We start from the raw sequence: 56,770 nt of genomic DNA, 5'->3' as shown, positions 1-56,770 counted from the left end.
GATCTCGCTGTTCTGCGTAGCGCTGGCGGGTTGTGGTCTGCTCACCACCGTCGGCGTCATCGTCGCGATGGACACCTTCGGGCCGGTCTCCGACAACGCCCAGGGCATCGCGGAGATGTCCGGCGACGTCAGCGAGGAGGGGGCGCAGATCCTCACCGAGCTCGACGCGGTCGGCAACACCACCAAGGCCATCACCAAGGGCATCGCGATCGCGACGGCCGTGCTCGCCGCGACCGCGCTGTTCGGCTCCTACGCCACGTCGGTGCTCGACGAGCTGGTCGCGTCGAAGGCGGTCGACTTCTCGCTGGCCGACTTCTTCGTCTTCAACCCGGCCGTCCTGGTCGGCGTCCTGCTCGGCTCCTCGGTGGTCTTCCTGTTCTCGGGCCTCGCGATCAACGCGGTGGCCCGGGCGGCCGGTGCGGTCGTCTACGAGGTGCGCCGCCAGTTCCGGGAGATCCCCGGGATCATGGAGGGCACCGGGCGGCCGGAGTACGGCAAGGTCGTCGACATCGTCACCCGCGACTCGCTGCGCGAGCTGGTCACGCCGGGCGTGCTCGCGGTGCTGGCCCCGATCGCGGTCGGCTTCGGCCTCGGGGTGACCTCGCTGGCCGGCTTCCTGGCCGGTGCGATCGGCACGGGCACGCTGATGGCCGTCTTCCTGGCCAACTCCGGTGGCGCCTGGGACAACGCGAAGAAGCTGGTCGAGGACGGCAACCACGGCGGCAAGGGCTCCGACGCCCACGCCGCGACCGTCATCGGCGACACCGTGGGCGACCCGTTCAAGGACACCGCCGGCCCGGCGATCAACCCGCTGATCAAGGTGATGAACCTGGTCTCGCTGCTGATCGCCAGCGCCATCGTGTCGATGAGCGAGGGCCAGGACCAGAACGACCCGCTGCGGATCATGATCGCGCTGGTCGCGGTCGCGATCATCGTGGTCGTGCTCTACGTGTCCAAGCAGCGCACGGTCGACCTGGGCGACGACGCGGCCGCGACGGCCGACGAGCAGGTCGTCGTCTGACGCCACGGCTGAGCTCCTGACCCACCGGGCACCGTGCGCAGGCACGGTGCCCGGTGGCGTTCCTGCCCGGGCGGTGCTGACCGGCCCTCTCCGCCACCGCCTAAGGTCGTGTCCGTGGACACGATGATCGGGCGGCTGCGCGACGCCCTGATGGCGGCCGACTACACGTTCGAGGGCGTATCGGACCTGCTCGGGCCGGCCGCGCACGCCGCGCTCGGCCGCAACGAGACCACGCCCGGCCGGCGGGCGACCACCGGCGGCAGCCCGCTGGAGACGCTGACCCGGCTCTGGCTGCTGCAGACCCCGGTGTCCCTCGAGGCGGCCGAGGCCGCGCTCCCGGACCTGGTGGACGCGCTCTGCGCCGAGGGGATCCTGGAGCGCTCGGTCGCCGAGGTCGCCGCCCGCGTCGACCTGCGCCCCTACGGCACCGACGACACCCCGGCCGGCGGCAACCTCTGGGTGCTCGGCGACCTGACGCCCGGGCTCGACGGCGGCCCCAACAAGGTCGGACCGGACCACGTGCTCGGGATCAGCCCGGCGGCCACCTCGCTCGCCGAGCTCACCGTCCGTACGCCGGTCGCCTCGGCCCTCGACCTCGGCACCGGTTGCGGCGTCCAGTCGCTGCACCTGGCGTCGCACGCGGCGACGGTGGTCGCCACCGACGTGAACAAGCGGGCGCTCTGGATGACGCGGCTCAACGCCGAGCTGAACCAGGTGACTCTCGACGTCCGCGAGGGCAGCTTCTTCGAGCCGGTCCGCGACGAGCGCTTCGACCTGATCGCCACGAACCCGCCGTTCGTGATCTCCCCGGCGACCGGCGAACGGCTGGTCTACCGGGACTCCGGCCTGCCCGGCGACCGGGTCGTCGAGCACATCGTCCGGACCGCGCCGGACCACCTCAACCCCGGCGGCACCGCGCAGATCCTGGCCAACTGGGCGATCGTGGACGGCCAGCCGTGGGACGACCGGCTGGCCGGCTGGCTGGCGCCGACCGCGGACCGGGCCGGCTGCGACGCCTGGGTGGTGCAGCGCGAGGTGCTGGACGTCGCCTCCTACGTGGAGCTGTGGCTCAAGGACGCCGGGGTGCACGGGGCGCCCGACTACCTCGCCCGCTACGACACCTGGCTCTCCTGGTTCGACGAGGTCGGCATCGAGGCGGTCGGGTTCGGCTGGATCAACCTGCGTGCGGCCGGGTCCGACCACCCCGACGTCCGGCTGGAGGAATGGCGCTGGGAGGTCGAGCAGCCGCTCGGCACGGAGGTCGCCACCCACTTCGACCGCGTCCGGACGTTGCGCGACCTCGACGACGACGCCCTGCTGGCCTGCCGGCCGCGGCTGGCCCGCGACGTGGTCCAGGAGACCTTCGGGCCGGCCGGCGCCGAGGACCCTAGCCAGATCGTGCTGCGCCGCCAGACCGGGATGCGCCGGGCCCGCCCGGTGGACACGGTGCTCGCCGGGTTCGCCGGGGCCAGCGACGGCGACCTCACCGTCGGGCAGCTCCTCGGGGCGCTCGCCGAGCTGCTGGGTGAGCAGGACACCCAGGCCCGGATCGCCCAGGTCCGCTCGCTGGTCGAGGAGGGCTTCCTGAGCCTCTCCTGACCCTGCGAAGGGCGAATACTGGACGTCCGCGCTACCTTGTTGGCGCGAACGCCCCGTTTGAACGAAGGAAAACCAAGCTCCGTGGCACACAAGCTCGTCATCGTCGAGTCACCGGCCAAGGCCCGCACCATCGAGGGCTACCTCGGCCGGGGCTACGTCGTGGAGTCCTCCATCGGACACATCCGCGACCTGCCGCAGACCGCCGCGGACATCCCCGCCAAGGTGAAGAGCGAGCCCTGGGCCCGCCTCGGCGTCAACGTGGACGACGGCTTCAAGCCGGTCTACGTCGTCTCACGGGACAAGAAGTCGCACATCTCCAAGCTCAAGGGCCTGCTCAAGGAAGCCGACGAGCTCTACCTCGCCACCGATGAGGACCGCGAGGGGGAGGCGATCGCCTGGCACCTGCTCGACGAGCTGAAGCCGCGCCCCGACCTTCCGGTCCACCGGATGGTCTTCCACGAGATCACCCCGCAGGCGATCCAGGCCGCGGTCGAGACGCCGCGCGAGATCGACATGGACCTCGTCGAGGCCCAGGAGGCCCGCCGGATCCTCGACCGCCTCTACGGCTACGAGGTCTCCCCGGTGCTGTGGAAGAAGGTCATGTCGGGCCTCTCCGCCGGCCGGGTCCAGTCGGTCGCGACCCGCCTGGTCGTCGACCGCGAGCGCGAGCGGATCGCGTTCCGGGTGGCGTCGTACTGGGACCTCGAGGGCACCTTCGACGCCGGCGCCGACCACGACCAGCGGATGTTCGGCGGCAAGCTGCACTCGATCGACGGCGTCCGCGTCGCCCGCGGCACCGACTTCGGTGACGACGGCGCGCTCAAGGCCGGCGCCAAGGTCGTCCACGTCGACCGGGCCCGCGCCGAGGCGCTGGTCGAGGCGCTGCACGACACCGACTTCAGCGTCCGCTCGGTCGAGTCCAAGCCGTACACCCGCAAGCCCTACGCGCCGTTCCGGACGACGACGCTGCAGCAGGAGGCGAGCCGCAAGCTCGGCTTCAGCGCCTCCAGCACGATGTCGGTGGCGCAGCGGCTGTACGAGAACGGCTACATCACCTACATGCGTACCGACTCCACCACGCTGTCGGACACCGCGCTCAACGCGGCCCGGACGCAGGCGCGCGAGCTGTACGGCGCCGAGTACGTTCCCGACGCCCCCCGGGTCTACGCCTCCAAGGTGAAGAACGCCCAGGAGGCGCACGAGGCGATCCGCCCGGCCGGGGACAACTTCCGCACCCCGGCGCAGACGGGCCTGACCGGTGACCAGTTCCGGCTCTACGAGCTGATCTGGATGCGCACCATCGCCTCGCAGATGAAGGACGCCGCCGGGAACTCGCTGAGCATCCGGCTCGGTGGACAGTCCGCGGGCGGCGAGGACGTGGTCTTCTCCGCGAGCGGACGGACGATCACCTTCCACGGCTTCCTCAAGGCCTACGTCGAGGGCAACGACGACGCCGAGGCGGCCCGCGACGACGCCGAGAGCAAGCTGCCGAACCTGGTCGAGGGCGACGCGGTCAGCGCCGCGGCGCTCAGCGCGAGCGGGCACGAGACCAAGCCGCCGGCGCGCTACACCGAGGCCTCGCTGATCAGCGAGCTGGAGAAGCGCGAGATCGGCCGCCCGTCGACGTACGCGGCGATCATCGGCACCATCCTGAACCGCGGCTACGTCTACAAGAAGGGCACCGCGCTGGTGCCGGCCTGGCTGGCGTTCTCGGTGATCCGGCTCCTGGAGCGGCACTTCGAGCGGCTGGTCTCCTACGAGTTCACCGCCGGGATGGAGGCCGTCCTCGACGACATCGCCGGCGGCCGGAAGAACCTGGAGACCGAGCTCGGCGAGTTCTACTTCGGCAGCGACCGGATCGAGGGCCTCAAGACCCTGGTCACCGAGCTCGGCGAGATCGACGCCAAGGAGCTGGCGACCTTCCCGGTGCTCACCCCGGCCGGCGAGCCCAGCGGCATCGACCTGCGCGTCGGCCGCTACGGCCCGTACGTCGAGGACACCAGCGCCGAGGTCGCCGAGGGTGAGAACCTGCCCCGCGCCAACGTGCCCGAGGACCTGCCGCCCGACGAGCTGACCGAGGAGAAGGCCCGCGAGCTGCTGGCCAACCCGGCCGGCGCCGAGCAGGAGCTCGGCATCGACCCCGACTCGGGCAACATGATCGTGGCGAAGAACGGCCGCTACGGGCCCTACGTCACCGAGGTGCTCGGCGAGGACGCGCCCAAGAAGGCGAAGCCCCGCACCGGGTCGCTCTTCGCGTCGATGACCCTGGACACCGTCACCCTGGAGCAGGCGCTCCGGCTGCTGTCGCTGCCGCGGGTGGTCGGCGCCGACGCCGAGGGCGTCGAGATCACCGCGCAGAACGGCCGCTACGGCCCGTACCTGAAGAAGGGCACCGACTCGCGCTCGCTCACCAGCGAGGAGCAGCTCTTCGACATCACCCTGGACGAGGCGCTCGCGATCTACGCCCAGCCGAAGCAGCGCGGCCGTGCCGCCGCGGCGCCGCCGCTCAAGGAGCTCGGCAACGACCCGGTCTCCGGGCAGCCGGTGGTCGTGAAAGCAGGCCGCTTCGGTGAGTACGTGACCGACGGCGAGTACAACGCCACCCTGCGCAAGGACGACTCGGTCGAGGAGATCACCCTCGAACGTGCCGCCGAGCTGCTCGCCGAGCGGCGCGCGAAGGGACCGGCGAAGAAGGCCGCCAAGAAGGGCGCGAAGAAGGCCACGGCCAAGAAGACGGCCAAGAAGACCGCGGCCAAGAAGACTCCTGCGAAGAAGGCTGCTGCGAAGAAGTCCTAGCGCGCGTCTAGGGTGTGCAACGTGTCCTTCCCTGGTGTGTACGCCGCCACCGGCCTGTTCGTCTGCTTCGAGGGCGGCGAGGGGGCCGGCAAGTCGACGCAGTCCCAGGCGCTGCGCGATCACCTCGTGGCCGCCGGCCGTGACGTCGTGCTGACCTTCGAGCCGGGCGACACCGAGGTCGGGCGCAAGATCCGGCAGATCGTGCTCAGCCCGGAGACCGGCGAGCTCGCCGACGAGACCGAGGCGCTGCTGTACGCCGCCGACAAGGCCGAGCACCTGCGCCGCGTCGTCCGCCCGGCTCTGGCCCGCGGGGCCGTCGTGATCACCGACCGGTACGTCGACTCGACGCTCGCCTACCAGGGGGCCGGCCGCTCGCTGGACGCCGGCGACCTCGAGCACGTCGCCCGCTGGGCCACCGGCGACCTGCGCCCGCACCTGACCGTCCTGCTCGACCTCGAGCCGGCGACCGGGCTGACCCGGTTCGCCGAGCGCGACCGGATCGAGGGGGAGCCGCTGGAGTTCCACCAGCGGGTCCGCGACGGGTTCCTGTCGCTCGCCGCCACCGACCCCGAGCACTACCTGGTCCTGGACGCCCGTGACGACGTCACCGAGATCGCGCGGGCCGTCCACGAGCGGGTGGACGCGCTGCTGTCGGGACCGCCGGCATGACCGCCCTTCGTGACGGGCGCGGAGCGGGAGCGCCCTCCTCAGGAACGGTCTGGGACGACCTGATCGGGCAGCAGGTCGTGGTCGAGCGTCTCCGCCGCGCCGTCGCCGGCGACATGACGCACGCCTGGCTCTTCACCGGACCGCCCGGATCCGGCCGCTCCAACGCCGCGATCGCGTTCGCGGCCGCCCTGCAGTGCGAGGAGGGCGGCTGCGGCCACTGCCACTCCTGCCACGGCGTGAAGGTCGGATCGCACCCGGACGTCCGGGTCACCCGCACCGAGAAGCTCTCGATCGGCGTCGACGAGGTGCGTGAGCTCGTCCGGATCTCCGCGCTCGCCCCGGCCGGCCGGCGGTTCCAGGTGATGATCGTCGAGGACGCCGACCGGCTCACCGACCAGGCCGCGAACGCGCTGCTCAAGGCGATCGAGGAGCCGACCGACCGGACCGTCTGGCTGCTCTGCGCGCCGACCGTCGAGGACGTGCTGCCGACGATCCGGTCCCGGACCCGGCTGGTCGTGCTGAGCACGCCGAGCAGCGACGAGGTGGCGTCGTACCTGGTCCGCAACGACGAGGTCGACGAGCAGACCGCGCTGCACGCGGCGCGGGCCAGCCAGGGGCACATCGGCCGGGCGCGCGCGCTCGCCCGCGACGAGGACACCCGCCGCCGTCGCCGCGAGATCGTCGGCTTCCCGGTCCGGCTGACCTCGCTCGGCGCCTGCATGAAGGCCGCGGCCACCGTCCACGACCTCGCCAAGGAGGAGGCGGACGCTCTCACCGGCGCCGCCGACGCCCGCGAGAAGGACGAGCTGGACCGGGCCTACGGGGTGGTCGAGCGCGGCCGCCGCCCGCGCGAGTACGCACCCGCGCTGCGGGACATGGAGAAGTCGCAGAAGACCCGGGCCAAGCGCCGCCACCTCGACGTGGTCGACCGCAGCCTGATGGACCTCGTCTCGGTCTACCGGGACGCCCTCACCCTCCAGCTCGGCACCCGTTCCGAGGTGGTGAACGAGGAGATCCGGCCGGCCGTCGAGCACCTCGCCGCGGTCACCAGCCCCGAGGACAACCTGCGCCGGATCGACGCCGTCTTCGCGGCCCGCGAGCAGATGCTGGAGTTCAACGTGCCGGCGATGCTGGCGCTGGAGTCGCTCATGGTCGGGCTCCGCATCGCCGGCGACTGAGGCTCGCATCGGCGAGATTTTTCGGACACGTCCTAGGCTCTGGGCATGTCGGAGAACTACCCGCCCCCTCCGGGGCCCCCTCCTGGTCCCCAGGACCCCACCCCCGGAGTGCCGTCGCTGCCGCACGCGACGCCGCCGCGACGCCGCAACCCGGTGGTCGCCGGCGTGATCGCCGGGATCGCCGTACTGGCCCTGGTCGCCGGCGGCATCGCGATCTGGCAGACCTCCGACGGCGACGACGCGGCGGCGACCTCCGACGACGTCCCGGCGACCAGCGGACCGGCCGAGCCGCAGCCGAGCACCGACCCCCGGCTGGCCCGGTTCTACCACCAGAAGCTGCGCTGGAAGGACTGCGGCGCCGACCAGTGCGCCCACCTGACCGTGCCGCTGGACTACGCCCGCCCGGCCGCGGAGACCGTCGAGCTCGCGGTGCTCCGGGTGCCGGCGCAGAACAAGGACAAGCGGATCGGCTCCCTCGTGGTGAACCCGGGCGGCCCGGGCGGTTCCGGGGTCAACTACGCCGCGGCCGGCTCTCTCCAGTTCGGGAACGCGCTCTCCGACGTCTACGACATCGTCGGGTTCGACCCGCGCGGCGTCGCGGCGAGCGACCCGCTGCACTGCCTCGGCACCGCCGGCCTCGACGAGCTCCTCGCCAGCGACCCGGACCCCGACGACCAGGCCGAGCGCGACCAGTACGACAAGCTGATCAGCGGCTTCGGCAACGGCTGCCTCGACGAGAGCGGTGACCTGACCCGCCGGATGTCCACCGAGGAGGTCGCCCAGGACATGGACATCCTGCGCGCCGCCCTCGGCGAGTCCAAGCTCGACTACCTGGGGGCGTCGTACGGGACCTTCATCGGCGCCACGTACGCCGACATGTTCCCCGGCCACGTCGGCCGGTTCGTCCTCGACGGCGCGATCGACCCGTCGCTGTCCAACGAGCAGCTCTCGCTGCAGCAGGCCGGCGGCTTCGAGACCGCGCTGCGCGCCTACGTCCAGGACTGCGTCGACCAGGGCGATTGCTTCCTCGGCGACACCGTCGACGCCGGGGTGAAGAAGATCGGCGCCTTCCTGCAGGGCCTCGACTCCAAGCCGCTGCCGACCTCCGACAGCGGCCGCCCGCTCACGGAGGGCCTCGGCATGCTCGGGGTCTGGATGCCCCTGTACGTCGAGCAGTACTGGCCGCAGCTGACCCGGGCGCTGCAGCAGGCGTTCGACGACGGCAGCGGCACCGCACTGCTCCAGCTCGCCGACACCTACGCCTCGCGCGGGCCCGACGGCTACGTCGACAACTCGATGGAGGCGCTGTACGCGGTCAACTGCCTCGACCACGACGACTACATCCAGACGAAGGACGTGCCCTCGCACTTCGCCCAGTTCGAGAAGGTCTCACCGACCTTCGGCCGGGCCTTCTCGTTCAGCCTGTCCACGTGCGCGAACTGGCCGGTGCAGAGCGGCAAGCACTCGGTCGCGCTGCACGCGAAGGGCGCCCCGCCGATCGTGGTCGTCGGCACCACCCGCGACCCGGCGACGCCGTACGCGTGGGCGCAGGCGCTGGCCGACCAGCTCGAGTCGGGACGCCTGATCACCCGCGACGGCGACGGCCACACCGGCTTCATGCGGGGCAACGAGTGCGTCGACGACGCGGTCGAGTCCTGGCTGATCCAGGGGAAGGCGCCGAAGGACGGCCTGATGTGCTGATCCGGTTTCGCCGGGCGCACCCCGCGCCCCTATACTCGTGCGGCGTGCCCGGCTGAACGGCCGGTCACGGCGCCGCCTTAGCTCAGTCGGTAGAGCGAGTCACTCGTAATGACTAGGTCGTCGGTTCGATTCCGACAGGCGGCTCGAGAAAGGCCCCTGACCTGCGGAGACGTAGGGCGGGGGCCTTCGTCGTTCGGCGAAACTCAACTCAACTCAACACTTACTCAACACTTTGCTTTCGGCCGCCGGTCGGGCCCGTCGGGCTCGGTGCTTGAGGCCCGGCCAGCGCCGGCCTCGCCGCGCGCGATTCGGAAGGCCCAGCCGGCGCGGTCCTACTTCGTGGCCGGCCACTCGGCCGCCACGTTCGATGCGGAATGAACGAATTTCCAAAAACTTGCCGCAAGATGGAAAAGAGCGGCAAACTTACGGGGTCACTTCCCCGACACTGAAGGTGAGGAGCACATGGGCGAGCCCCTGCTTTCCTCGGCACCCCAGACAACTCGACCTGTTCTGCCACCCCAAACGCGTTGGACCAACCGGGTCGCCCTCGGCGCTCGAATCCGCAACGCGCGCCTCAACGCCGGCCTGGGGCCAAGCGCCCTCGCAGACGGCCTCACCTCCATCGCCTATCTCTCGCGCATCGAGTCCAGCGAACGGCGACCCAGCCAGCAGCTCCTCAACGAGCTCGCGGTTCGACTCGACGTCGACGTGAACTCCCTCACCCGCGGCGAGTCGAACGCAGCCGACGGGCTCCAGTTCGAACTCGCTCACGCGGACCTCCTCCTTGCAACCGGCCAATACGAGGACGCCCTGCAGGTCAGCTCAGACCTAGCCGAGGTCGCAACATGCATCGGTGCGAACCGCGTCGCCAAGGCCGCACGCATCGTGGGCACGGCCGCCCTTTCGGCGACTGGAGAACACGGAGCGGCACTTCGGATGGTCAACCCGCTGGCCCAAGGACCGCTGGGGCTGCTTGCAATGGTGGTTCAGGCTCGCATTCACCTCGCTCAAATGAACCCTAAAGGCGCGATCGAAGTGGGCCGCCAGGTCGCGGTGCGCTTTTCGGTATCCCATAACCCCATCTCACTCCCGGAAGGCGCGGACCTCGCAGTCACGATGTGTAGCGCGCACCAACAGCGCGGCCAGGGCAGAGCAGCAGCACACGTCGCACGCAAGACCCTCGCCTACATGCCGGCAGCGGCCGACCCTCAAGATCCGTTCAAGCCGACCATCGGAGTTCCGCCTGTCGTCTTGTCATACCGAACCTTTGACCACGCGAGCCGGCATGCTGAGCAAACTGTTTCCAGGCTGCAGGCGGTCAAACTCCAAGCAGACCTCGACCTGCTCCGGACCCACGCCTCGCGACGCCCGGAAGTTGACGAAGCATCGAACGCCAATAACGACCATTGAGAAACGGGGTGCGCCCGATGCGCGAAAAGACAGGGCCTGACTCGGTCGATGAAACCCTCGCAGCAGCGAGTAGGACGATCGACCTCAACGTCCTCGGCGACCGAATCCGAAACCTGCGCATCGCCGCCGGAATGACCCAGGGCAAGCTCGCGGGATCTGACGCCTCGGTCGCCTACATCTCCCGGATCGAAGCCGGTAAGCGACGCCCAGATCTGGCGCTCCTCGCGACGCTCGCCTCACGTCTCGGCGCAACCGTCGAGGAACTCCTGGTCGGAATCAGCCGCGACCGTAAGGCGGAGCTTCGCCTCGAGCTCGACTACGCCGACCTGGCGCTCCGTTCGGGCAACGCCCCCGATGCCTTCCAGAAGGCATCCGATGTTCTCGACGCCGCGGCCGGCACATCGGACGACGGACTCGTCCGAGAAGCCGTGCTCATCAAGGCGCGAGCGCTTGAAGCCCTTGGCCACCTCGACGATGCCATCATCGCCCTCGAGCAACTGGTTGACTCCGACCCGATCGCATCACAGTGGGTGCAAGCCGCCATCGCCCTCACCCGATGCTATCGAGAGTCCGGCGACCTCAGCCGAGCTACGGAAGCCGGCGAGCGCTGCTTGGCACGTCTTCGAGACCTCGCGCTCGACGGAACCGATGAAGGCATTCAGCTCGCCGTCACCCTGGCGGGTGCCTACAACGAGCGGGGCGACAGGCGACACGCTATTCGGATCTGTCGGGTTGCCGCAGACAAGGCCGAACTTCTCGACTCACCAAAGGCGAAAGCCGCCGCCTACTGGAACGCCTCAATCTTCGAATCCGAGCAGGGGCGTACAGACGCAGCTATCCCGCTGGCCAAGCAAGCCCTTGCACTTCTCGAAAGCGATGGCGACAACCGTCACCTCGCACGCCTGCACTCACAGCTCGGAATGTTCCTCCTCGCGAGCGACACCCCCGACCCAGCAGAGGCCAAGCGAAGCCTCGAACGTGCAGCCGTCGAACTGGAGTGGAGCGCCGCCTCAGTCATCGAACGCGCTTACAACTCTGTAGCGCTGGCCAGATCCATGCTCCTGCTTGGCGACATTGCCGAAGCGGAGGCGATGCTCAACGGCATCGCCGAAAACGCAACGCGGGCTCCGCTGCTCGCAAGCGACTGCGCCCTCCTGCGAGGGCAGATCTCTGCCGTCCAAGGGAACACCGATGCCGCCCGCGCGTCCTATCTCGACTCTGTCCAGATCCTCGCGAGCGTCGGGGCCGACCGAGCCGCCGCACAAATGTGGGTCGACCTCGGAACCCTGCTCGACGAGCTCGGCGAGTCCGACGCTGCCAACTCTGCATTCCGGAGCGCAGTGGCAGCCACGGGACTGGCCATCTCAAGTCGGCCGGTGGGCTCGGTGAGAACCTAAACCGAAACGAGCCAGGACCGCTGCAGGATCAGCAGCAGAGCTGCTTCGTCGCCTGCGCTACATCGTGCGTTCCGTGACCGGTTGCACCAAGGCCCGCCGCGGCAGCCAGCATCCCCATGATGAAACCCACCCGTACCACGATCTTCTTCATCTTCTTCCCCTGCCTGTGCGGACATTCAGCCCAAAGTCGGTCGATTTGACACGTCGAAGTAAACTGAGACAACGACGATAGTCAAATACGAAAAGGCGACCGTCTCAAATCTGACGACGGTCCCGTTTCCCTGCCACCGAAGCGCTGGTGCGCGGCAGGGCGCGTCCAGACCGGACTAGACGGGTGGCGACCCAGAATTGGAGCCGCATGCCCTGCCGCCGCCCCCAGAATGCGGGCTCCAGCACCAAATCCCGGGCAGGCGGAAACTCCCGTCTCGAGCAGAACTGTCCGGAATGTGAAAAGGACCCAGATCGGTGCGCTCTGCGTCGGCACACTGGAGGAGTGCGCAAGCTTGGGGTGGCGCTAGCGCCGTCGTTCTCGGGGGAGCGGCGCGGCATCGTTTTGCATGGGTGGGCGGAGTTCCGTAGGGCTCCGCTGCGCCTCCGTGCCCACGTGCTCCTGATCACCGTTGCGGCGATCCTGTCGGCCACCGCACTAGATAGCGTCCCAGCAAATGTGCCGGCTCCGACGTTGATGATCGCGGTAACACTTGTCGCGACTGCCGCTCTCTATGTCGAATCGGCTCGCTGGCTCGCCACAACCTTCGGCTACTTGCTGCAGCCCCATCCATTTCTCGCGGCCTGGTCGTTCGCGGCTGCCATCCTGCTCCCAAGTTGGTGGCTGCTACTCATCGTTCCGGCCACGGTGCTCCACGTCACCTTGCGCGGACCGGCCGTCGCCCGCGGATTGCGCTGGCTTCCCGTCTGTAGCGAGCTCGTCCTTTGTGGTGCCATCGCAGCCCGATGTGGCTCGGCTCTCTGGGCGGTCGCGCCACCTTTAGCACTCCCGGACGACGCGGCACGTCTCCTGGGCGCGCTCGTAGTTTCAGGAACAGCCTTCCTTGCGGCCCAACCTGCCGTCTGGCTCTGGGCACGGGCCCTGCGGGTGCACGGCGTGCGCTGGTGGGTGCGCGACCGACACGCCGTCCCTGGAGGCGCGGGTCTGGCGGCCACTGTGCTCCTGAAAAGGCGCTCTGTTCGCCGCGGTCTGGTTCGCCGGACCCTGGTTCGCACTCTTCGCGATCGGGGCGAGTGTCACCACACAGCACGCGATGCTCCTGCTGCCTCTGCGCAGTCGACGTGCCGTAGAGGCCAGGCTCACGGCCGAGAATGAAGCGCTCACGAACCTCGTCGGAACGCTGTCGAAGAAGAACCTCGAACTAGACGAGCGTGTTCGCTTCAAGACCGACCTCATGAACATGCTTGGCCACGAAATCAGGAACCCACTCACTTCGGTCCTCGGCTTCAGTCAGATCGGCCTAGCTGCAGCTAGCGAACAAGACTCCGACGGCGCCCGGGCCGCGATGCTCTTCGTCGAACGCAACGCGCGAAAGGTTGCCGACGTTCTCACTGACGTGCGGCACCTCGTCGCAAGCGAGCGCGGCGTTCTAGTCGCTGCGCCCGAAGTCGTGGCTTTGGAGCCACGCCTCCGATCGGCGATCGAGGACCGCCCGCGGCAGGACCGGCCCAAACTCCATTGCCCGCCGGACCTCAACGTGCGCGTGCAGCCCGGGCATCTCGACCAGATCATCGCCAACCTGCTCGAGAACGCGGCCAAGTACGCCGGCGGTGCAAAAGCGATCACTGTCCACACGCGTCCGGACCGCTCCTCCGTCGGAGTCTCCGTGGTCGACTCCGGTCCGGGTGTCCCCGAGGGGAGCCAAGGGCGCCTGTTCGATCGGTACTGGCGGGACGCCGCGACGGCGCGCACCGTCCCTGGGACAGGGATAGGGCTCTTCATCAGCAGGGAGCTCGCGCGTGCCAACGGCGGAGATCTCGTCCACGAACACGCCGAACCTTCCGGCTCGCGCTTCACCCTGACCCTCGCCCGCGAACATGAGGGCGCGACGACGGATTGATCGTCCTGCGTGCGACAGCGCAGCGCGAACGATGCCGCGGAAACTGTGTCCCGGTCGCGGCGGTATGACGCGGGTGCCAGCGGTCGGCTAGGACTGTCTCGCATGAACACTTCCACGCCGAACGCCAAATAGATCGCGGCCACGGATGCGTGGCGAGCGAGACGGTCGAGTCTGCGCCAGGAGGCCCAAGTCCCGGGCAGAATGTTCACCGTGCCAGATCCCGAGATGTCCAATATCGAGACGATAGCTATAGCTCGTCGCTCGCAGTCGCATCTTCGTGCACAGTCGCTGGCCTTGGCCGGCGGACGATGTGCCTTTCCTGATTGCGAGTGGCACACGAAACCGGGCGAGAACCACGTTCTCGAGATCGCTCACATTCACGCAGTGCGCCCTGATGGCCCTCGGTACGAGCCGGGCACCACCCACGGACTTGAGAACCTCATCGTTCTTTGCGCCTCGCACCACCGAATTGTGGATCGCGACCCTGAGACCTACACCGCGGGAAGACTGGCGGAGATGCGCGCACGCACCGTTCGCACAGTCGCCGCAGCGATGTCGTCGACGTTCGCTGCGGCCAGTAGTAGCAGCCCAATGTCCGTCCCCGACCTGCTTGCACACTGGCGTGCTAATCGTGGCAACTCGTCCGAAGAACACTGGCAGCAGATCATCGGCGACAACCCAATCGTTGTTGCGGCGGTGACGTACGGAAGACCCTTCGTGCTGCACGGCAAGTGCTACGTCGGCGGAAAATCGTTCAACAATCAAGGCGGCAACGTCCTCGACTTCGTGGCAGCGCATCAGTACAACTGCACGCTTGTGGAGATCAAGACCCCGACAGCGGATCTGGTGGGGGCTAGGTACCGCAACAACACCTACCTGCCAGGTAAAGACGTGCTGGGCGGCGTCCTCCAGGTTCTAGAGAGCAGGCGTTCTCTGCTCGAGTCGGTGGCGACGCTCAATCTGAACACTCCGGTCAATCGACAACTCGCGGCATCAGACCCGCTATGCGTTGTCATAGTCGGCGACCTTGCTGGGGCACGGCTCGATACAACCCAAGCGACCTCGTTCGAACTTTTTCGTGGCGGACAGCACAACGTTGAGGTTGTGACCTTCGATGAAGTGTTCCAAGCCTTGGAGACTTTCGCTCAAGCAATGGAACCCCTGATGCCCTAGAAATAGCTCTATCCGTATCGCCTGCTCGAGGTTCGCCGTCCGACACATACGCGCCGCGGTCTGTACCTGGCCATGCGCTTGCCGATGTCATCTGGGCAACGCTCCTCTGTCGCGGCGGAATGGCGCGGGTGGTGTGGGGGCCGTTGCTCGCCGCGGCTGAGGTTCACATGGTGCATCGTTGGCGCGTGACCGACCGACAATCTGCCCTCGGAGTCTCCCCAGATGTGCGGATGAAGCACTTCGTGGGCGGACTCGACGACGACGGACTGCCGGTTCCTCTCAGCCCGGCGATTCTCAGGACAACGACTGAAGACTGGCCGCGAGCATCCTCCACGCCGGCTGGAGTCGAGGGTCTACTCAAGACCAGCCGTGATCTGTTCGTGTGCAGCTACTTCGCATACGAGTTTCTTACAGTCGCCGTGTTGGTATCCCTCCAAGCAGTGGAGGCTGCGCTCCGGTCATCGCTCGGTTCCGACCAACGATTAGCCACCTTGAGCAAACGAGCGCGCGCCGAAGGGCTCGTGACTCAAGAGCAGTTCGAGGTCTTAGAGGCAGGTCGTCAACTTCGCAACGAGTTCAGCCATCCGGCCGAGCCAACTGTCTGGACCTTCGGGATGGCGGGTCCGTGCATCGAGGTCGCTCACCTGGTCGTTGCCGACATCTTCGGATGAACGTCGCGCGGAGTGGCCTACCTTCGCATGTCCAGCCACTGCGGCGGCGCAGCGCGTGGCGCGAAACCTTCAAGACGTGCGCTGGCGCCGGTCTCGAAGGTGACGGTGCGAACAGGCAGCGAATGCCGGAACCCATATGGGAGCCTGTCCCACGAGGAGGCATAGATGGCTGAGCGACGGTCCGGCGGCGGACGTCCGCCCGATCGGCGGATTGGAGTGATGTTTCTGGGAGCGGGTGCGTCCAAGGCGGCTGGGCTCCCACTGACTGAGGAGTTGCTCCGTCATATTTGGCCACGCGCTTTTGAGGCGAGTTACGCCAAATGGGAAACGCTGCGCACTGCCAAGCAGTGGAAGTCTGATCTGGAAGCGGCTGCAAGGGTGCTCTACCCGGACGGGGGTTCGCCAGAGTTCCGTCCGGTGGTGAGCGACTTCTTCACGCTACTCGAGGTGATGGAGCGGGTACACGGCGACCGGGAGCGCCTTCCGCTAGATCCTGGCGACCTGTTGAAGGGCTTGCGCGCCGAGATTGCTCAAGGTCTGCTCGCCACCGCCGCGGCCCAGTGGCGTCGGGCGTCACATCTGCCGCACTATGGCTGGTTCCGGGCACCCCAAGGTCGGCCCGCGGTGGTGATCACGTCCAACTGGGACACGATCGTCGAGCAGAGTGCCGTACGCGCGGGTCTGAATGTCCGCTTGTCTTGGCCACGCACTCGGAGCGGAAACCGGCTTGCCGAACTACCGCCGAAAACGGTGGTGATACTCAAACTGCACGGCTCTGTGGACTGGGGCCGTGGGGATGATCCGTGTGTTCTGGATGTCGGCGCAGCGAAGTCGTGGGAGTTCGACCGGCTCGACGCCCCCATCAGGTCTGCCGCCTTGAAACAGCACACCCGCACGGGGGACGAGCTTCTCGTCCGGCACCGCTCGTATGACCATCCGACAGCAGGGGCACGTGGGACTCGTCGCTTTGAGGAACCGCACATGGCAACGATGGCTGCCGGCAAGGAAGCGTTCATCGCGGACCTCGGGGACATCTGGGACGACGCCTATTGGGTCCTATCTCGGGCATCCTGGCTCGACATAGTGGGTTACAGCTTCCCCGCGGACGACCTCGAACTCCGCACGCTTCTTCGCGTGACCACGCGCAGACCTGGCCAAGCCGGGCTGGCTTCCGATGTAGAGGTCTCGATCGTGAACCCATCTCCGGACACACACGAGCGAGCACGCTCGTTCCTTGGCCAGGACATCTCATCCTCCTTTGCAGGAGCGGAGTCTTGGAACATGCGGCGCAGGCGGCCGGCGAAGGACGAAGAAGCCAGCGCCTGACGTCGGGTCAAGCTGGCTCAACCAAAAGAGGCGGAGTGACGCGGGGCGGGTCCCCATATCGAGGCGTAAGCCGGACGCTCGCGGCATGATGGTCTTGCCATCCACCAACAACCATGAATCGGGCTATGTCCACGACACCACCGCACGAAACAAACCCAAGTGATGGCGAGCGGAACGCTGTCGTCGGATTCTCGGCTCAGTTTGCACTAGCTGCAAAGGTCGTATCGGTACACCTGTCGCGCCTGGAATGGATTCGCCTTGCGGACCCCGACGCCGGCGTCGCGGACGACTTTCAGTTCTCAACGGGCATACGGAGACACGCCCTCCAGGTCAAGTGGTCGCAGTATCCAGGCTCATTCACCTGGAGCGATTTGGCCGGACCTTCGGTCCAGAGCGAGGCCCTTCTCGCGAAGCTCTGTGCTGCGTGGAAGCGGCTCCGGGAGAACTACGACGGCGCGCTGACGGTTCATCTGTGCACCAACAACTACCCGTCGACCTCCCCGGGGGGCGCCAATTCGCCTCTGGGGCGGGTGACTGGCTCACCAAAGCATCTTGCGGGTTTCATCGCACGCGCCCTCGAACCGCTGGCAGAGCGCCTTCGTTCACATCCGGAGGCGACGTGGCAGGACGTTGAAGGACTTGACCTCGTCGTCGAGTGGGAGACGGCCTGGAATGAACTCATCTCGGTCTCAGGTCTCGACCGACCGGAGTTCGCGAGATTCCTTCGAGACTTCGCATTTACGTTCGTACCCCTAGATATGCCGGCGCTGATGACGGTTCCGGACGACGGAGACGTTCAGCACCTAGCAGCGACCCTGCAGGCACTGGTTGCCGATCCCACGAGGCCGGTTGAGCTCAGTCGATCAGAACTACTTCAGCGCTTGGGGTGGACTCAGCGCGTCAAATATCGAAATCCGCACCGGTTTCCCGTTCCTGCCACCTATACGGCTAACAGAGCCGCAAAGTCTGCCCTCGAGCGGATGTTGGACGTACACCTCCAGGGGTACCTCGCCCTCGTTGGCCCGGCAGGATCCGGCAAATCGACTCTCATCGAAAGCCTGTCTGTCTCGGGGCAGACAGTTAGGTACTACGCGTTCGTTCCTGATGCACCCGACCCACTTAGTGGTCGGGGAGAGGCTGCAAGTTTCCTCCACGATCTTTCGCTCGCGCTCGACGATGGCGGAGTCCGCCGCGACGGTTACGGGTCCGACCTATCCAGCCAAAGGCTCGTCCTGATGAATCAAATCGAGCGCGCCGGAAAGCTCTTCGAGGAGAATGGCGTTCGAACGACCATTGTTGTCGATGGCCTGGACCACATTCCCCGCGAACAGAACCCGACCCGTTCGTTGCTGGAGGAGCTTCCAGCTCCGGCCGCCATCCCTCCAGGCGTTGTTTTTGTCCTCGGGTCTCAGACGACCGACATCCTTCCGAGCCCGGTACGCGACGCTCTCGAAGATCGAGTGGTAGAGGTTCCGCCGCTGTCTGATCAGGAGATTCTGAGCATCGCCAAACTCGCTGGCCTTGAAGACTGGATGCTTCCTGGTCACATTTACGACCTGGTAACGGCCAGCGAGGGCCATCCGCTGGCGCTGACCTACCTAATCGAGGAGTTGCGTCAGCTCGAGGAGGAAACGGACGAGACCCGGAACAACCTGGTAGGCCGCATTCTCAGCGACGCTTCTGACTTGGGTGCGGACCTAGATACCCGATACTCGCACTATCTCGGCTCCGTGCTTGAGGATCCGGATGTACTTGCGATCTTGGCATCGATTAGCCGGCTTCGGATTCCCGTAAACCTGGATTGGCTCTCTACCTGGAGTGGCGCAGCAAGCGTGAACCGTTTCGCGTCTGCTGCGGCGACATTCTTCCGACGCCACGAAGGCGAATGGACGTTCATCCACAACAGCTTTCGACGCTTTCTCGTTGAAGAGACAGCAAAGGTTGGTGGCGTCTACCAAGAATCACGGGCCAAGGAACTGCACAGGGAACTTGCCGACCGATGCGGCGCGAGCGACGACTGGGCCCAGTTCAAGGACGAAGAACTGGTGCAACGCTTCCTTGCTGGACAGTTGGGCCAGGTTCTTGACGCCTCGACCCCGGAGGTACTCCGCGGAGGATTGTTCGCTGGCCGACCCCACGGAGTAATTGTTGATAAGGCTCTCGTTGCGGTTCGAGCAGCCGCGAATGCAAGGGACTATCCCGCCTTGGTGCGATCGCTCATGTTTTTGAATGAGTTGCGCCAGCGCCACTACGTCCTCGACTCGAACACTGTCGCGAAGGCGATGGCCGAGGTGGACGCGCGCACCGTGATCGAGCACGTAGTCCAAGGACGAACGCTACGAATCGACGCGCCAGTCGCGATGGGCATAGCCAGTTTGCTCGCCGGGCGGGGATACCTCCAGGACGCCGACAGCATCCTGAGAGCCGTGGGTGGCTTGCAGGGCCTGGTTGGCGATCACAAGCGTCTGGGGTTTCGCTCGCACGAGTGGGTGGCAGCGATCAGCGACTGGGCGGAGGTCACGTGGCGGCAGTCCGGACTTGAACGGGTCTTGAACGAGCTGGATCACCTGCTGCCGGTTCCGGCGGACATCGAGGACACGGCGACATCAGATGCGGACGCGACCGATATCGAGGGCTGGACGGTCGAGCGAAGGGCACGCGAAGCCCTCGAAACCCGCCGAGCAGTCCAGTGGGCGCGCGACTCCGTCCACGCTCGTTGCTTCGACCTTGCCGATGACGTGCGCGATCAAACGGCGAAAGAGCACATCGCTGAGCGTATTTCTATCGAGTCGGACCTAAACTGGCGTGCCCGGATGCATGTGATTTCGGCACGTTCTGCTCTCGCGGATGGCGACTCGGGCGAAGTGCTGCGGCAGGTACAGAAGATGCTCAGTATTGGGCGTTCCTCCGATGCTGACCCCGCTGTAGTCGAATCGAGAAATGCCGGTTCCGAACCGTCACCTGAGAGCGGTCTCGACGAACCTGACGACGAAGATGAATCACCCGTGCGACGTCCGATTACCCTCGCGCTACGAGTGTCTGCTGCCGAATCCTTGCTTCGTGCCGGCCACGGAGCAACCGAAGAGTTCCAGGAGGTTCTCCCGCCCGACACACGAGCCGCGTGGCCGAGTTCCCCAAACTCATCCGACGGTCTAACGCCTTACCGCACGGTTCTCGCGACTCTTCGACTGAAGGTCCTCGCTGAGCGCCTGCACCTCTATCCGAATGGTGCGACTGCAGCCGCTGCGGCTGCGCCAGCTTCAGACCCCGCGCGGGCGCGCCTCGTGGCGGCCCTGAAATGCGTGGCTGGCCTCGAGGCGGATGCAATCGCCCACGCGCTGGGCGCTGGAACTGCCCCAGACGTGGCGGCAATGTCTGATCCAGTGGTTCGCTTGCTGGAGGTTCCACTCAGTTCGAGTCGTGATTGGACAGGCTGGTACCTCGTTGTGGGAGCTGCGTCCGAACTTCATACGCGGCTAATTGAACTCGCGCACCGCGGCGGCAACGACCTCCTGGAGAGGACGCTGCTTCGGTTCCAGGCAGCCTGGGACAGCGACGAGCGATCGGTCTACTGGTCGCTCCAGCGACGGCTTTCAGTGCTGGAGAAGGCATCTCACTTTGCCGTAGCAGCAGATTGGGTGTCCGCTCAGCTTGCGTCCTTGATGGGTCAGATGCCTTCGCTGGAGTCTGATCCTCACAGTCTGGCTGCGTCGTGGCTCCAAGTTGCCAAGGTACAAGCCGCGCTCGGCGATCGAGGAGCTGCAATCTCTTCGATGGGAGCGGCGGCCAGGGACGGTTGGGGGCCGGGTCAGCACAATGACGACAATCAGTTGGTCGACCTGTTGGATTGGTTGATCGACTCGGCGCGCCAAGGAGGCATCGATCGAGAAGAGTTCATCGGAGATTCCCTCGTGTACGCCGATCGATTGGTTCGAGCCGCTGGGGAGGCTCCGGCTCAGGCTGCCGAAGCTGCTGGCCACCTGATCACAGCGGTTTTCGAGGTCGCGCCTGCCCTTGGTTGCGATCTAGGTGAGTCCCTCTGCTCTGCCTCCGTCATAGAGGAATCAGATCTTGTCGCTGCGATCGTCCGGGGAGCCGGTCGAGCGGATGACGCTGATGTGCGCATTGCAGAAAGCATTGCCACCAGATTGCTAATGAAGCTGGTCCCGAGCATCGATCCAGACGTCGAGGATCTGGTGGCCGCCCGAAGCGCGGCACCGGACGAGGTTCGGGCCCGGTTCGAGGCCGCGCGGTTGCTCTGGGATGCGGCGGACAGTCGACGCGAGCGGCCAACTGGAGTGGAGTCGGCGCCGGAAGCGACCGTTGCTGCGCAGCCGCTAACAACCGTACTTGGAAGGATGCGGGCGATCTCGGTCGACGCTCTAACGGAGGACGAGATTGCGTCATGGACGGCGACGGTCGACGCGCTCTTCGAGCGCCCAACGCCGTTGCCAGTGGCTCAAGCGCTGCTTGAACAGGCCGAACGGCTACGGCTTGACAACCACCTGGTCGGACGTCTTGCAGGAATGGTCTCGCGAGCAGGCGACCCGACTCAGGCCCGAGCAGCACTCGGCCGAATACTTGCGACGAGCGCCCCTTATGGCTGGATGCGCCATTGGGACGGCGGTAGTCGGATCAAGCTTTTTGAGGCGGCTATCACGGGCGATGATGTCGAGCTCGTCGATCTTGCAGCCCAGGACCTGGCTGGGCTGGTGGCATCGAAGGCCACGGCTGGAGAGTTCTCCACTAAGGATCTTCGGCGCATCTTGAGACTCCTAAGCGGGGACGCGACCGTCGCTGAGACCTGGCGAGATGTTCGCGCGTACCTCGACGTCTACGCCCCTCCTGCAGAGGAATCGCTGGGGCTAGCAAACCGGGCTAGCGACGGCGCGAACGAGGAGTTGATTCGTTGGCTGGGACGTCACCTCGGTCATCCGGTCAGGATTGTGGACTTTGGCGTCCGAAGAATCCTCACTGATGTTGCCGAATACCTGCCGGCCCCAGTTGATTCAGTTCTTTCCGCGAAGTTGGCGGACGGAGGCTGGGCGGCCGAGGCGGCGCTGCACGTTCTCAAACGGACGAGAAAGGTATATGGATACCCGCTTGGGTCGTTGTCCGCGACTGTCGAAGATGCCTCCGTGGGTACGGACGTGGTGATTCGGCTGCTAGCCCAACAGGTACTCGCAAGTGATGGTCGAATCGTCCGGCCTGTCCCGTCGAGGCCGTTGTCGGGGGCCTACGACTTGGAGATGCCTGAACTGCCGAGCCGTGCACCGGCTGAGTTGCGCCGTGACGGGGTTCCTTACCTCGACATGACCGACCCACAGCACGTTGTTGGGCCGTTCGACTTCCTCCTCGATGGCGTCGCGTCGGAGGTGGATCTTGACGCTTCCACGCTTATCTATCGTGCTGCTGCCATTGCCAGGACCAACCAAGAGGAATGGCTCAGGGGCGGTCTCCACTCGCATGCCGACCTCCTCCGAGCTCGCGGGAACATGCATACGTACCGGCCGTGGGCGTTCATGGTCGGACGCCGTGCTGTCGCGGAGGTGCTGGCAGACCTTATTGACGCGGGGCGCCTGCCGTCCGGCCTGGAGTCGCCGTTCGTGCGGTTCATGGTCGATGACGCGCTTAGCTGGATCGAGCCAGCCCCGCTCGATTCGACCAGTCCTCTCCCTTGGCGTTCGCCCGGTGGAAAGGACTACGCATCTGAGGATTGGTGCCACGAGGCGGAAGGTGCCGCACGGGTATACGCCGACGCGGTTGCAGGCGGTGCGCTTCTCGCGGAGCGTTCAAGTTGGCGCTGGCTCGACTGGACTCTCCCGGAGGAGGAGCGGTCTCTTAAGACACTTCACGGGCGCGCGACCGGCCGCAGGTCGTTGGCTCGCGCGATGCGAGCTCACGCGTGGGAGGAGACTTACGACGCCGCGACGAACTATCCACACCTCGTTGACCTGAGTTGGCGGAGCCAAGAACTCGTGACCATTGGGCGGGGTATGTTCGCGGATTCAGACCATATGCATTGGCTGGCGTTACACCCTGCCGTTGGCGAGACCCTCGGATGGACTACCGGTCATCAGTTGTTTGAGTGGATCGGCCCAGAAGGAAAAGTTCGGGCGCGAACTCTGTATCGCATTCGCGGCCAGTTGAGCCACCAGCCGCCTTCCGATGCGAAATGCGGAGACGTATGGCAGGTCGCACTTAGCGACATCGGCGTCGAGGAGTTAGCGAAGCAGTTCGGCCCCCTCTTGAGGCGGGTTTCCGTTAGCCGAACCCTTCCCGAGAGCAGACGGTCCAGTCGGGAGGAGATGAACCGGCGAGGAGCAGCCTTCGTCCTTCGCTGGTAGCCACGAATGAGCGGGTTCACGTGACACCGGAAGCCAGTCCCATTTCGCAATGCTGTCCGTCCTGGGCACCGCACCAGCAGGCGGTGCGCCTCAGTCCTGACCGGGCATAATCGCGTCATTCTGGGCGGAATGCACCGACGCGACAACTAACAGGCCTGCCATGCCGCACAGGCCTGGCAGAAGCCAGGGCCCACGCGCAGGGACCTCAGTCGATGAAGGTCCAGCCGTCCGGACCTTCGATGCTGAGGATGCTGGTTGCCGTCCGCTCATCGACGTCGCGGTCGAGCAGCACGCTTGTCAGGATGCGGATGGCGAGCCAGTGGTGCTCGACGATGCTGCGCGCCGTCTGCGTGATCCAGGCGTCGTCGCGGACCAGAGGGTTACCGCCCTCCACCTGGAGGTGCGGGAGTCCTGCGGCGTACCCGAGGTGGTCGATCAGGTGGCTGAACTCGAGTTCGTCCGGCTCCGAGTCCTCCGCGGACATGAAGGCGTCGAACTCTTCCTCGTCGAGTTCCGCCAGGCGCCGGACCTCGTCCTCGTCGATCGGCTCGTCCTGGCTCGCGAGCCAGAGCCTGATGATGTCAGCCGCGTAGGCGATCGACAGGCAGAGGACGCCGTGGGCCTTGTCCCACATGTCCTTGTCGACGCCCGCGGGCAGTTCCCGCTCGGTCCCGTCCGGGTTCGTGAACAGGTGGTTGCCGAGCATGCGACCGGCGAAGCCGTATGCACTTTCGTGAGCCTTGATGCCGGCGCCGCCGAGGTGGATGAGGTTCATGGTGGTTCCTTCGGGTGAGTGTTCGGATTGCATCGGTCCCGACTGGAGTCGGAACCGGACGTCGCTAACGGAGCGCTGTCGACTGATCTGTGCCGCCGATCCCGCGACGGCCGCCGAGTGGGATGTAGCTGGACCTACGAGTGGCTGAACCGCACACGAAACCGGCGCCGGATGGCTCAGGCGCGGTCCTCCCAGCGAGCCACTGATTCCTGCTCCTGGGCTTCGAGCCACTCGTGTACGGCTCGCCGTGGGTAGACCGGGTTGCGTCCGATCAGGACGTGGCGTGGCCCCTTGCGGTTGTAACGCCAGTTCCGAAGCGTCCCTGTAGTGACCGTGTCGTTGAGAAGGCTGGCGAGGTCCTCGGGAGTCAGGTAGTCGTCGAGGGGAGCCGAGGCGGGAGCGTTGGCAGTGCCTTGGTGGCAGGTCGGGCAGATTTCGGGTGCTGGCTGGCTCATGCCTGGAAGGTGCGCGGGGGCGCCGGCTACCGCTTGGGGACTTTAGTCCTCAAAAAACCGCCCAAGGATGTGCGTGAGGTCGGGCGCCTGGGTGCGTGGCGCGACGTACCGAGCGAGTGGGGTGTTCCCGAGCAGGCTGTGGCCCAACTGCATCCGTGCTGCGTCAAGCCCGGCCTCGTAAGCGACCGCGCTTGCAACGGTTCGACGCAGGGTGTGTGGTGTGGTTCCGCGGAGTACCTCGTCGTTCTCAACTGCTGCCCGCAGGCGAGTGCGGATGTTCGCGGCCCAGAGCCATGCCCCGGTGCGCGATGCAAATAGGGGTGTGTTCGGGTCTGTATTGGGCGTCAGCCGAGTCTCGATCATCGGCAGGACCGCATGGGGCAGCACGAGCGTGCGGTCGTTCCCCGTCTTGGTGGTTTCCTGGCGGTGCAGCGCCTCGACGTATCCCTTGCGCGGTTCGACGAGGGTGCCGGAGATGGTCACGGTCGCTGCCGGTCCGGAGAGATCGACGTGGCGATGTTGGATGGCGAGGAGTTCGGAGACGCGAGCGCCGGTCGCGAGCCCAAGGGTCGCGACGTCGAGGAGATCGCGATTCGGGCGCCGTCGTCCGGGGATTCGCAACGCGTCGGGATGGATCACCGCGAGCAGCCGACGCGCCTCGGCGACTTGGAGGATCTCGACCTCACGCGGCTCACGTGCCGGAGGTGTCACATGTGCCATGGGCTGCGTGACGACGGCGCCATCCCGGAGTGCGAGTGCGAACATCATGGTCAGGACAGTGCGCGACTGTGCTGTGCTGATTCCGGCGCTCTCGAGCTCCGCCAGGGCGTGCTCGATGACGGAAACCGTCGCTTCGTGCACCCGGAGGGAGCCAATGGCCGGGGTGATGATCCGTGTGATCTGATCTTGGTACGCCCAGACCGTCTGCGGCTTGAGCGGTGCCGACGTCCGGGAGTTTCCCTGCCGGACCTTCCTGGCCAGCCAGTGCTCGGCGAGGGCGTCGATGGTCCAAGTGGGTTGGACGCCGTCATCGGCAGGCGTCACCATCTTGTCGACCTTTGCCTGGAGTCGGCGGCGTGCAGCCGCTCGGCTGGTGCCGGTTGCGGTCACTTGCTTGCGCTGGCCGTTTCGCAGGCGGACGTGGACGCCGGCAACGTACTTGCCGGTTCCCTTGGCCGTGACCCAGATGGCTCCCTGCTCGGCGAGTTCGAGGTGCGGTCGCCCGCCCTTCATCGCCGCGCTCCGCGGGGCTGGGTGGTCGGAATCGTCTTGATGGTCACGACAGTTCTGTGCCAGCTGAACCGTGGCGGCAGACGAGCCGCGGCTGACACTTCCATTCGTGGCCGCGAACCCATCTGTCAGACCGTGCAACCTTGACGAACGGGCGCTCTCGACGGGCCGCGGCGACGGGCTAGTCACCGTCATCGGCCTCCGCGTCGTCCGGACCGGCGTTTGGGTTGCGCCGGCCCGCTGGACAGGCTGAAGTCTGCCTCCGCGCGTGGGCGAGGACCGCGGGTGCGCGGGGGTTGCTGGTGACTAGGCATCGGTTGGTCCCGGACCTTGTGGGCCTCCGCGGACGACGAGGTAGCCCTCGCCGTCCGCCTCCGACCATGTCTCGCCGGCTGCGAGGAAGTCGGCCTCGAGATCGAGTGCCGCGATTCGCTCGGCGACGCGGGTGTCCCAGGTGGCCCGTACGACGGCCTGCTCCCGTGAGCGCAGGGCGTCGTACGAGGCGTGGCCGGCCCGCACGCGCTTGATCACGCGCCGACCCCTAACCATCGGCGGGCTCGAACTGCGCGCAGACGTGGATCTCGCTGCCGCTGGGACAGCCAGTACTGAACGTCGGGCTGAAGCGGTAGTTCCACAGCCGAACGGCGTGGAGCGCGATGTCGGGCCAGTGCGGGATGAGGACCTCGACCGCGACATCGAGCCAGCCCGTCGACTTCAACAACTCGTTCGGGCCGCTGCAACCGCGCGAACATCCGAAGCCCTGGTCGAAGCGCAACGCGAGCGCCACGTCGATCCCTTCGAAGACGGTGTGCGAGATGTCCGGCCTGAAGACGCCCTCGGCGGCCGCCTGATACGCGGCCATGTCGGCGAGAATGGCCATGGCGTCGACCACGAAGGGCATCGCGTCCAACTGGGCCTGGATCTCCGGAGCGTCATGGGTGATGCGGGGGTACTTCTGGGTCGGGTCGAGAGCGGTCTCGTGCTCTGCGCCGACGAGACGTGCACTGATCCAATGACCCGTCTCGTGCCACACGCTCGCGTGGATCTGCTCCAGGTCGGACTGGTTGTGGTCGATCGCCCAGTTGAAATTGAACATCGGTTCGTACTCCCGTTCGGGGGCTTGTGCCCCGGCTAGATGCGTGATTCGCGGGACTCGCCCGCCCGCCCGCCTGTTTGTTCCTGTACCGCCGATCACCTGGCGGCCTGCGGTGTTTTCCCGCCACCCAGAACGTGTCCGGCATCTGGCCGAAACTGCACCCAAACTCAGGTCGGAAGCAGAATTTCTTGGAGTTCCTCCCAGGAGGTTTCCCAGGTTCGGAAGGCCACGATCGCCCCATCCCCGGTCGCCTCGACCCAGGCGGGACCCACGCGCAACAGCGCTGACGCTTCGGTCCAGCCGACGCTGGCTTCGAGTCGCGCGTCGGCGTGGAACCGGTGGGTCCAGGTGTCCAGCTTGTCGGTGGAGGGGCTTCGGAAGAAGCGCGGGACGGCGCGTGCGCCTTCGTCGCCGACGACGGCAATGGAGTGGTCCGAGGATCCGGCCTCGAGACGCATGAGGAGTTCCCCGAACGCGAGGCAGGCGGTGGTTGGGTCCCGATGCAGATTCAGTTCTTCTAGGCGGTCCCGCAGCCAGAAACGAAACCAGTGGTGGGACGCCCGAGAGGCCGAGTCTCGGACGGCACAGTCCTCGACGAAGAGAACGGCCTGCTGGAGGCTGACGGGCCACGGGAGGCAGGTGCTCTCGGTGTCGATTTCTGTCCGCGAGACCTCGATGCAGAGGCCCTGTTCGATCGGGAGCAAGGTGATGCGGAGCCGCGGGTCGACGGCCCGCATGTGCTCGAGGAAGGTTCGTCGCTCGAGCGGGTGCCAGGACACGACGGCTTCTTGGGTGATCTGGGTCGAGAGATCCACGGGGTCATCTCCTGGTGGTCGGTGCTGGCGGTTCAACGCGCGTTTTCGTCGAGGAATTGCTCGATCCGGGCCAGGTGAGCGGGCTGCAGGCCGCGGTTGGGCAGCGGTTCGATGAGGAGCGTCGGCACGTCCGCGTTAGTCAGAGCGTCACGTGGCGGTCCTTCCGGGGGAATCGCCTCGTCGTCGGTCCAGATCAGCGGGCGCCCTTCCCGCAGCACGTTGCGCGCGGCCCCCACCTTTGCATCGGGCCACGCCCCGCTGGAAGGCATGGGTTCGGGGATGCTTCGGGCCAGGGGCGGGAGTCCGAAGATCTGCTCGAGCTGATCAGCCCAGGGGCACCAGGTCGTGCACCAGCGCAGTTCGACGCGGCCCGTGGTGTGCAGGTCACTGATCTTGTTCAGCAGGGTGGCGGACCACCGCATCTTGAACGGCTCGCCAGCGGCGTACGCGATCGCCTGCCGCGGACGCTCGCTCCACCCTGGTCGGTTCGCATTCAGCACCCCGTCGACGTCGAGAAGCCAGATCGGGACGGGCCTCATCGCCAATCTCGCGAGTTCCCTGCAAGCGCCGGCCGGAGATCCCTGAATGAAGTCAGCCAGGTCTTCAGGGTCACAAACCTCTCCGACCTCTGGCCGACCAGCCCGGCCAGCTGACGGGGAAGGAACTCTGCGTTGCCCGGGGCGCCGAGGAAGACATCGAGGGTTCCGTCTTCGTGAAAGCGGTAGGACCAGTCGGCCTTGTTGTCCGGCACAATCTCGAACTGCGGCGGCACCACGCGCTCGCCGAGCGCATCGACGATCGCGATTGAGTGCTCGACAAAGGCGCCGGACTGCGCCATATAGAGATACCCGAACGCGAGGCACGCCGTAGTCGGGTCTGCCCCAGGGCGTAGGTCCGACATCGAGGCCGTGATCCACCTCTTGAACCATTGGTAGGTGTCGAGCACCTCTTCGTACTCGCGGGCAATCTCCTCGACGGCCTGCACTGCCGAATCAAGACGTGCTGGCCAGTCCAGAGTGAGCCTCCATTCGTCGCTGTAGTGGTCCGGGCGGATCTCGATGTCCAGGCCGACCAGTTCTGGCTGCAGCCGGATCTGGAAGCGAGGGTTGATCGCTTCCAGGCGCTCCTTCCACAGGACGGCGTCGCTCGTCCTCCACCGGGCCAGGCCGTTCGGCTCGAGTTCGTCGCGAACTTGCATAGGCGTGCTCCGTCTTCGGTCGTCGGTCCTGGTCGGGACTTTGGTCCCGATATTTATATGCGGATGAGAAAACGTAGTGTTCTCAGATGCGAAAGTCTAGCGCTTCTTGTAGCGTCGGCGGCATGGATGAGGACATCTACTGGGAGCGCTTCCGCGAGACGCTCCTCCAGCAGCCGCTGACGGGCGACGATCCCTGCGTGCTCTTCGAGTTGCTGAACACGGCCGGGTACTACCGCCCTCGCACCGGATTCCCGCGCCCGTCGTGGCTTAATCCGGAGCGCGCTGCGATGGCCGCGTGGCGCCTGACCTTCGCCGCGCCCGAGCACGCGCGTGAGGTAGCTCGTACCTACGTGCGCGCACCCGGGCCGACTCCGCAGATCCGACCGGCCGTCGCACAGGTGCTCACCAGAGAAGCTCCCGCCGCGTGGTGGGCCGAGAGCCCGCACGCGGATTTCTGGTTCGAGTTCGAGAAGGAGTTCGCCCAACGGTATAAAAGCGGTCCCTCGAACGCCTTGGCCCTGATCCGCGGCGACACGGGGAGGCGCTTCCTCTGCCGACTCCGGTGGGCCAGGCGCGAGACGTGCTGGGTGGATCCCCAGGCATTGGCGGCGGAGGCGATCCGTTGCACCTGAGCGACCACCACCGCCCCCACTGGCATCGTCGCCGGCACCTGGACCATCGACCCGAGCCACTCCGCGAGAACCCTGCCCCGCCCTGCCCGCTGAGCTGGGCCGGCGCGGCAGTTGGACACTCCTGGGCGCTGTTGAGACGATCGGTCGGTGCGCCAGGCTCAGTCTCGGCGGGACCGCGTCCCGCTCTCACCGGAGCAGGTGCAGGTGTTGCAAGAAGAGATCCGGTCGAAGTTCGCACGACTTGCCGAACACGAGCGGGTCTTCCGTGCCGCCGAACGCGAGGTCTACGAGTTTCTCCTGGACCTCCATCGCAGCGGAATGACCTGGGCGCAAATCGCCGAAGCGGCTGGCCTGAGTTCAGCGAGCCAGGCGCGCGTTCGCGTGGAGCGTGTCATGCCTCCGGAGGAGTTGTCGCCTTCGCGGCGTCGGAAGACCGGTGCTCCAGCCAGCCCGGTGCAGGAGTCGCCCGGAATCTCCGTGGCGGAAGCTGCGCGACGGCTCAAGGTGGCCGCCAGCACGATCTATGCACGCATCGACCGGGGCCAGCTCAAGGCGACAAAGGACGCGCTCGGTCGTACCCGGGTCGTCCTCGACGACTAGCTCGAGCGTTCTCTGCCCGTCGACACCACTGCCTCGGCGACGGGTCGATCGACCTACCTCCCATCACCACCCAGCGTGGCGCAGGTCCGCGCCCGGACAGTCACGCACGCCTCAACGACAGGACGCCCGAATCCCATGAGCAACCAGATCTACTGCTACCGCAACGGCTGCGACGCCGAGCACGAGATCCTGATGCACGTCCGCGCCGAGCCCGAGGACGGCTACGTCCTCCTGTGCGAGGTACACGCGATCGAGAACGCCCGGAAGAGCGACCTGGTACTGCGGTGCAACTGCCCGTGGTGCAGTTCGGCCCGCACCGAACTCCTTCACCTGGGTTTGCCGACGCCGCCCCTGGGGCGGCGTCGGAAGCGCTCGGATGATGCTCCGTGAGCCTGGTCGCCCTGGCCGGCGACTGGCACGGCGACCTCACCTGGGCGAACGCGCGACTTCAAGGGCTGGGCGAGCAGGGAGTTAGGACGCTCTTCCACGTGGGCGACTTCGGCATCTGGCCGGGGCCGACCGGCAAGCGATTCCTGGGGACGGTCGAGAAGGTCTGCGCCAAGTACGGCCTGACGGTCTACGTCACCCTGGGGAATCACGAGGACTGGGCTCGGATGCTCCAGCGCCAAGAGCGCCTCGAGGAGCGGAACGAACTCGGTCCGATGATCTGGCTCAGTGATCATGTCGCCGTTCATCCGCGCGATCCGGCGGGGCATCGGTTCGTGTTTGGGGGCAGGTCGTTCGTGAGCCTCGGAGGCGCACCTTCGGTCGACTTTCCGACGAGGAGTCAGGGCAAGGACTGGTGGGCTGAGGAAATGATCCCTCAGGCGACCGCCGAAGCGGTGGCGGCGGGCGGCTACGCCGATGTCATGCTCACCCACGACGCCCCCGGCAAACCGTGGCAGTGCCCCAAGGTGCGGTCGATCTGCGAGGGCAACCCGTGGGGCTGGACCGACCGCGGGCTGGCCTGGGCGGCACTGGGTCAGGAGCGCCTGACGACCGCATTCGAAGGCGTGCGACCGCGCATCCTCTTCCACGGGCACTTCCATGTTGCTGACTCCACGAAGTTCACGATGCCCGGGGTCAGCTACGAGACCCGGATCGTCAGCCTCCACAGAAACCAGCACGCCGGAAACATCGCACTGCTCAACCTGGAGACGCTGGAGGTCTGGTGAACAGCAGTCCGCATGACCACGACCACGAAGAAGACGTTGCCTTATGCGGCGCCTGCGCTGGGGTCTGGGAGGTGGTCACCGCGAGCAACTCCGTCTACGTCGTCGACCTCGATGCCCGCACGCTGACCCGTACCCCGGACCGGTGGCGTGTGGCCGACTGGATCGCTGGCGGTGGCAGGCGGATGCCTGTCGCTCCGCTGCCGATCGGCATGGATAACCAGACTCCTGGCCTGCGCCGTGACCACGAACCGATCCCGCTGCTCAACCTGGAACCTGTACGTCTCGACCATTACCTGATCGCCTTGCTCGACCTGGTCGGCGACGGTGCAACGGCAACGACCCGGATGACCAACGTCGTCCTAGGGACTCGGCGGCTCACCTGACCCAAGAGCGTTCGCCTCGACCGCGAGACCGCGAAGCCGGCGGGGGGTTTGGGTCCCTCGAACAGCCCCGGATGCCGCGCCGAGAACACGACCTTTCGGCGGCCTGGTCGGGTGGGCAGGGCTGGGGTGAGGAAGCCTTGTCCAGCCGGCGTCGGCGATGAGGACGTCCGCCAGATCCGGCGGCGATGTGGGCGCCCGCAACCAGGACGGGGTCTGGCCGAGCAGGCCCGCGTTATCGATAACCGCTCGGAGGTCTCCGGGAACGCCGAACGTCGCGTCGACCTCCGTGCGAATCAGTTCCGTTGGTCGCCAGGCGGAGCCAGGGTCGACGGGTGGTCGGCTTGCGGTCAGGAGGAGGAAGTCGTCGCTCAGCTGATGTTCGGCAGGGAACCAGTCGGTCCAGTGGGCGACGCTGATGCGCTCTCGAGTTCGGTTCAGCGAAGTTCCGGTGTGCCGAGCGCAAGCAGCCTCGATTTCGTTGCGTGCGACGCGGGTGATCTGCCGGATCTGACGTCGATCGCGGTCTGCGTTCGATGGCGCGATCAGGAAGACCACACTCACGTTCGGGAGAGGGCTTGGGAACTTCTCGAGCTCTCGTGCCCAGCGCTCCACTTTCGCCCCGAAAGATCGGTTCACGTTGCAGGTGACCTCGACCGCGATACGGGGTCCACCAGGCAGCACGAGTGTCAGGTCGGCGGCGGCTTGCTGCAGCTGGATGGCTCGGGCTTTGCCTTGCTTCGTGAGGTCGACTCCGGGTTCGAACAAGAGGTGGAATGTGCTGAACGCTTCCCCGAGGACGGTGCCGACGTGGGCGTACTCCGCGAACCGCAGGGCCAGCTCGGCTGCCAGCACGTTGTGCCGTTCGGACTGCCGTCCGAGGTTCAGTCGATCCTGCCCGCCGGTGACCCCGACCCACTCCGGCCACGTCAGGCGCGGGACGACGAGTTCGGCGAAAGCGTCGCTGTCGCGTAGGCGGACGAGGAGGGGCGATCGTTCGTGTGGCTGGCCGTTGCTGGACTCGGTCCAGCTCCTCGATGCGACCCCTGATCTGGCGATAGCGGCGGTGCTGATCTCGACGAGACCGGCCTCGCGCAACGCGGTGACCAGGGTGCTGCCTGGGTTCGCCAACGCCGGCATGCCGGTGAAGGCCGCCCACTGCGGTGTCGTCATCGTTCGGTAGGCGTGCAAGGCGCCGAGCGCCTTCACGAGTGGCAGCGGTTTGCGCAGCAGCTTCTCGATCGCGGCGGTCTGCTTCGGCCCGCCCAACGGTGGGGGCGCCGGCCACGGCATGGGGTAGCTGCGGCCGCCCCAGATCGGGTCCCAGTACGGGTCGATCCGCCACATGCTCATCAGGCGCGAACCCTCGATCCGCGACGGGACGAGCACCAGCGGCCAGGCCCGGGCAGTCCCGCTTCGGACCCCGTCCGCGGTGATCCGCGATCGAGGAATCTGCTTCGCTCGCCGGGCCGGCACGGTCCTCGGTTGGGGCGTGCTCGCGTGCGGCGGTATTTGGTCGTTCATCGGTCTCTCAAGTGGTCTCTTGGCCCCGGGTTCGTCGGCAGCCTGGCTGTCTACTCTGTGCCGCCGTCGGCACACCGGCCGACGACCCGCGACAGCGGCGGCGCGACACCGCTTGCGACGACAAACTTTCGGCAGACCGAGCCCTCAGAGCGCCGCCTCGGCGAGCACGTCGATGGACCCCATTAACGAGGCTCGCTGCGCTCGCCGTCCCTGCCTGTACTCGGCTCGTGGGCGCGTCGTCTTCGATTCGTTTCTCTGAGCATCTCGAGCGTTCGGTCTTGCCTGGATAGTTCGGGATACTTGCCACGCCTTTGCCGCGCTCCGCCACGTGCCCCTTTTCGATAGAAGTCCCACCCAGGCGAAGGCTGCCCTCACTGTGCGTTTTGCACCGTGGCTGACGGATTTGTCGGAGTTAGATCCTGCGCGATTGTCAGGCACCCAGATCGGCAGGCACTAGGCCTGCCCGCCCCGGGTCGATGTGCGGTGGCGCTCCTCGTGCACGGCCTCCGCGAGCGGTCGCCGGTCCCGCCAGCCGAAGCGCTCCAGGTCCGGGGTCTGCTGGAGCCGGCTGGCCGGGCCGAGGCAGAGCCAGGCGACCGGCCGCACCGTGGCGGGGATGGAGAGCAGGTCGCGGAGGAACTCCTCGCGGTAGTAGGAGACCCAGCCGACGCCGAGGCCCTCGGCCGTCGCGGCGAGCCAGAGGTTCTGGAACGCCAGGCAGGTCGAGTACAGGCCGGCGTCGGTGGTCGCGTGCCGTCCGAGCACGGCGGGGCCGCCGCGGGTCGGGTCGTAGGTGACGACCACTCGACCTCTTTGCACGCAAAGCGTCAACGGCCGGTGCAAGATCCGTCGAGAGGATTCCTCCCTGCAGCGCCCGGTCAACGAGGCGCTCGACCGTCGAGCCCGGTCGGCGGACCGACGGCCCGGCGGCGCTGGTCGAGGCTGTTGTCAACGAGCTCTCGGACGACGAGAAGGCCGATCTGCTTGTGGCGCTGACCATACGGCTCGCGGAAGCATCGAAAGAGGCGGGGTAGTGGGGGGTGTTCCGCACGGGAGCACCGCGGTGGCGCCGTGGAACGGTTGCTTACATGTCGCAGATCGGTGATTCGAGCGATGGCTCGGCCTTGACCCGATGCGGTAAATCCGTGATCGGAGCCAGCCCGTCGGGTCTTTTACTCGCGAGGTTCGGCCGAGGAACTCGGACGCGCCGTCGTCTGCTCGTCGAAGACCAGAAGCGTGCGGGTGCTGATCACACCGGGCATGCTCTGAATCCGTTCCAGGACGAGGTCCCGCAACGCGGTGTTGTCCCGCGCACGGACGAGCATGATGACGTCGAACTCGCCTCCCACGACCGCGAAGTGCACCACCCCCGGCAGCGCCAGCAGTGCGTCGCGTGTGGCCTGCCAGTCCGGTTGCCGCAGATTGAGAGTCACGTATGCGCTCGTGGTGAGACCTCGCGCAACCGGGTCCACATCCACGGTGAAGCCTCGGATGACACCCTCTGCCTGCAGTCGGTTGAACCGCGAGTACGCGTTCGCGCGAGATATGTGCGCGCGCTCGGCGATCGTCCTCATCGACAGCCGGGCGTCCGCGGTGAGAAGTCGCAGGATCCGCTCGTCCGTGTCGTCCAGCTCGCTCGCCATCTGTCTCCCGCCACCTTTGAACTCAGCCGCCGTGTGTAGACGAATTGCTGAATACTGGCGAGTAGATTGCCACCTATCCGCGATTCCGCGCAACCGTTGTCGGACAGTTGGTCGAAGATTCATGATTTCAACATGACGTTTGACTCCCGCGGCATTTGGGTGACGGCGTGTGAGCAGTCGTGCTTACCGGTGGGGACAAGGCGTTCCCGCTTGGCGAGGAGTGCAACCCAACGCGTCGTCGACACCGGCGCGACCAAGACTTTCCGCCCCTGATCAGCCGTTATTGAGCAGCGAGCTGGCTTCGCGACACTCGCATGTTGTCGGCGGCGCAGGCGGGGGAGTGCTGGATCCCGTTTTCATCAGCATTCAAATACTAAGAGTGAAGGAATTGCCTGTGAGCATCGAAAAGGTCATCGAGGATTGGGATGGGGAGCTGAGCTGCTGCCGATTCGATAGGGACACTGGCGCGTTCTTTACGGTTGCCATCCATTCCCGGCGCCTCGGGCCCGCTGCTGGGGGCACGCGCGCGATGAACTACGCGGGCTTCGACGCCGCGGTCGAGGATGCGACGCGACTGGCCAGCGCCATGACTCTGAAGATGATCATGGCTGACCTTCCGATGGGCGGCGGAAAATCAACCATCGCTTTGCCCAAGGCTCGGCGCGACATTTCGGCCGACCACTGGGATCAGATCCTCAAGGTGCACGCTGAGATGCTGAAGTCTCTCGGCGGGAACTACTGGACCGGACCTGACGTCGGCACGTCGTCTGAGGATATGGACTCTCTGCACGCGTCAAGTGGTTACGCGTTCGGTCGCTCCGTTGGGGCAGGGGGCCCCGGCTCTAGTGCACCGGAGACTGCGCACGGCGTCTACGTGTCGATGATCGAAGCGATTCATGATGCCGGCATCAGCGACCTACGTGGGCGGCGAGTCGTCATTCAGGGCCTCGGAGCGGTCGGCTACGACGTAGCGCAGAGGGCTGCGATGGACGGTGCTCATGTCGTAGCTGCGGACCCGAACGAAGCGCAGTGCAAGCGGGCTGCAGACGAGCTTGGAGTAGAGGTCATCCCAACCGACCAGGTGCTCTCGCAGACCTCAGATGTCTTCGTGCCCTGCGCAACTGGCGGAATTGTCGACGACAGTGTTGCCCGATCCATTCGTACGAAGGCGATTGCGGGTGCCGCAAACAACGTGCTGGCTAGCGAATCGGCGGGCGACGAACTGGCACGTCGTGGAATCGTCTACGCCCCGGACTTTGTGGCGAATGGCGGGGGTGCGATCCACCTCGTCGGTCGGGAGGTCCTTGGCTGGAGTGCCGAGATGGTCTCCCGGCACGTCCTCGAGATCGGACACACGCTGGAGCAGATCTTCGCTCGAGCCCGTGCCGAGGGCGTTGGCGCCGAGCGGGCAGCACGCCGGATCGCGGCTGAACGTGTCCGTTGATCTGCGTCGTCCTCGGTTCGCCTGCGTCGCCACATTTCGCAACCCACAACCGATTGCACCCCTCCGGCAGCGAGCCAATTCAGGACGGTGAGGGGCTGACATGGACAAAGTTGTAAGAAGTCCCGCTGACGCTGTCGCTGACATCGGGCGCGGAGCGTCCCTCGCTGTGGGCGGGTTCGGGCTTTGCGGCATCCCTTCCCGATTGCTCACCGCACTGATGGAGGCCGGGGTCGACGATCTCGAAGTCGTCTCCAACAACGCTGGCGTCGACGACTGGGGTGTGGGCCTTCTCCTCACCTCCGGACGCCTGCGGCGGGTTGTCGCGTCCTACGTAGGCGAGAACAAGGAGTTCGCGCGGCAGTACCTCGCCGGCGAGCTGGAGGTCGAGCTGACGCCGCAGGGAACTCTCGCCGAGCGGATGCGCGCCGGTGGGGTCGGAATCCCGGCCTTCTTCACACCCACTGGCGTCGGTACGTTGGTTGCCGAGGGGGCCTCCCGTGGCGCTACGACGCGGCTGGAAATGTCGCCAAGGCGTCGCCTCCGAAGGAAACGATGATGTTCGCAACCGGCGACAGTCACCAAGAGTTCGTTCTCGAGCGGGCGATCGTCACTGATTTCGGTTTGGTTCGCGCCTGGAAGGGCGACCGGCACGGGAACCTCGTGTTTCGGCGATCCGCTCGCAACTTCAATCCGCTGGCTGCGATGTGCGGCAGGCTGACCATCGCTGAGGTTGAGCACCTGGTCGAACCAGGTGAACTAGAACCTGACGCGGTTCATACGCCAGGAGTCTTTGTTCATCGGGTCGTCCCCCTAGACGCGGAGGCGTCGCGCGACAAGCGCATTGAGAAGCTGACAACGCGGCCTCCTGTCGCCTCGATCTCGAACAAGGGTGAGCTCTGATGGCATGGACTCGAGACGAGATTGCAGTTCGAGCTGTTCAGGAACTGTCTGACGGAATGTATGTGAACCTCGGAATTGGAATCCCCACGCTCGTTCCGAGCCATGTGCCCGAAGGAATGGACCTCGTCCTGCAGTCGGAGAACGGGATCCTTGGTGTTGGCGGCTACCCCCCGACCAGGCGAGGCCGATGCAGACCTAATCAACGCAGGCAAGGAAACCGTCACGGTTAACGCCGGCGCGTCATTCTTCGACTCCGCGATGTCGTTCGGGATGATCCGCGGCGGCAAGGTCGACGTCGCGCTGCTTGGCGCGATGCAGGTATCTGCGCAGGGTGATCTGGCGAACTGGATGATTCCAGGTCGAATGGTCAAGGGCATGGGTGGCGCTATGGACCTTGTCGCAGGAGCGAGGAGAGTCGTCGTTCTGATGGAACACGCCTCCCGGGACGGCGAACCCAAGATCGTCGATGAGTGTCTGCTGCCGTACACGGGCCGCCGATGCGTGGATCGCATCATCACCGATCTGGCGGTCCTGGATGTGACGGCTAGGGGCCTCATGCTGGTCGAGCTGGCGCCGGACACCTCACTTGAGGAAGTCCAGGAGCGCACGGGTCCAAGACTGATAACCCCTGACCTGTAACTGGCTCTCCGACGGTTTCGGTGTGGTGACGATGCCGTCGGGGATAGCGGCTTGCGAAGGTGTTCGGACTCGACGCGTGATCGGTAGTCGAGCCTGCGGGCGACGGGCGGGCTTGTAGGAGTCTCAGATCCAGCCGAACGTCGCGCTGGCCAGGTCGGATCCTGGCCATCTCGAGCTCGATGACGACCTGCTCGGTGCGGCCGACGGCCGCAGCCCTGCTACGAGCCGCCGAGCGCAGCTCGTCTGGACGCACCTAACCGTGCAACCAGGCGAGCTCGCTGCTCGCCTGGATGCGGGGCGCTGATGCTCGTAGCGCTGAAGGGTTGCCCGCAGGAGACCTTGCGCGAGAACCTCTGTTCCGGTGCTCTTGGATGCGTGGCAAGTAAATGCTCGCCCGCTCCCGCGTTGCCACGCAGACGGGAGCGGGCGAGACATTACTTAGAGCCCGTTGGCTGGCTCAGCTGCTCAAGGGCAATCTCGAGCGCAGTGGCGGCAACCATCGTCGCCGCAGGCGAGCGTTCGTAGCAGGCTTCGAGCGCGGACCGGATGACGGATGAGACGTCGCCAAAGATCAGGTCATCGGACGGTTCGTCGACCCCTTGCATCAGGATCGTGAACACCCGAGCCATCCCGCAGTTCGCGATGAAGTCGGGAACAACCGCGACATTCTGATCGGCAAACTCGTAGGTCGGTCCGTAGAAAATCTCCTCATCCGCAAACGGGACGTTCGCACCCGATGCAATCAGCTCGAGGCCGCTCGCAACGAGCCGGCGGACCTGCTCCTCGGTGACCAATCGCGAAGCAGCACACGGAAGGAAGATCTCGGCGCCGGTATCCCAGATCCAGTCATCGAGATCCCGGTGAGGGATGAGATCTTCGGCCTGAAGCGAGTTGCCCACCTTCCGCCGAAACAGTTCCTGGATCTCGTCGAATGAGAATCCGTCCGGGTTCGCAAGCCCTCCTTCCCGATCGATGATGCCGACGATCTTGGCTCCCGATCGAGCGAGATAGTAGGCCGCTACCGAGCCGACGTTTCCCCAGCCCTGGACCAGCACACGTCGTCCTGCCAGGGTCCGCCCCGTGTCGGATCCATAGACGCCATAGAAATGGGCGACGGACTCTGCGACGCCCCACCCGGTGATCAGGTCAGCGACCGTGTATCTTCCGCTTCGATCGGGGGTGTACGACGGGTCCTCAACGATCTTTGAAACGCCCGACCGCAGCATTCCGATCTTCTGAATCAGTGCTTGATCATCGCCCGCGAAGTGGCCCCTGACGATTCCTTCCTGTGGATGCCACAAGCCGTATCGCTCAGTCAGGGGGATGACGTCGTGCATTTCGTCGACGTTCAGGTCGCCGCCAGTCCCGTAGTAGTTCTTGAGGAGCGGGCTAACTGCTCTGAACCAACGGGCGAGCACCTCCTTGCTTCTCGGGTCAGCTGGGTCGAAGTCGATGCCTGACTTCGCCCCACCGATGACTGGCCCTGAGACAGTGAATTTGACCTCCATCGTCTTCGCCAAGGCCTCCACCTCACTGCGATCCAGGCCTGGACGCATGCGCGTGCCACCGCCGGCGGCGCCGCCACGGAGCGAGTTGATAACCGCCAGCAGGATTGGTCACTGTGCGAGCGCACTCAACTGGGGGTGCAGTCGCATGCGTTTCGTCCGGGCCCGCTGTCGTTCGAAGAGACGTCAGTCGCAGATTTTCACCGCGCCTATCAGAGCTGGCTTGCATCTGCCGGCCACTAGGCCCGAGAGAGACGGTTCCAAAGTGCGCAGCCTCTGACGGGGGCTTCCGGCGACCGATGCCGGCAGGCGTCTGAATGGAAGTGCGGCCATCCTGATGGATGGCCGCACTTTCGCCTTAGATCAGGACGAACGCGATCGTCGCGTGAGAACTGGTTGAAGGTCCTCTCGGGATATGTCTCTGCCAGTTCGGACCAAACGCCGCGAAGCGTCAGAACCCCTCGACGACCTCTCCACTGAACATAGTGGTCGCCACGCCGAGCCCGGCTGCGTCCTCGCCTGCGGCGGCCATCTCCGCGGAGCGAAGCGCGCCCTTCAGATCGTCCGCGGACTCGAAGTCGAGCTGGGCGACCAGGTAGACGGTCTGCTCGCCCCCGAGCGGCCGGGGCTTCGACCAGCTGAAGCCGGCCAGCCCCGGAAGGGGCCGGACCAGCTCGACGTGCCGGGTGAAGTAGTGCTCGTCGAAGTCCGCCGGATTCTCAGGCATGGCGTACTGGATGGTGATGCGGTGCATCTCGTCAGCCTCCTCAGGCTGCCGGCCAGTTCTTGGCGACCAGGGTGAGGACGTCGTAGGTGGCGACGGGTTCGCCGGCGCCGTTCGTGACCACCGCGTCCCACCGGACCTCGCCGTAGTCGGCCGAGGTCCGTGGAGTGATCTGCTTGACCGTCAGGGTCACCGCGATCTCGTCCTCGGCCTTGACTGGGGTGAGGAACCGGAGGTTGTCGACGCCGAAGTTCGCGAGCACCGGCCCCGGCTCCGGGTCGACGAAGAGTCCGGCCGCGAGCGAGACGACCAAGTAACCGTGGGCGACGATCCCGCCGAAGAGCGGGTTCGCCGTTGCAGCCTCCTCGTCGGTGTGCGCGTAGAACGTGTCCCCGGTGAACTCGGCGAAGTGCTCGATGTCTGCCAAGGTCACCTTGCGGCTGGCCGACGAGATCGTGTCGCCGACATGCAGGGTCTCCAGGCTCTTGCGGAAGGGATGGATGCCGTCCTCGTGCCTGGTCGAACCAGCCGTCCAACGACGGGTGATCGCGGTGAGCATGTTCGGAGAGGCCTGGACCGCGGAGCGCTGCATGTGGTGCAGCACGCCGCGGATACCGCCGAGCTCCTCACCGCCACCGGCGCGGCCGGGGCCGCCGTGCACCAGGACCGGCATCGGCGACCCGTGGCCGGTTGACTCCGGGGCGGCCTCGCTGTCGAGAACCAGGATCCGGCCGTGCCAGGGGGCGACGCCGAGCACGACCTGGCGGGCGATGTCGCCGTCCTTGGTGACCAACGAGCCGGCGAGACTGCCCTTGCCGCGCGCCGCCAGGGCGATCGCCTCGTCGAGGTCGTCGTATCCGATTGCGGTGCTGACCGGGCCGAACGGCTCGACGTCGTGGACCTCCACCGCCCCGGGGGCTGCCTTGAGCAGGACCGGGCTCAGGAACGCACCGCGTTCGGGGTCGCCGTCGACCAGGTCGACCTGGTCCGGGTTGCCGAAGACGACCTCGGCCGAGGCGCGCAGGGATTCGATGGCCTTGCGGACTTCGCCGCGCTGCTCCAGCGACGCCAGCGCCCCCATCCGTACCTCCGGGTTGGCCGGGTTGCCGACGGTGACCTTCGCGAGCTTGGCGGAGACGGCGTCGATGACAGCGTCCTGCAGCGCCGTCGGCACGATCACGCGCCGGATGGCGGTGCACTTCTGGCCGGCCTTCGCCGTCATCTCGGCGACGACACCCTTGACGAAGAGCTCGAACTCCGGGTCCTCGGAGGAGACGTCGGGGCCGAGGATCGAGCAGTTCAGCGAGTCGGCCTCGACGCCGAGCCGCACGCCGCCGTGCAGCACGTTCGGGTGCGTCCGCAGCACCCCGGCTGTGTGCGCAGACCCGGTGAAGGCAACCGCGTCCTGCTCGTCCAGCTCGTCGAGAAGCCCGCCGGCCGAACCGCACAGCAACTGCAGCGTGCCTTCGGGGAGGATGCCGGATTCGATGATCCGGCGGACGACCAGCTCGGTCAGGTACGCCGTCTGGCTGGCCGGCTTCACGATCGTCGGCAGGCCGGCGAGGAAGGCCGGCGCGAGCTTCTCGAGCATGCCCCAGACCGGGAAGTTGAAGGCGTTGATCTGAACGGCGACGCCCGGCCGACTGGTGTAGATGTGCTGACCGGCGAAGACGCCGGTCTTGCCGAGCCGCTCCAGACCGCCGTCGAGGACGATGGTGTCGTTGGGTAGTTCGCGGGTCCCCTTGCTGGCGTAACTGAACACAGTGCCGAAGCCGCCGTCGATGTCGATCATCGAGTCGCGCTGGGTGGCGCCCGTGCGCAGGGACAACGCGTAGAGCTCGTCCTTGTCGGCGGACAGGTGCTTGGCCAGGCTCTTGAGCAGGCCCGCCCGTTCGTGGAATGTCAGCTCGCGCAGCGCCGGGCCGCCCACCCGCCTCGCGTGCGCGGTCATCGCGGCGATGTCCACGCCGGCGCTGGAGATGCGCGCGATCTCCTCGCCGGTGCTGGCGTCCAGGAGCGGGGCTCCCTCTCCCTGGCCTCGCAGCCACCGTCCGGCGGCGTAGCTCTCGAGCATCTCGCTCACAGTTCTGTCCCTTCGAAGTCATTCACGGCGGTTCGCGTGCAGGTCTTACACAGACATTGCACGTCTGCTGGACTCGTGTAACACTATTCCAGACCGTTCGGTCAGTAAATACCTGGGCACCAGGAATCTGGAGGAAGCACATGACGCTGGCGGACAGCGAAGCCGAGCTGCAGGCGTCGTTCGACGCCACGATCGCGCACCACGACCGGATCGAGCCCCGGGACTGGATGCCTGAGGGCTACCGGAAGACGCTGATCCGCCAGATCGCCCAGCACGCGCACTCCGAGATCATCGGGATGCAGCCGGAGGGCAACTGGATCACACGAGCGCCGTCGCTGCGCCGCAAGGCGATCCTGCTGGCCAAGGTGCAGGACGAGGCCGGCCACGGCCTCTACCTCTACTCGGCTGCCGAGACGCTGGGGGAGAGCCGGCGCGAGCTCACCGACAAGCTGATCTCCGGCAAGCAGAAGTACTCCTCGATCTTCAACTACCCGACCCTGTCGTACGCCGACGTCGGCACCATCGGCTGGCTGGTCGACGGCGCCGCGATCGCGAACCAGGTGCCGCTGTGCCGGACGTCGTACGGGCCCTACGGGCGCGCGATGATCCGGATCTGCAAGGAGGAGTCGTTCCACCAGCGGCAGGGCTACGAGCTGCTGATGACGATGATGCGGGGGACCGACGAGCAGCGCGCGATGGTCCAGGAGTCGGTCGACCGCTTCTACTGGCCGGCGCTGATGATGTTCGGGCCGCCCGACGCGGACTCGCCGAACACCGAGCAGTCGATGGCGTGGGGGATCAAGCGCGACACCAACGACGAGCTGCGGCAGAAGTTCGTCAATATGACCGTCCCGCAGGCCGAGGCGCTCGGAGTGACCCTGCCAGACCCCGCCATCGCCTGGAACGAGGAGCGCGGGGCGTACGACTTCGGTCAGCCCGACTGGGAGGAGTTCGCCGCGGTCATCAAGGGCGAAGGTCCCTGCAACACCCAGCGGATCGCGCACCGCCGCGCGGCCGACGAGAACGGCGCCTGGGTGCGTGACGCGGCGATGGCCTTCGCGGCCCGAAACGCTGCGTCCGACAGCAACGATGCGAACACGAACGGAGCGAGCTGATGAGCACCAACGGGCAGCAAGACTGGCCCCTCTACGAGGTCTTCGTGCGAGGCAAGCGTGGCTTGAACCACGTCCATGTCGGGTCACTGCACGCCGCCGACGACGAGATGGCGGTGCGTCACGCTCGCGACGTCTACACCCGTCGTAACGAGGGCGTCAGCATCTGGGTAGTCCGCGCCGACGCGATCACGGCGTCGAGCCCGGACGAGAAGGACCCGCTCTTCGCGCCCAGCGGCGACAAGGTCTACCGGCACCCGACGTTCTACGCCATCCCCGACAACGTCCCCCACATGTGAGGCCGCGATGAGTCACGTGCACGACCACGACGCCGATCACGACTCGGTCTACGACGGGCTGCTCGGCGGTGACCCGAGCCAGTGGGCCTTCGGCACCGATTTCGAGGACCCGCTGGCCGGCGTCGACACGACGGTTCCGGACGGGGTCGACGCTGCTGCGCTCGGCGCCTACTGCTTGATGCTCGGCGACGACGCGCTGATCTACTCCCACCGCCTCTCCGAGTGGTGCAGCAACGCCCCGGACCTCGAGGAGGACATCGCGCTCGCGAACATCGCGCTCGACCTCCTCGGCCAGGCGCGCCTGCTCCTCGCTCGGGCGGCGGCCGCGGACCCCAGTCTGGTGCCGACCCTGCCGGAAGGATCGCCGGTCCCGGCCGAGGATGCGCTGGCGTTCTTCCGCGACGATCTTGCCTTCCGCAACGTCCGGTACGTCGAGCGCCCGAACGGAGACTTCGCTGAGACCATCGTGCGCCTCCTGTTCTTCTCGACCCACCGGCTGAGCATTCTCGCGCGCCTCGCGCAGAGCAAGGACAAGGTGCTCGCCGCGATCGCGACCAAGGGCGTCAAGGAGCTCACGTACCACCGGGACTACGCCGGGCGCTGGTTCGTGACCCTGGCCCAGGGCACCGAGGAGTCGAGGGGCCGGCTGCTCGACGGACTGGAGCAGGTGCTTCCGTTCTACGACGAGCTGCGCGCCTCACACCCGGTCGAGCAGAACGTGGCCCGGGAGGGCGTCGGCGTCGACCCCGCGAACGTCGTCGCCGAGGTCGAGGTCGTCCTCGAACAGGTCTTCGCGGTTTCCGGCGTCGAGCGCCCGCAGGTCAAGCAGGTTGGCGCGGTCGCCGGTGGCCGCGGCCGTGACGGCAGGCACACCGAAGCGATGAGCAAGCTGCTGGCCGAGATGCAGGTTGCCGCCCGCGCACACCCGCTGGGGCTGTGGTGACGGTGCCGACGCTGATCGCCGAGAGCCGAGCCAACCTCGCCCGCACCGTCGCGGCCGCGGTCACCGATCCCGAGATGCCGATGCTCACCCTCGAGGACCTCGGGGTGCTGCGCGATGTCCGGCTGGAGGGAGACGCCGTGATCGTGACGATCACCCCCACCTACTCCGGCTGCCCTGCCATGGCCACGATGCGCGACGACCTGGCCCACGCCCTGGCGGACCGCGGCTTCGAACAGGTCGAGATCCGGGTCAGCCTGCACCCGGCCTGGAGCACCGACTGGATCACGCCGCGGGGTCGCGCCGCCCTCCGGGATGCCGGCATCTCCGCGCCCTCCCACGTCGGCGAGCGGCTGGGCCCGGTACCACTTTCCCTCACCCCGACCCGCCGCGCGCTGCACTGCCCGCGCTGCGACTCCACTGATGTCGCCATCACCTCGGAGTTCGGCGCCACGGCCTGCAAGGCGCTCTACCGCTGCAACTCGTGCCTCGAGCCGTTCGAGCACGTCAAGGAGATCTGATGACCGCCTCCGTCGAAACCGACCAGGAGATCCGGGTGGATAACCGCTCCCGATCTGGCTTCCACGCGCTCCGGGTCGCGACGATCGAGCGGCTGACCGATGATGCTGCAGCGATCACGTTCGACGTGCCCGACGACCTGAAGGACGTTTTCGACTTCAACGCCGGTCAATCGTTGACGATCCGCCGGATGATCGACGGCACCGAGCATCGTCGGTCGTACTCGATCTGTTCTGCCGTGGGTACCGCCCCGCGTGTTGGGGTTCGCGAGATCCCCGACGGACTGTTCTCTACCTGGTTGGTCCGTGACCTGCGCCCCGGCGACGTCGTCGAGGTCCAGAGCCCGACGGGCAGCTTCCGTGCCGACCCGGAGGAGGGTGGCCGACACCTCTGCATCGCCGCCGGATCCGGAATCACCCCGATGCTCTCGATCGCCACTTCGGTGCTCGCGAACCCGGAGGCCCGGGTGACGCTGCTGTACGGGAACCGCACCACCTCGACGGTGATGTTCGCCGAGGAGCTGGCTGACCTGAAGAACCGGTACGGTCCCCGGCTTCACTTGGTGCACGTGCTCTCCCGGGAACCCCGTGACGTCGAGCTCTTCTCCGGACGGCTCGATGCCGAGCGCCTGCGCCGGTTGCTGGCAAGCGTCGTGCCTGTCGACGGCCTGGACCACGTGTGGCTCTGCGGGCCGTTCGGCTTGATCTCTGACGCTCGCGAGGTACTGGATGAGGTGGGGATTCCCAAGGACCACATCCACTTCGAGCTCTTCTACGTCGACGAGCCGCCTCCGGAGCTGCACCGCGAGGTCGCCGCTCTCGAAGGCGAGGTCAGCGACGTCACCATCGTCCTGGACGGTCGCACGACCACCGCGACGGTCGAGCGGGCTGGAACCATCCTCGACACCGCCGCTGCATCCCGCAATGACCTGCCGTTTGCCTGCAAGGGCGGTGTCTGCGGTACCTGCCGGGCCAAGGTCGTCACCGGCCAGGTCGACATGCGACGCAACTACGCCCTCGACGACGACGAGGTCGCCGCAGGATTCGTCCTCACCTGCCAGACCCACCCAGTCACCGACGAAGTCACCGTCGACTTCGACGCCTGAACCGACCGCTCGCAGCAGTTCTGAAGGAGACTCATGTCCGAGGCGTTCATCATCGACGGCGTCCGCACCCCGATCGGTCGCTACGGCGGCGGTCTGTCCACCGTTCGTCCTGACGACCTTGCTGCCCTCGTTGTCAGAGAGGCAGTGGACCGCGCCGCGGTCGCCCCGGAGCTTGTCGACGAGGTCATCTTCGGGGCTGCGAACCAGGCGGGCGAAGACAACCGGAACGTGGCAAGGATGGCCGCACTGCTTGCGGGCCTCCCGACCACGGTACCCGGCTTCACTGTCAACCGGCTCTGTGCCTCCGGGCTGACTGCTGTCGCCACGGCTCGGCAGATGATCGCCTCGGGCGAGGCGGACCTCGTCATCGCGGGTGGGGTGGAGTCCATGACTCGCGCGCCTTGGGTGACTGAGAAGCCGGCCAAGCCGTGGGCGAAGCCGGGAGCGTCGTTCGACACCTCCATCGGATGGCGCTTCACGAATCCGGAGTTCCCGGCGGACACCACTCTGTCCATGCCGCAGACCGCTGAGCGGGTCGCCGAGCAATGGGGATTGGCTCGCGATGAGCTCGATCGATTCGCCCTTCACTCTCACCAGCGCGCACTCGCTGCGATCGACGCCGGGCGATTCGAGGCCGAGATCGTGCCGGTCGCGGTACGCGGCGGAGAGTTTGCGGTGGATGAAGGGCCTCGTGCCGACACCAGCCTGGAGCGACTCGCGGGCCTCCGTCCGGTGAACCATCCGGACGGACTGGTCACCGCCGGCAACTCGAGCTCGTTGAACGACGGAGCTGCCGCGGTCGTCATCGCGAGCGAACGCTTCATCCAGCGCCACGGTCTGAACCCACGCGCCCGTCTGGTCGGCGCTGCGAACGCAGGTGTCGATCCGTCGATCATGGGCATCGGGCCCGTTCCCGCGACGCAGAAGGTTCTCGACCGCCACGGCTGGACTGTCGACGACCTGGATGCCGTCGAGCTGAACGAAGCATTCGCGGCCCAGGTCCTCGCCTGCATGCGTGACCTCAAGCTCGAGGAGGAGATCGTCAACGCGGACGGTGGTGCGATCGCACTTGGCCACCCGCTCGGCTGCTCCGGGACCCGCCTGGTCGTCACTCTGCTCGGTCGCCTCGAGCGCGCGGGCGCCCGGCGCGGCCTGGCGACGATGTGTGTCGGTGTTGGCCAGGGCAGCGCGCTCCTGGTGGAGCGCCCGTGACTTGGTCCTCGCTCCAGGTCGAGGAGCGCGCTGACCGCCTGCTGGTGCAGTTGAATCGGCCAGAGGCGAAGAACGCCATCGACCGGCAGATGGTCGAAGAGCTGCACCAAGTGTGCGCCGAGCTCGAACAGACCCCGCGGATCGCGCTGATCATCGGAGCCGGCGGCAACTTCGCCGCCGGTGCGGACATCGCCCAGCTGCGCGATCGCCGCCGGGAGGACGCCTTGGCCGGGATCAACTCCGGCATCTTCGATCGGATCCGGCGCCTGCCCATGCCGGTCATCGGGCTGCTCGACGGCTATGTGCTTGGCGGCGGCGCCGAGCTCGCCTACGCCTGCGACTTCCGGATCGGCACACCTGAAGTGCGAATCGGAAATCCCGAGCCCGGGCTCGGGATCCTTGCGGCTGCCGGGGCGTCGTGGCGACTGGCGGAGCTCGTCGGCGAACCGATCGCCAAGGAGATCCTGCTTGCCGGCCGTGTGTTGAAGGCCGACGCAGCCCAACAGCTGCACCTGCTCAACGACGTCGTCGCGCCCGACGCGCTGATCGACGCCGGCAATGCCCTCGCCGACCGCATCGCTGGTCAAGGAGCCTTGGCGATCCGTCTGAGCAAGGCGGTTTTCCACGCACCCCGCGAGGCGCACCCTTTCATCGACGATCTCGCCCAGGCAGTCCTCTTCGAGACTGAAGAGAAGCACGACCGCATGACCGCATTCCTCGAACGCAAGAACAGGAGCAACCCGTGACTAGTCTTCCGAATCACGTCGGCGTCTTCGGCGGGGGCCGCATGGGGGCCGGTATCGCGCACACGTTCCTCGCGGCTGGCGCTCAGGTCACGGTTATCGAGGCGGACGTCGCCGGTGTGCAAGCCGCGGTCGAGCGAGTAACGCGGAGCCTGACCACGGCCGAGCAGAAAGGCGGACTCGCGGAGGGGCTCGCCGCCGCACTGGACCGTCTCGAGGTCAGCGACGACGCGACCGCCCTCGGCGGCTGCGAGCTGATCATCGAGGCCGTACCCGAGAACGTCGACCTCAAGGCAGGCATCCTCGCCAAGGTCGAAGCCCTGGCCCCGAGGGCAGTCCTCGGCACCAACACCAGCTCGCTGTCCATCAGCGGCCTCGCTGCTTGCCTGAACGGCCCCGAGCGACTGATCGGCCTGCACTTCTTCAACCCCGTTCCGACCAGCGATCTGGTCGAGATCGTCGTCGGCTCGGCTACCGCCCCCGAGGTCGTCGCGCTCGCGCAGAACTTGGTGCCTGCGATCGGAAAGACACCTATCACGGTGCAGGACTCGCCGGGCTTCGCGAGCAGCAGGCTCGGCGTCGCGATTGCACTTGAAGCGATGCGCATGGTCGAAGAAGGCGTGGCAAGTGCCCAGGACATCGACACCGCCATGACCCTCGGCTACCGGCACCCGACCGGACCGCTGAAGACGACCGACATCGTCGGCCTCGACGTAAGGCTCGCAATCGCCGACCACCTGGCCGAAACGCTCAGCCCTCGGTTCGAGCCGCCGCAGATCCTTCGCGACAAGGTTGCCGCCGGCGAGCTGGGTCGAAAGACCGGCCAGGGCTTCTACACATGGTGAGCGACCCTAATCAGATAGCTCAGCAGAACGCCAAGGCGATGTGGGCGACCGACAAGGCAAGCCAGGCGCTCGGCATCACCCTCGAGCACGTCGGCCACAACTTCGCCATCGCTCGGATGCTCGTCCGGGACGACATGCTCAACGGATTCGGTTCGTGCCATGGAGGCTTCGTCTCGTGCCTCGCGGACACTGCATTCGCATTCGCCTGCAACTCTGAAGGCGTCAAGACGGTCGCGAGCGGCTTCAGCATCGACTTCATCGCTCCCGTGAATGCGGGGGATCTGCTCGAGGCTGTTGCATCGAAGACTGCCTCCGCAGGGCGCTCGGGGATCTTCGACGTGACTGTTCGACGCGCCGCCGGCCACGAGAGCGAGATCGTCGCCGTCTTCCGAGGCCGAGCTCGCTCCCTCGGATAGTCAGTCGCTCTGTTCCACGCGCATCGCGAGCCCGTCAAAGGCAAGGTGCGTCAAGGTTTCTGCGAGACTCGCGGCATCGACCCGACCGTCAGGGCGATACCACTCGATCAGCGAGTTGACCATGCCGAACAGGAGCCTGCTGACGATGTCGGGCGGCAGGTCATCACGCAGCGAGCCCTCGCCGACCGCCTCACGGACCAGGCGCGCGAGCTCGTCATCAATCTTTCGTCTCCGGGCGAGTGCGTCCACTTCCACCGGGCTGTTACCGCGAACGCGCAGCAGGAGGGTGACTGCCGGCAGGTGCGAGGTCAGGACGCGAACGCTGTCGTGCACTGCCGTACGCAGTCGATCCTCGGCGGACAACCTTCCTTGCGACGACCGTGCAGTGCGAATGACGGCCTCCAAGCCGTCGAGTGCTTCGTCGAGTCCGGCGCGAAGAAGCTGCTCCTTGCTCTGGACATGGTGGTAGATCGCTGATTTCGAGAGCCCGAGGTCCGTGGCGAGGTCGTTGATGCTGGTGGCGTCATATCCCTGCTCATTGAACAGGTCGATCGCGCGCCGCAGCACTGTCGCCTGGTCATATCCGGGACGCCCGCGACCGCGCTTCACGGGTTGAACGACCTCAGCCATAGGCCAAGACTTCCACAGCGGAGGCGCCGAGGTAGTCAGGATCGTCGAGTGTGATGACCCGACGCGAGGTCGGCGTCTCGAAGATCAGCAACGGTCGGATGCTGATCACCCCAGCCGGGCTGTGAATCCCGGTCAAGTACGAGTGTCGGAGGTTGTTGTGACGTCCGCACGTGCGGGATGACGTCGAATACCCCCTGCGACTGCGACGTGCTCGACGCTGGTGGCCGATCGACAGTTCCCGTTCGCAATCCCATTCGGCCGCCGCGGACGTCGGCCGCGAATCGAGTTACGCACGCCTTCGGTGAGCATCTGAAGGATCTGTTCGTCAGTCGCGTGCCATTCGTCTCCGCGCGGGTGCCGCAGGTCGACCAAGGGTAGACACTTGGCAACATAACAGCCAGGGTAGAAGCAGCAGGTCTGCACTTCTCCGTGGCCTATGGCGTACAGATGGTCGATATTCGACGATATTGGCATGACGAATGACCCCGCCAAGTTGCTGCCGGCCGACCAGCCGGTTCAGCTGATCGCCCCGGACGGGACCGCCAATGAGAAGCCGTCCTACGCGATGCCGAGTTCGGAAGATCTCCTGACGGCCTACAGACTTCTGGTGACCGGACGCCGGATCAACGACCAGGCCTATGCCCTGGTGCGGCAGGGACGTCTCGCCGTCTATCCATCATCCCACGGCCAGGAGGCGTGCCAGGTTGCCGCCTCGCAGGTCCTCCAGGACGGCGACTGGCTCTTCCCGACCTACCGCGACTGCGTGGCTGCGATCGCGCGTGGAGTGCCGCCAGTGGAGGTGCTGGAGCTGCTGAAGGGTGAATGGCACTGCGGGTACGACCCGTATGAGCGTCGAGTCGCACCGCAGGTGACTCCGCTGGCAACCCAATTGCCGCACGCCGTGGGCGTCGCGCACGCCGCAACGCTTCGAGGTGAGGAAACTGTGGCCATGGCCCTGTGCGGCGACGGCGCCACGAGCGAGGGTGACTTCCACGAGGCCCTGAACTTCGCGGCGGTCTTCAAGGCGCCGGTCGTCTTCTTCGTCCAGAACAACGAGTACGCCATCTCGGTTCCTCTGAGCCGGCAGAGCGCCGCCCCGTCGCTGGCCCACAAGGGAGTCGGATACGGCGTCCCGGGCGAGCGGGTCGACGGCAACGACATCGCGGCCGTTCTTGCCGTGCTCGGCGCGGCGGTCGAACGCGCGCGGTCAGGCGAGGGCCCGCAGCTGGTCGAAGCGCACACCTACCGGATGCAGGCGCACACCAACGCCGACGACGCGACCCGGTACCGCGACGACGACGAGGTCGAGGCGTGGGCCGCTCGGGACCCCCTCGCCCGGATCGAGACCTACCTACGCACCGCGGGCCTGCTGGACGACGTCGTGGCGGACGAAGCGCGGAGCGAAGCTGACGGCATCGCCTTGGCAATGCGCGAGGGACTGATGGCCGACAACGTGCCTGAACCGGCGGCCCTCTTCCAGAACGTGTACGCCAGTCCGACACCACAGTTGCGGGAACAGGCGGCGATGATCGCCGAAGAACTCCAGCGAGAGGCGGCCGTCTGATGGCTACTCACGAGAAGCTCTCGATGGCCGCGGCTCTAAACCGAGCTCTCCGCGACGCGATGGCCGCCGACCCGTCGGTCCTCGTGCTCGGCGAAGACGTGGGCCCGCTCGGCGGTGTCTTCCGTATCACCGACGGGCTGACCGCAGAGTTCGGCGAAGGCCGCTGTTTCGATACCCCGCTCGCCGAGTCGGGAATCATGGGCATGGCCGTCGGTCTCGCGATGAACGGCATGAACCCCGTGGTGGAGATGCAGTTCGACGCCTTCGCCTACCCGGCCTTCGAGCAAGTCGTTTCCCATGTCGCGAAGCTGCGGAACCGCACCAAGGGGCGACTCGGCGTCCCGATGGTCATTCGAGTCCCGTACGCCGGCGGTATCGGCGGCGTGGAGCACCACTGCGACTCCTCGGAGTCTTACTACGCGCACACTGCTGGTCTCCATGTCGTCGCTCCTGCCAACCCGACGGACGCCTATTGGCTGCTCCGGCACGCCATCGATTCGCCCGACCCGGTCGTGTTCCTGGAGCCGAAGAAGCTGTACTGGAGTGCCGATGAGGTCGACCTGAGTACGCCGGCCGCGGCGATCGGGAAGGCGGCGATCGTCCGCGAGGGCACTGACGCGACCCTGATCGCTTACGGCCCGGCGGTTCCGGTCGCGCTCGAGGCCGCCGACGCGGCTGCCGCCGAAGGGCGCAGCCTGCAGGTGGTCGACCTGCGCTCGATCGTGCCGTTCGACGACGAGACCGTCGCCCGCGCGGTGCGGTCCACCGGTCGCGCCGTGGTCGTGGCCGAGGCTCCCGGATTCGCCAGCGTGTCCTCGGAGATCGTCGCCCGGGTGACCGAGCGGTGTTTCCTTTCCCTGGCCGCACCGATCCGCCGGGTCACCGGCCTGGACATCCCGTACCCGCCGCCCAAGCTCGAGAAGCTGCACCTGCCGAGCGTGGACCGGGTCCTGGACGCCGTCGACGACCTTCAGTGGGAGGACTCGTGAGCGACCAGGTCTTCCTCCTCCCCGACCTGGGCGAGGGGCTCACCGAGGCCGAGATCGTTCGATGGCTGGTCGCCGTCGGCGACGAAGTCACGGTCGACCAGGCGATCGCTGAGGTCGAGACGGCCAAGTCGATCGTCGAGGTGCCGACCCCGTACGCCGGCCGCGTCGCGATCCTGCACGGCGAGGAGGGGCAGACCATCGGCGTCGACACGCCCCTCATCACGATCGCCGCCGACGGCGCTGGCACGGCGCCGTCGGCGGCTTCCACCGGGTCTGCGGCGGCGGAGACCTACCGCGAAGAGGAGCGTGCCGGATCCGGCAACGTCCTCATCGGGTACGGCACCTCTGGCGGCGAGCCGGGTGGTCGTCGCCGCCGCCCGAAGCAGCAGGTGGCGGTCTCCACGACCGATACCGCCACACCTCGCACGGTGCCGCTGGTTATCTCGCCACTGGTTCGGGCGCTGGCCAGGGATAACAAGGTCGCTCTTTCGCTGGTGATCGGGTCCGGACCCGGCGGCCTGATCATGCGCTCCGACGTTGTGCGTGCCAGCGCCGGTTCGCCGTCGCCGGCACCGACGGTCGCCGGCGAGCGGCGTACTCCGATCAGCGGCTTCCGGAAGACGGTTGCGACAGCACTGGCACGCAGCCGTTCGGAGATCCCCGAGGCCACGGTGTGGGTCGACATCGATGCCACCGAGCTTGTGGCGCTGCGCGAGAATGCGCGCTTGCCTGACGACCCAGGACCGGGCCTGCTCACGCACCTGGCTCGGTTCTCCATCGACGCCCTCCGTGCCTACCCCGTCCTGAACGGTCGCGTGGACACCGAGCGCGATGAGTTCGTCGAGTACGACCAGGTCAACCTGGGTCTCGCGGTCCAGTCCGAGCGTGGTCTCGTTGTGCCCGCAGTCCTGGGGGCCGAGACGCTGAACGCAGCGGAGCTCGACGCAGCGATCCGTGACCTCACCGCGCGTGCACGGGTCGGAAAGGCGACCGCCGAGGAGCTCACCGCGGGCACCTTCACCTTGAACAACTACGGCTCGTTCAACGTTGACGGCAGCGCCGCCATCATCAACCACCCCCAGGTCGCGATCATCGGCTTCGGGCGCATCATCGATCGACCTTGGGTGGTCAACGGTGACATCGTGGTTCGCAAGATCATGCAGATGTCGTTCGTGTTCGACCATCGTGTGTGCGACGGTGGCACGGCGGCAGGTTTCATGCGCCACATCGCAGATGCCATCGAGAACCCGATCGCTTTCCTGGCGAGGCGGTGACATGGACAACGACTCATTCGATCTGGTCGTGCTCGGTGCTGGCAGCGGCGGCTACGCGTGCGCGCTGAGGGCCGCACAGCTCGGACTTCGCGTGGCGCTGGTTGAGAAAGACAAGGTCGGTGGTACCTGCCTGCACCGCGGATGCGTCCCCACCAAGGCACTCCTTCACGCCGCGGAAACCGCAGACACCATCCGTCACGCCAAGGACGTTGGAATCGGTGCCGAACTCTCGACCATCAATATGTCCGGAGTTCTCGAGTACCAGGCGTCCGTGGTCAACAAGCTGTACAAAGGATTGTCCAGCCTCATCGCAAGCCGTGCTATCGAGATTGTTGAAGGCGCGGGCAAGCTCAACGAGCACGGGAAGGTCGTGGTTGACGGCCGTACGCTCAACGGCAAAAGCGTGGTCCTGGCCACTGGCTCGTATGCAAAGTCTATCCCCGGCGTGCAGCCCGACGGCGACAGAGTTCTGACCTCGGACCACGCGCTGACACTCGGCCGTGTCCCCGCGAGCGTCGTGGTTCTGGGCGGCGGTGTCATCGGCGTCGAATTCGCGTCCGCATGGCGTTCCCTCGGCGCCGAGGTCACCATCGTCGAAGCGCTCCCGCGCCTCCTCGCAAGTGAGGACGAAGCCAACTCCAAGGTCCTCGAGCGCGCCTTCCGGCGCCGGGGCATCAACGTGAGGACAACCACCCGGGTGGCGTCCGTGATGTCTGATGATGAATCCGTGCACATCGAAGTCGCGAATGACTCCGGCGTGGATGTGCTCGAGGCGGACGTCGTCCTGGTCGCAGTTGGTCGCGGACCGGTCACTGCGGACCTCGGGTTCGAGGAGGCCGGTGTCAGGCTCGACCGCGGGTTCGTCGTCACCGACGAAAGGCTCCAAACAACTCGGCCCGGTGTCTATGCGGTCGGCGACATCGTCCCGGGCCTCCAGCTCGCCCACCGCGGATTCCAGCACGGTCTCTTCGTTGCCGACCAGATCGCTGACCTGGATCCAGTACTGATTCCGGACGAGAACATCCCCCGCGTGACCTACAGCGATCCCGAGGTCGCCTCGGTCGGGCTGACTGAGGCCGCAGCGCGGGAGCGTCTGGGTGCCGACTTCGTCGAGACGCTGACCTATGACCTCGCCGGTAACGGGCGCAGCCAGATCCTGACGACCGCCGGCTCAGTCAAGGTCGTCCGCAGGAAGGACGGCCCGATCGTCGGGGTACACCTCGCGGGTGGGCGCGTGGGCGAACTGATCGGCGAAGCCCAACTCATCGTCGGCTGGGAGGCGCTCCCGGAAGACGTTGCTGCCTTCATTCACGCGCACCCGACGCAGAACGAGGCGCTCGGCGAGGCCCACTTGGCACTCGCCGGCAAGGCGTTGCACGTGCACGGATAAGACGACTGCCGCTTGGTGCATAGCAGCAGCGGCAGTTTGGTTCGCGACGCCGACGTCGCGAGCCGTGACGGTGTCGGTCGCCGGTAACCCCCGTACGGCGGCCGGCACCGGATCGCAGGACTCGACGAAAGGGCGGATCATGGATATCACCGTCACACGGGAGGGTGAAGGGCGAATCGAGTGCATCACGTTGAACCGCGCTGACTCGTTCAATGCCTTCACCCGCACCATGCTCGCGAGCCTGTGCGCTTCGCTCCAGCAGGCGTTCGCCAACCCCGAGGTCAACAGCATCGTTCTGACAGGGTCCGGGCGCGCCTTCTCAGCCGGCCAGGATCTCCACGAGCTCCTCGACGAACTCGACCTTCCGCACGGAGGCAACGACACTCGCCTCCGTGATGGCTACGCGCCGCTTGCGACCGTTCTCGGCAACGCCCCTAAGCCGGTCGTCGCTGCGGTCAACGGCGTCGCCGCTGGAGCCGGACTCGCGGTAGCGGCACTGTGCACGGCCCGAGTTGCGTCCACGAGGGCAGTGTTCGTGCCCGCGTTCATCGACCTCGGTTTAGTGCCCGATACAGGGGCCTCGCACACCATCCCGCGCCTGATCGGCACAGAACGAGCCATTCGATGGCTGACCGACGGGCGCAAGCTCGAAGCGGTCGAGGCCCTGACCTGGGGACTGGTGGATCGTGTCGTCGAACCGGGCCAGGTCGTCGCAACAGCCGTACTCACGGCAACGCGTCTCGGCGGCCGCGATCAGCGCGCATCGGCGGCGACGCGGCAGCTCGTCGAGATGGCCCAGAGAGCGGACCTGGAGACTGCCCTTCTCGCCGAGACCAACGAACAGATCTTCGCAACCGGGCAGGACGATTTTCGCCAAGCAATGAGTCGCTTGGCTCGTTGACCCCTGACCTCGTGACCGGCTGGCCGTCCATACCGCTGGTCACGATTCGCCACCAGGCGGTGAGCTTCGGGTTGTTGAGTCCCGGGGTGAGTTCTCCCGCCGCCAGGTGGCTACTCCCAAAGAGGTAGGCGGCCCGGCATCGTCGAATCTGATGCTGGGCCGTCTACTTCATGCCACCACGTTTCGCGGGCGAGGCGCTCGACCGCGCCAGATCAGCGGCCGTCGGCCAATGCACCGTCAGCCGACCAAGCCGGTCGCTCAGCACACCAACGAGTGCGACCTGGCCCAATCATCGGCGTGGAACGCTCGACTGAGGTCCTGGTCGTCAGCAGTCAGTGCATGCACTACCAAGCCCGACGGAAGAGAGCCATCCACGGCTCCGCTCCTCTGGCGATAGTCCTGAGCGAAGGCGTGCGCAACGCTTTTCGGGTCCAGTGCTCCGGTCACTTCCCTGAGGCCACCAACGGAGGACTCGCGCAAGTCATATCCAAGCGCTTCTGATACGTCAGGGGTCTGCTGCACGAACGGGTGACAGGTTCGGTCAGGCCGCCTGAGTGGCGGCTGTCGTCATGATCAACTCGTATTCGACCGGGGTCAACCTGCCGAGAGCAGCCTGTCGACGACGTCGGTGATAGGTCCTCTCGATCCAGGTCACG

Annotated in this window: 54 protein-coding genes and 1 tRNA gene (1 of these 55 cut by a window edge); 39 read left to right on the top strand and 16 right to left on the bottom strand. The window is 66.4% G+C overall.

Translation table 11 applies throughout. The features are described 5' to 3' along the window. The 9 genes from AB4Y76_RS16815 to AB4Y76_RS16775 all read left to right on the top strand — a co-directional run. Positions 1–1,021 carry the 3' end of a sodium-translocating pyrophosphatase gene (locus AB4Y76_RS16815; protein WP_441927322.1) on the top strand. It extends 1,295 nt beyond the left edge of the window, so only the last 1,021 of its 2,316 coding nucleotides appear in the window; its start codon lies off the left edge, out of view; it ends in the stop codon at positions 1,019–1,021. Between the two features lie 123 nt (positions 1,022–1,144). Continuing rightward, on the top strand, positions 1,145–2,620 hold the full coding sequence (locus tag AB4Y76_RS16810; protein ID WP_441927344.1) for a DUF7059 domain-containing protein: 1,476 nt from the start codon (positions 1,145–1,147) through the stop codon (positions 2,618–2,620). A gap of 81 nt (positions 2,621–2,701) precedes the next feature. Continuing rightward, complete coding sequence (topA, locus tag AB4Y76_RS16805) at positions 2,702–5,416, top strand: type I DNA topoisomerase (RefSeq protein ID WP_441927320.1); 2,715 nt, start codon at positions 2,702–2,704, stop codon at positions 5,414–5,416. 21 nt (positions 5,417–5,437) lie between these two features. Beyond that, positions 5,438–6,085, top strand: a complete 648-nt coding sequence (tmk, locus tag AB4Y76_RS16800) for a dTMP kinase (protein WP_441927318.1) — start codon at positions 5,438–5,440, stop codon at positions 6,083–6,085. Further along, positions 6,082–7,263, top strand: coding sequence for a DNA polymerase III subunit delta' (locus tag AB4Y76_RS16795; protein ID WP_441927316.1), 1,182 nt, complete (start codon positions 6,082–6,084; stop codon positions 7,261–7,263). Before tmk ends, AB4Y76_RS16795 begins: the two co-directional genes overlap by 4 nt. A gap of 45 nt (positions 7,264–7,308) precedes the next feature. Continuing rightward, on the top strand, positions 7,309–8,964 hold the full coding sequence (locus AB4Y76_RS16790) for an alpha/beta hydrolase (RefSeq protein WP_441927314.1): 1,656 nt from the start codon (positions 7,309–7,311) through the stop codon (positions 8,962–8,964). Between the two features lie 71 nt (positions 8,965–9,035). Further along, positions 9,036–9,108 (top strand) — tRNA-Thr (locus AB4Y76_RS16785). 318 nt (positions 9,109–9,426) lie between these two features. Continuing rightward, positions 9,427–10,374 (top strand): helix-turn-helix domain-containing protein, encoded by a 948-nt coding sequence (locus AB4Y76_RS16780; RefSeq protein WP_441927312.1) that lies wholly within the window; start codon positions 9,427–9,429, stop codon positions 10,372–10,374. A gap of 17 nt (positions 10,375–10,391) precedes the next feature. Continuing rightward, complete coding sequence (locus AB4Y76_RS16775) at positions 10,392–11,771, top strand: helix-turn-helix domain-containing protein (RefSeq protein ID WP_441927310.1); 1,380 nt, start codon at positions 10,392–10,394, stop codon at positions 11,769–11,771. A gap of 28 nt (positions 11,772–11,799) precedes the next feature. On the opposite strand, the gene AB4Y76_RS16770 is transcribed toward AB4Y76_RS16775, so the two are convergent. Beyond that, positions 11,800–11,922, bottom strand: coding sequence for a hypothetical protein (locus AB4Y76_RS16770; RefSeq protein WP_441927308.1), 123 nt, complete (start codon positions 11,920–11,922; stop codon positions 11,800–11,802). A gap of 1,111 nt (positions 11,923–13,033) precedes the next feature. On the opposite strand from AB4Y76_RS16770, the gene AB4Y76_RS16765 reads away from it, so the two are divergent. The 5 genes from AB4Y76_RS16765 (at position 13,034) to AB4Y76_RS16745 (ending at position 23,357) form a co-directional block, all read left to right on the top strand. Further along, entirely contained in the window at positions 13,034–13,840 is an 807-nt protein-coding gene (locus tag AB4Y76_RS16765; protein WP_441927306.1) for a sensor histidine kinase, read from the top strand. Positions 13,841–14,050: 210 nt separating this feature from the next. Beyond that, complete coding sequence (locus tag AB4Y76_RS16760; RefSeq protein ID WP_441927304.1) at positions 14,051–15,013, top strand: Shedu anti-phage system protein SduA domain-containing protein; 963 nt, start codon at positions 14,051–14,053, stop codon at positions 15,011–15,013. 230 nt (positions 15,014–15,243) lie between these two features. Beyond that, complete coding sequence (locus AB4Y76_RS16755) at positions 15,244–15,684, top strand: hypothetical protein (protein WP_441927302.1); 441 nt, start codon at positions 15,244–15,246, stop codon at positions 15,682–15,684. A gap of 420 nt (positions 15,685–16,104) precedes the next feature. Continuing rightward, entirely contained in the window at positions 16,105–17,010 is a 906-nt protein-coding gene (locus AB4Y76_RS16750) for a hypothetical protein (RefSeq protein ID WP_441927300.1), read from the top strand. 125 nt (positions 17,011–17,135) lie between these two features. After that, a complete protein-coding gene (locus AB4Y76_RS16745; protein WP_441927298.1) occupies positions 17,136–23,357 on the top strand; it encodes an ATP-binding protein in 6,222 nt (2,073 codons plus the stop codon). Between the two features lie 205 nt (positions 23,358–23,562). On the opposite strand, the gene AB4Y76_RS16740 is transcribed toward AB4Y76_RS16745, so the two are convergent. The 8 genes from AB4Y76_RS16740 to AB4Y76_RS16705 form a co-directional block, all read right to left on the bottom strand. Then, the gene (locus AB4Y76_RS16740; RefSeq protein WP_441927296.1) at positions 23,563–24,132 is read right to left on the bottom strand and encodes a hypothetical protein; all 570 of its coding nucleotides are present in this window, start codon (positions 24,130–24,132) and stop codon (positions 23,563–23,565) included. 176 nt (positions 24,133–24,308) lie between these two features. Further along, entirely contained in the window at positions 24,309–24,587 is a 279-nt protein-coding gene (locus AB4Y76_RS16735; RefSeq protein WP_441927294.1) for a helix-turn-helix domain-containing protein, read from the bottom strand. A gap of 42 nt (positions 24,588–24,629) precedes the next feature. After that, positions 24,630–25,820 (bottom strand): tyrosine-type recombinase/integrase, encoded by a 1,191-nt coding sequence (locus AB4Y76_RS16730; protein ID WP_441927292.1) that lies wholly within the window; start codon positions 25,818–25,820, stop codon positions 24,630–24,632. A gap of 303 nt (positions 25,821–26,123) precedes the next feature. Then, positions 26,124–26,348 carry a hypothetical protein gene (locus AB4Y76_RS16725; protein WP_441927290.1) on the bottom strand — a complete coding sequence of 75 codons (225 nt, stop codon included), beginning with the start codon at positions 26,346–26,348 and terminating at the stop codon, positions 26,124–26,126. A gap of 10 nt (positions 26,349–26,358) precedes the next feature. After that, complete coding sequence (locus AB4Y76_RS16720; RefSeq protein WP_441927289.1) at positions 26,359–26,913, bottom strand: hypothetical protein; 555 nt, start codon at positions 26,911–26,913, stop codon at positions 26,359–26,361. A 167-nt stretch (positions 26,914–27,080) separates the two neighbouring features. Continuing rightward, positions 27,081–27,728 (bottom strand): hypothetical protein, encoded by a 648-nt coding sequence (locus AB4Y76_RS16715; protein WP_441927287.1) that lies wholly within the window; start codon positions 27,726–27,728, stop codon positions 27,081–27,083. 32 nt (positions 27,729–27,760) lie between these two features. Further along, positions 27,761–28,267 (bottom strand): hypothetical protein, encoded by a 507-nt coding sequence (locus tag AB4Y76_RS16710; RefSeq protein ID WP_441927285.1) that lies wholly within the window; start codon positions 28,265–28,267, stop codon positions 27,761–27,763. Then, entirely contained in the window at positions 28,264–28,926 is a 663-nt protein-coding gene (locus AB4Y76_RS16705) for a hypothetical protein (RefSeq protein WP_441927283.1), read from the bottom strand. The genes AB4Y76_RS16710 and AB4Y76_RS16705 overlap by 4 nt, the downstream gene beginning before the upstream one ends. 122 nt (positions 28,927–29,048) lie before the next feature. Between AB4Y76_RS16705 and AB4Y76_RS16700 the strand changes: the two genes are divergently transcribed. From AB4Y76_RS16700 to AB4Y76_RS16680, 5 genes are all read left to right on the top strand, one after another. Then, a complete protein-coding gene (locus tag AB4Y76_RS16700; RefSeq protein WP_441927281.1) occupies positions 29,049–29,558 on the top strand; it encodes a hypothetical protein in 510 nt (169 codons plus the stop codon). A gap of 147 nt (positions 29,559–29,705) precedes the next feature. Then, positions 29,706–30,158 carry a hypothetical protein gene (locus AB4Y76_RS16695; protein WP_441927279.1) on the top strand — a complete coding sequence of 151 codons (453 nt, stop codon included), beginning with the start codon at positions 29,706–29,708 and terminating at the stop codon, positions 30,156–30,158. Positions 30,159–30,293: 135 nt separating this feature from the next. Continuing rightward, entirely contained in the window at positions 30,294–30,548 is a 255-nt protein-coding gene (locus tag AB4Y76_RS16690) for a hypothetical protein (RefSeq protein WP_441927277.1), read from the top strand. Then, complete coding sequence (locus AB4Y76_RS16685; RefSeq protein WP_441927275.1) at positions 30,545–31,333, top strand: metallophosphoesterase family protein; 789 nt, start codon at positions 30,545–30,547, stop codon at positions 31,331–31,333. Before AB4Y76_RS16690 ends, AB4Y76_RS16685 begins: the two co-directional genes overlap by 4 nt. Beyond that, a complete protein-coding gene (locus tag AB4Y76_RS16680) occupies positions 31,330–31,716 on the top strand; it encodes a hypothetical protein (protein WP_441927273.1) in 387 nt (128 codons plus the stop codon). Before AB4Y76_RS16685 ends, AB4Y76_RS16680 begins: the two co-directional genes overlap by 4 nt. Here AB4Y76_RS16680 and AB4Y76_RS16675 read toward each other — a convergent pair. The 3 genes from AB4Y76_RS16675 to AB4Y76_RS16665 all read right to left on the bottom strand — a co-directional run bounded on the left by AB4Y76_RS16675 (position 31,693) and on the right by AB4Y76_RS16665 (position 34,880). Beyond that, a complete protein-coding gene (locus tag AB4Y76_RS16675) occupies positions 31,693–33,066 on the bottom strand; it encodes a hypothetical protein (RefSeq protein ID WP_441927271.1) in 1,374 nt (457 codons plus the stop codon). The two genes, AB4Y76_RS16680 and AB4Y76_RS16675, sit on opposite strands and share 24 nt — an antisense overlap. Positions 33,067–33,690: 624 nt before the next feature. Next, positions 33,691–34,041, bottom strand: coding sequence for a nitroreductase family protein (locus AB4Y76_RS16670; RefSeq protein WP_441927269.1), 351 nt, complete (start codon positions 34,039–34,041; stop codon positions 33,691–33,693). Positions 34,042–34,409: 368 nt separating this feature from the next. Beyond that, positions 34,410–34,880, bottom strand: coding sequence for an Lrp/AsnC family transcriptional regulator (locus AB4Y76_RS16665; RefSeq protein WP_441927267.1), 471 nt, complete (start codon positions 34,878–34,880; stop codon positions 34,410–34,412). A gap of 283 nt (positions 34,881–35,163) precedes the next feature. On the opposite strand from AB4Y76_RS16665, the gene AB4Y76_RS16660 reads away from it, so the two are divergent. The 5 genes from AB4Y76_RS16660 to AB4Y76_RS16640 all read left to right on the top strand — a co-directional run bounded on the left by AB4Y76_RS16660 (position 35,164) and on the right by AB4Y76_RS16640 (position 37,863). Continuing rightward, the gene (locus AB4Y76_RS16660; protein WP_441927265.1) at positions 35,164–36,324 is read left to right on the top strand and encodes a Glu/Leu/Phe/Val dehydrogenase dimerization domain-containing protein; all 1,161 of its coding nucleotides are present in this window, start codon (positions 35,164–35,166) and stop codon (positions 36,322–36,324) included. 100 nt (positions 36,325–36,424) lie between these two features. Then, the gene (locus AB4Y76_RS16655) at positions 36,425–36,880 is read left to right on the top strand and encodes a CoA transferase subunit A (RefSeq protein ID WP_441927263.1); all 456 of its coding nucleotides are present in this window, start codon (positions 36,425–36,427) and stop codon (positions 36,878–36,880) included. Continuing rightward, a complete protein-coding gene (locus AB4Y76_RS16650; protein ID WP_441927261.1) occupies positions 36,877–37,224 on the top strand; it encodes a CoA transferase subunit A in 348 nt (115 codons plus the stop codon). The genes AB4Y76_RS16655 and AB4Y76_RS16650 overlap by 4 nt, the downstream gene beginning before the upstream one ends. Then, a complete protein-coding gene (locus AB4Y76_RS16645) occupies positions 37,224–37,454 on the top strand; it encodes a CoA-transferase (protein ID WP_441927260.1) in 231 nt (76 codons plus the stop codon). The genes AB4Y76_RS16650 and AB4Y76_RS16645 overlap by 1 nt, the downstream gene beginning before the upstream one ends. Beyond that, complete coding sequence (locus tag AB4Y76_RS16640; RefSeq protein WP_441927258.1) at positions 37,378–37,863, top strand: CoA-transferase; 486 nt, start codon at positions 37,378–37,380, stop codon at positions 37,861–37,863. The genes AB4Y76_RS16645 and AB4Y76_RS16640 overlap by 77 nt, the downstream gene beginning before the upstream one ends. A gap of 434 nt (positions 37,864–38,297) precedes the next feature. On the opposite strand, the gene AB4Y76_RS16635 is transcribed toward AB4Y76_RS16640, so the two are convergent. After that, positions 38,298–39,461 (bottom strand): Glu/Leu/Phe/Val dehydrogenase dimerization domain-containing protein, encoded by a 1,164-nt coding sequence (locus AB4Y76_RS16635; RefSeq protein ID WP_441927342.1) that lies wholly within the window; start codon positions 39,459–39,461, stop codon positions 38,298–38,300. On the opposite strand from AB4Y76_RS16635, the gene AB4Y76_RS16630 reads away from it, so the two are divergent. After that, a complete protein-coding gene (locus AB4Y76_RS16630; RefSeq protein WP_441927340.1) occupies positions 39,402–39,611 on the top strand; it encodes an SRPBCC family protein in 210 nt (69 codons plus the stop codon). The genes AB4Y76_RS16635 and AB4Y76_RS16630 overlap by 60 nt on opposite strands. A gap of 208 nt (positions 39,612–39,819) precedes the next feature. On the opposite strand, the gene AB4Y76_RS16625 is transcribed toward AB4Y76_RS16630, so the two are convergent. Together AB4Y76_RS16625 and paaZ are read right to left on the bottom strand one after the other, a co-directional pair. Then, entirely contained in the window at positions 39,820–40,122 is a 303-nt protein-coding gene (locus AB4Y76_RS16625; RefSeq protein ID WP_441927256.1) for an EthD family reductase, read from the bottom strand. Positions 40,123–40,135: 13 nt separating this feature from the next. Then, positions 40,136–42,166 (bottom strand): phenylacetic acid degradation bifunctional protein PaaZ, encoded by a 2,031-nt coding sequence (paaZ, locus tag AB4Y76_RS16620; protein ID WP_441927338.1) that lies wholly within the window; start codon positions 42,164–42,166, stop codon positions 40,136–40,138. A 149-nt stretch (positions 42,167–42,315) separates the two neighbouring features. On the opposite strand from paaZ, the gene paaA reads away from it, so the two are divergent. Genes paaA through paaI form a run of 9 tightly spaced genes read left to right on the top strand, consistent with a single transcriptional unit; the run spans position 42,316 to position 49,366 of the window. Next, positions 42,316–43,290 (top strand): 1,2-phenylacetyl-CoA epoxidase subunit PaaA, encoded by a 975-nt coding sequence (gene paaA / locus AB4Y76_RS16615; protein WP_441927254.1) that lies wholly within the window; start codon positions 42,316–42,318, stop codon positions 43,288–43,290. Next, entirely contained in the window at positions 43,290–43,586 is a 297-nt protein-coding gene (paaB, locus tag AB4Y76_RS16610; protein WP_441927252.1) for a 1,2-phenylacetyl-CoA epoxidase subunit PaaB, read from the top strand. Before paaA ends, paaB begins: the two co-directional genes overlap by 1 nt. A gap of 7 nt (positions 43,587–43,593) precedes the next feature. Further along, positions 43,594–44,529 carry a 1,2-phenylacetyl-CoA epoxidase subunit PaaC gene (gene paaC / locus AB4Y76_RS16605; protein WP_441927250.1) on the top strand — a complete coding sequence of 312 codons (936 nt, stop codon included), beginning with the start codon at positions 43,594–43,596 and terminating at the stop codon, positions 44,527–44,529. Continuing rightward, on the top strand, positions 44,526–45,047 hold the full coding sequence (paaD, locus tag AB4Y76_RS16600) for a 1,2-phenylacetyl-CoA epoxidase subunit PaaD (protein WP_441927249.1): 522 nt from the start codon (positions 44,526–44,528) through the stop codon (positions 45,045–45,047). The genes paaC and paaD overlap by 4 nt, the downstream gene beginning before the upstream one ends. Then, entirely contained in the window at positions 45,047–46,150 is a 1,104-nt protein-coding gene (paaE, locus tag AB4Y76_RS16595; RefSeq protein ID WP_441927247.1) for a 1,2-phenylacetyl-CoA epoxidase subunit PaaE, read from the top strand. Before paaD ends, paaE begins: the two co-directional genes overlap by 1 nt. A 33-nt stretch (positions 46,151–46,183) precedes the next feature. Then, positions 46,184–47,362 carry a thiolase family protein gene (locus AB4Y76_RS16590; RefSeq protein ID WP_441927245.1) on the top strand — a complete coding sequence of 393 codons (1,179 nt, stop codon included), beginning with the start codon at positions 46,184–46,186 and terminating at the stop codon, positions 47,360–47,362. Next, positions 47,359–48,108 carry an enoyl-CoA hydratase/isomerase family protein gene (locus AB4Y76_RS16585; RefSeq protein ID WP_441927243.1) on the top strand — a complete coding sequence of 250 codons (750 nt, stop codon included), beginning with the start codon at positions 47,359–47,361 and terminating at the stop codon, positions 48,106–48,108. The genes AB4Y76_RS16590 and AB4Y76_RS16585 overlap by 4 nt, the downstream gene beginning before the upstream one ends. Next, entirely contained in the window at positions 48,105–48,950 is an 846-nt protein-coding gene (locus tag AB4Y76_RS16580) for a 3-hydroxyacyl-CoA dehydrogenase family protein (RefSeq protein ID WP_441927241.1), read from the top strand. Before AB4Y76_RS16585 ends, AB4Y76_RS16580 begins: the two co-directional genes overlap by 4 nt. Then, positions 48,944–49,366 (top strand): hydroxyphenylacetyl-CoA thioesterase PaaI, encoded by a 423-nt coding sequence (paaI, locus tag AB4Y76_RS16575; RefSeq protein WP_441927239.1) that lies wholly within the window; start codon positions 48,944–48,946, stop codon positions 49,364–49,366. Before AB4Y76_RS16580 ends, paaI begins: the two co-directional genes overlap by 7 nt. Here the strand turns inward: paaI and AB4Y76_RS16570 are convergent, their stop codons facing one another. Beyond that, a complete protein-coding gene (locus tag AB4Y76_RS16570; protein WP_441927237.1) occupies positions 49,367–49,996 on the bottom strand; it encodes a TetR/AcrR family transcriptional regulator in 630 nt (209 codons plus the stop codon). A gap of 472 nt (positions 49,997–50,468) precedes the next feature. Here AB4Y76_RS16570 and pdhA point away from each other — a divergent pair, with 472 nt between their 5' ends. The 5 genes from pdhA to AB4Y76_RS16545 all read left to right on the top strand — a co-directional run bounded on the left by pdhA (position 50,469) and on the right by AB4Y76_RS16545 (position 56,114). Next, positions 50,469–51,560, top strand: coding sequence for a pyruvate dehydrogenase (acetyl-transferring) E1 component subunit alpha (pdhA, locus tag AB4Y76_RS16565; RefSeq protein WP_441927235.1), 1,092 nt, complete (start codon positions 50,469–50,471; stop codon positions 51,558–51,560). Then, a complete protein-coding gene (locus AB4Y76_RS16560; protein ID WP_441927233.1) occupies positions 51,560–52,549 on the top strand; it encodes an alpha-ketoacid dehydrogenase subunit beta in 990 nt (329 codons plus the stop codon). Before pdhA ends, AB4Y76_RS16560 begins: the two co-directional genes overlap by 1 nt. After that, on the top strand, positions 52,546–53,823 hold the full coding sequence (locus AB4Y76_RS16555; RefSeq protein WP_441927231.1) for a dihydrolipoamide acetyltransferase family protein: 1,278 nt from the start codon (positions 52,546–52,548) through the stop codon (positions 53,821–53,823). The genes AB4Y76_RS16560 and AB4Y76_RS16555 overlap by 4 nt, the downstream gene beginning before the upstream one ends. A gap of 1 nt (position 53,824) precedes the next feature. Further along, positions 53,825–55,213 carry a dihydrolipoyl dehydrogenase gene (lpdA, locus tag AB4Y76_RS16550; RefSeq protein WP_441927229.1) on the top strand — a complete coding sequence of 463 codons (1,389 nt, stop codon included), beginning with the start codon at positions 53,825–53,827 and terminating at the stop codon, positions 55,211–55,213. Positions 55,214–55,352: 139 nt separating this feature from the next. Then, positions 55,353–56,114 (top strand): enoyl-CoA hydratase/isomerase family protein, encoded by a 762-nt coding sequence (locus AB4Y76_RS16545; RefSeq protein WP_441927227.1) that lies wholly within the window; start codon positions 55,353–55,355, stop codon positions 56,112–56,114. Positions 56,115–56,770 lie beyond the last annotated feature (656 nt).

This window comes from Marmoricola sp. RAF53, assembly GCF_052114005.1.
In the GTDB taxonomy this organism is placed as follows: Bacteria; Actinomycetota; Actinomycetes; order Propionibacteriales; family Nocardioidaceae; genus Marmoricola.
This window is presented reverse-complemented; position numbering and strand designations above follow the sequence as displayed.

Excerpts from the sequence above, each read along its gene's own strand:
- AB4Y76_RS16810 (WP_441927344.1), top strand. The coding sequence starts at position 1,145 with ATGATCGGGCGGCTGCGCGACGCCCTGATGGCGGCCGACTACACGTTC.
- AB4Y76_RS16795 (WP_441927316.1), top strand. The coding sequence starts at position 6,082 with ATGACCGCCCTTCGTGACGGGCGCGGAGCGGGAGCGCCCTCCTCAGGA.
- AB4Y76_RS16790 (WP_441927314.1), top strand. The coding sequence starts at position 7,309 with ATGTCGGAGAACTACCCGCCCCCTCCGGGGCCCCCTCCTGGTCCCCAG.
- AB4Y76_RS16780 (WP_441927312.1), top strand. The coding sequence starts at position 9,427 with ATGGGCGAGCCCCTGCTTTCCTCGGCACCCCAGACAACTCGACCTGTT.
- AB4Y76_RS16775 (WP_441927310.1), top strand. The coding sequence starts at position 10,392 with ATGCGCGAAAAGACAGGGCCTGACTCGGTCGATGAAACCCTCGCAGCA.
- AB4Y76_RS16770 (WP_441927308.1), bottom strand. The coding sequence starts at position 11,922 with ATGAAGAAGATCGTGGTACGGGTGGGTTTCATCATGGGGATGCTGGCT.
- AB4Y76_RS16765 (WP_441927306.1), top strand. The coding sequence starts at position 13,034 with ATGCTCCTGCTGCCTCTGCGCAGTCGACGTGCCGTAGAGGCCAGGCTC.
- AB4Y76_RS16755 (WP_441927302.1), top strand. The coding sequence starts at position 15,244 with ATGAAGCACTTCGTGGGCGGACTCGACGACGACGGACTGCCGGTTCCT.
- AB4Y76_RS16745 (WP_441927298.1), top strand. The coding sequence starts at position 17,136 with ATGTCCACGACACCACCGCACGAAACAAACCCAAGTGATGGCGAGCGG.
- AB4Y76_RS16740 (WP_441927296.1), bottom strand. The coding sequence starts at position 24,132 with ATGAACCTCATCCACCTCGGCGGCGCCGGCATCAAGGCTCACGAAAGT.
- AB4Y76_RS16735 (WP_441927294.1), bottom strand. The coding sequence starts at position 24,587 with ATGAGCCAGCCAGCACCCGAAATCTGCCCGACCTGCCACCAAGGCACT.
- AB4Y76_RS16730 (WP_441927292.1), bottom strand. The coding sequence starts at position 25,820 with ATGAAGGGCGGGCGACCGCACCTCGAACTCGCCGAGCAGGGAGCCATC.
- AB4Y76_RS16720 (WP_441927289.1), bottom strand. The coding sequence starts at position 26,913 with ATGTTCAATTTCAACTGGGCGATCGACCACAACCAGTCCGACCTGGAG.
- AB4Y76_RS16710 (WP_441927285.1), bottom strand. The coding sequence starts at position 28,267 with ATGAGGCCCGTCCCGATCTGGCTTCTCGACGTCGACGGGGTGCTGAAT.
- AB4Y76_RS16705 (WP_441927283.1), bottom strand. The coding sequence starts at position 28,926 with ATGCAAGTTCGCGACGAACTCGAGCCGAACGGCCTGGCCCGGTGGAGG.
- AB4Y76_RS16700 (WP_441927281.1), top strand. The coding sequence starts at position 29,049 with ATGGATGAGGACATCTACTGGGAGCGCTTCCGCGAGACGCTCCTCCAG.
- AB4Y76_RS16690 (WP_441927277.1), top strand. The coding sequence starts at position 30,294 with ATGAGCAACCAGATCTACTGCTACCGCAACGGCTGCGACGCCGAGCAC.
- AB4Y76_RS16675 (WP_441927271.1), bottom strand. The coding sequence starts at position 33,066 with ATGAGCATGTGGCGGATCGACCCGTACTGGGACCCGATCTGGGGCGGC.
- AB4Y76_RS16665 (WP_441927267.1), bottom strand. The coding sequence starts at position 34,880 with ATGGCGAGCGAGCTGGACGACACGGACGAGCGGATCCTGCGACTTCTC.
- AB4Y76_RS16655 (WP_441927263.1), top strand. The coding sequence starts at position 36,425 with ATGGACAAAGTTGTAAGAAGTCCCGCTGACGCTGTCGCTGACATCGGG.
- AB4Y76_RS16650 (WP_441927261.1), top strand. The coding sequence starts at position 36,877 with ATGATGTTCGCAACCGGCGACAGTCACCAAGAGTTCGTTCTCGAGCGG.
- AB4Y76_RS16645 (WP_441927260.1), top strand. The coding sequence starts at position 37,224 with ATGGCATGGACTCGAGACGAGATTGCAGTTCGAGCTGTTCAGGAACTG.
- AB4Y76_RS16625 (WP_441927256.1), bottom strand. The coding sequence starts at position 40,122 with ATGCACCGCATCACCATCCAGTACGCCATGCCTGAGAATCCGGCGGAC.
- paaZ (WP_441927338.1), bottom strand. The coding sequence starts at position 42,166 with ATGCTCGAGAGCTACGCCGCCGGACGGTGGCTGCGAGGCCAGGGAGAG.
- paaA (WP_441927254.1), top strand. The coding sequence starts at position 42,316 with ATGACGCTGGCGGACAGCGAAGCCGAGCTGCAGGCGTCGTTCGACGCC.
- paaB (WP_441927252.1), top strand. The coding sequence starts at position 43,290 with ATGAGCACCAACGGGCAGCAAGACTGGCCCCTCTACGAGGTCTTCGTG.
- paaC (WP_441927250.1), top strand. The coding sequence starts at position 43,594 with ATGAGTCACGTGCACGACCACGACGCCGATCACGACTCGGTCTACGAC.
- paaE (WP_441927247.1), top strand. The coding sequence starts at position 45,047 with ATGACCGCCTCCGTCGAAACCGACCAGGAGATCCGGGTGGATAACCGC.
- AB4Y76_RS16590 (WP_441927245.1), top strand. The coding sequence starts at position 46,184 with ATGTCCGAGGCGTTCATCATCGACGGCGTCCGCACCCCGATCGGTCGC.
- paaI (WP_441927239.1), top strand. The coding sequence starts at position 48,944 with ATGGTGAGCGACCCTAATCAGATAGCTCAGCAGAACGCCAAGGCGATG.
- AB4Y76_RS16570 (WP_441927237.1), bottom strand. The coding sequence starts at position 49,996 with ATGGCTGAGGTCGTTCAACCCGTGAAGCGCGGTCGCGGGCGTCCCGGA.
- pdhA (WP_441927235.1), top strand. The coding sequence starts at position 50,469 with ATGACGAATGACCCCGCCAAGTTGCTGCCGGCCGACCAGCCGGTTCAG.
- AB4Y76_RS16560 (WP_441927233.1), top strand. The coding sequence starts at position 51,560 with ATGGCTACTCACGAGAAGCTCTCGATGGCCGCGGCTCTAAACCGAGCT.
- lpdA (WP_441927229.1), top strand. The coding sequence starts at position 53,825 with ATGGACAACGACTCATTCGATCTGGTCGTGCTCGGTGCTGGCAGCGGC.
- AB4Y76_RS16545 (WP_441927227.1), top strand. The coding sequence starts at position 55,353 with ATGGATATCACCGTCACACGGGAGGGTGAAGGGCGAATCGAGTGCATC.